We start from the raw sequence: 55,910 nt of genomic DNA, 5'->3' as shown, positions 1-55,910 counted from the left end.
ACCACGTTGATGCCAAGCGTGGCAACGGCGAAGGTCAGCGCCGCAAGCGCCGCCAGGAACCAGCTGTCGAACTTGGCCGAGATCTGGTCGGGGTGGAGCAGCATTTCGTGATAGACGTCGTAGGCGGCGATTGTGGTGACGCCGGCGACCAGCGAGAACAGGATCAGATTGACCGGCAGGCCCCAGATATTGCCCTTGCGAAGGGCGGCATTGTCCGGCGCGTAGCGGGCGAAATCGCAGAAGTTGAGATAGAGCGCCGAGAAATAGGTCACCCAGATCGCCGCGGCACCGAAGAGCGCGGTCCACGATCCCGGGTCGCCTGGAATGCCGGCGTCGGCGGTCTTCTCGCGCAGCACGTCCATCGGGATGTCGCTGGTGAAGGCGAAGCTGCCCGATTTCACGCAGAGATAAATGGCCAGAAGCAGCATCATCACCCACACGGCGGGACCGGCCCAGTCCTGGAAGCGGCGCACCGTCTCCATGCCCTTCTGGATGATCAACAGCTGCAGCGCCCAGATGATGACGAAGCAGATCACCTCCAGGGTCGAATGTCCCAGAAGATGCGAGCTCTTGTTGAACTCGTCGAACCATTGTAGGCGCGTCAGCAGCGCCACGATGGCGCCCGACGCCGCAGCCGTCTGAGCGCCATACCAGAAGCAGGCGACGATGGCGCGCACCAGTGCCGGAATGTTGGCGCCCCAGATGCCGAAGGAGGCGCGGGCAAGCACGGGGTAGGGCACGCCGGTTTTCACGCCGGCATAGCCGACCATGTTCATCAGCGCGTAGATGATCAGCGAGCCGATGCCGATGGCGATGATGAAATTGACGAAGCCGCCGCAGAACAGAAACAAGCTGGCCGCCAGATAGTAGCCCCAGAGGCTGTGGACGTCCGAAGTCCAGACATTGAAGATCGAAAACGGTCCCCAGTTCCTGACCGTTGCCGGAGCCAGATCCTCGTTATAGAGGTCAGGCGATGCGCCTTGAATTGTCATTGTCGTTGTTCCCCTTCTTGCAAACGCGCCCTCACGCGTTTAACCGCAGAGGTTAAGCCTGTCGCTGGGGAACCGGCAAGCAATCCATTTGCCGGCTTTCACCTTAAAGACATTCAATGAGAATCGCCGTTATCCGCCTCCTCGAAGCCTGCATCGGTCGAGTCGCCATGGGCGCTTTCTTGATCGCACAGGTGTCGGCCGGCGGGTTCCGAAGTTTTTCCATCGGCAACCAAATTTGTTTGGAACCAATCCGCCGGACGTGCGTTTATGCGGGTTCGACTGCGTTGCGGTCGGCCGGGAGGATAATCATGGATCGCTTGCATTTCTTTACCCCAGTGCGAATTGCGCGTGGGCAGGGATACCCTGTGGAGGAAGTCGATAGCGTCTCCGAGGCGATGGTGTTCCTGCGGAAATGGCCAACGGGAAGACGCGGCCCGGTTTATCAATGCGCCCTGAATTGCTGTACGGCGGCTATGTCGGGCAAGATGTCGGCCGAGGAAGCGAGGAAAGCCTTTGTCGGCTTCGCCCGCATCACCCGACTGCTGGACGACGACATGGCGCTGCCACTGGGTGGCGCGTCGATGGACAATGTCTACGCGCTGCGGCGCTAGGCTCGAAAAATCCTTTTGAAATCAATGTTCTGCGTCGGCAACGACGCAGCACGTTGGGTTTTTGTGGTTCCCAGGTTCCGCACCAGGACGGCTTGGGAGCCGATGTTTTGACCCGTCAAGAGCGCCGTTTCGCTCTCCGCCAATTTCTAGAAGTCGACGCTTCGAAGCAACAAAGCGTTGAAAATACTTGTACGATTTCGGCGTGAAGTATCTTTAAACCTGTTGGCGCTATCCCTACGTCATCGTTGTTATGTCTATCAAGGCAACACCGATGTAACATCGCTTACGCCACGCCTTTCTCACGGGGGACTCGGGAGGCGCGGTCACTTTCCCAAACAATGAGCAGCCCGAACGCTCGACACGCTCTTGGTGCGTCGAGCGTCTCGGCGCGCAATCTCCCCGCTTTGTCAATCAACACCAGCCGGGTGGCGGCCGGGTGAACGAACCCGCGCGCCCTTAGGAGACAAGACATGGAAGCCCTAGAATATCTCGGCCCGATGAAATGGACGGCGATCGAGATCGCCGTGCCGGTTATCGTGCTGGCGATCCTGTTCTGGCGGAGCGGCATGGTCCGCTACATCCCGAACGACAGGCTCGGCATCCTGGAAAAACTATGGAGCTTTCGCGGCTCCGTCAGTGATGGCTTCATAGCGCTCAACCGTGAGGCTGGCTACCAGCCGGAAGTCGTGCGCGGCGGCCTGCATTTCTTCATGCCGTTCCAATACTCGATGCACCGCGCCAATCTCGTCACCATCCCGCAGGGCCAGATCGGCTATGTCTTTGCGCGTGACGGCAAGCCGCTGCCGCCGACGCAGACACTTGCTTCCAACACAGATGCCGACGATTTCCAGGATGTGCGCGGGTTTCTCGAAAAAGGCGGACAGAAAGGACCGCAGCGCAAGATCTTGCGTGAAGGCACCTATGCCATCAATCTCGCGCAATTCATCGTGCTCACCGCCCAGTCGATCTATGCCGTCAATCTGAGCTCGTCGGAACAAAGCCTTTTTTCCAACATGTCCAGCATGATCTCGGAGCGGGGCGGCTTTGAGCCGGTCGTCATCCACAATGCCGAGGACATGATCGGTATCGTCACCATCCATGACGGTCCGGCCCTGCCGGACGGCGAGATCATCGCGCCGACCGTGGCCAACGATCCGAACGACCCGAACTTCCACAACAATTTCCAGGACCCGGAGAAGTTTCTCAATGCCGGTGGCTACCGTGGCCGGCAGCTGCAGGTGCTGGCCGACGGCAGCTACTTCCTCAATCGCATCTTTGCGACCGTCGAACTGGTCGAGAAGACGATCATCGACGTCGGCACGGTGGGTGTCGTCGTCTCCTATAACGGCCGCCACGGCGCGGACATATCCGGGCAGGCGTACCGTCACGGCGAGCTGGTCGAAATCGGCGCGCGCGGTGTCTGGTCGACGCCGCTGCTGCCGGGCAAGTATGCGTTCAATACCTATGCCGGCAATATCATCACCGTGCCGACCACGAACTTCGTGCTCAAATGGACGAAGGAGCAGTTCGGCGAACACAGGCTGGACGAGAACCTGTCCGAAGTGTCGCTGATCACGAAGGATGCGTTCGAGCCTGTGCTGCCGCTCTCCGTCGTCGTGCATATCGACTATATGAAGGCGCCGCTGGTGGTGCAGCGTTTCGGTGACATCAAGCGGCTGGTCGAACAGACGCTCGATCCGATGGTTTCCGCCTATTTCAAGAACATCGCCCAGACAAAGACGCTGATCCAGCTCTTGCAGGAGCGCAGCGACATCCAGCGCAAGTCAGGCGAGGAGATGCGCGAAAAATTCAATTCCTACAGCCTCGAACTGCAGGAAGTGCTGATTGGCACGCCGCGTGCCGCCGATGGCCAGAACAGCATAGAGCAGATCCTGATACAGCTGCGCGAGCGCCAGATTGCGGTCGAAAAGGTCGAGACCTACAAATTGCAGGAGAGGGCGGCCACTCAGGAACGCACCTTGCGTGAGAAAGAAGCGCTGGCCGAACAGCAAGCCAAGATCACGACCTCGGCACTTACCATCGAGATCAGCGAGAACGAGGGCAAGGCGCAACTCGCCCGCACCCGTCAGGAGGCGGAAACCATCCAGGTCACCGCCAAGGCGGAGGCGGAGAAGGTGCGCCTCGCCGGCCAGGGCGAGGCCGATATGATCAAGGCTGTCGCGCTTGCCGATGCCGAGCGCATCAAGGCGACCGGTTTCGCGGAGGCCGAGAAGGTGCGCGCGCTTGGCCTGGCGGAGGCCGAGGCCACCGAGAAGAAGGTCGCGGCCTTCGGCGGTCCGGACTATCAGCTCAACTCGCAGGTTCTCATGCGCTTCGCCGAGGCGATCGAGAATGGCAGGCTGCCGCTCGTGCCGCAGATCCAGATCGGCGCCAATGGCGGCGAGAAGGGTGCCGCCAACGGCCTCGTCGAGATGATGCTTTCGATGCTCGTCGCAGACCGGGTTGGACGACAAAACCTGCCGGGTGCGGTCCCGGACCCGTTGAGGAGGAATGATTGAGGATGGGCCGGTCGCACCGGCCCATCTCGCGTGGCGCGTCGATGGGCAATGTCTACGCCTTGAGGCGCCGCGCCAGGCTGAGCCACGATGCTGGTCGAGGGCCCCGCGCCGATGTCGGCGCGGCAGGCCTCTTCTTCGACAAGGTCCGACTAAAGCGCGTCGCGTCGAAACGGATTCGCGCGACGCGCTTTAAGTCTTTGTTTTGATGCATGTCGTTCTCCCAAAACCGCTGCGCACTTTTGGGCGACATGCATTAAGTCAGTTCCGTACCAACAGTTTTTGGGACGCCAGCCAGAATGGCGGCAGGCAAAGCGGGATGGCCGACAGCAGAAGCATCTCGTCCTTGATAGCGACGCCGAACTCGTCGGCGACGAAGCGCCGGCGCGCGGCGAAACGCGCCGCGAGCGCCGGGTAGCGCTCGGCGATTGTCGCGCGCAGGCCCGCGTCGGCAAAGGTCACGGCGTCCTCGCAGTTGAGCGTCACGCCATCGGGCATCGGGACAGGAATGATGTCGACCTGGAACGGCATGCCGGAGACCAGGCGCTCGCTCGAGCCCGGACGTATAGGCGAATGCATCCATTCGTCGAGGCCGACCAGATGGCCGGGATTGAGGGCCGGCCGCAGCCTGCCACGGGCCAGGGTAGAGATCACCGCTTCGTGGATCGCGCCGCCTTCGACACCGATTCCGGCCGTTTCATACCAGGCGATCAGTCCGTCGAAATAGGCCTTGGTCATCTCCAGGAAAGCGGTGTCGGCCTCGGCGATGAGGCCGCCGCGGGCCGTCAGGCCACCCCAGTACCCGACCGCGGTGGTTGCGCCCTCGCCGCGCCGCGGCACGCGGGCTGTCGGGCTGCGCAGGCCGATGACGGGGCCGCTCGCATCGTTGGAGGCGAACATCGGATGGCAGCTCATGGGTTCGCCGGCATAGCCCATGCGGGACGCGGCCGCGAGCTCGCTGTCGCCAAGGTTGAAGCCCGTGACGATCCGCCAGACCGCCATCGACGCCCTCGACGCACCCCATTCGGCCTCGGCGATCTGGTCTGCGTCGACCACGGCCCGCAGGCCCTCGACCGGGTGCATCAGCACGCGGGTGGCGTCCACGATGTCGGACGGCCCGACGATCGCGGCAATGGCATCGACGATGAAAGACGGCGCGAAGAAGGTCGGCTTCGCCAAATCCCACTCCTCGTTCTCGAGATATTTCCAGCCGACAAGGCCGATCGTGTCGCCGGACCCGAGCCCAGCTTCGCGCAGCACTGCGACAAGATCCGGTTTCTGGCTGCGATCCTGGCCCATCAGGCTCAGTGATTGGGCAAGCATCGTGACGATGCCGGGCAGGCCGGCGATCGGCGTGTAGCCGATGTTCTCGTTGCCGGTGACTATGATGCGCTGGCCTGCATTGCCCAGAAGCAGCAGGGCCTCCTCGAAGCGAGGCTCGAAGCCCGTCAGGAACGCGATGTTGGCGGCGTGCTCGCGGTCGGCATAGACGACCAGCCAGTCGGCGCCGGACTTGTTGATGGCGCGGGCGCAGCGCGTTTCATATGTCGCGGCCGGGATGGCGGGGCGCTCGACCGGAAGGCCGAAATCCGGGATGTCCACGTTGCGCAGGGTGACGGTCATTTCTGTCCTCGTTGATGCTATGCCGATGGCGCCGCGATGGACGACCGGCTTGGGTGGCAGGGGTGCTATTCGCGCGCCAGAAATCCGATGGCCGACGGCAGGAGGGCGCAGGTTGCCGTGCTGCCGGGGGTCAACTCGCGGGCGATCGCGGAGGGCGTGAGCACGCTCAGTTCCTGGCCGTCGGCCGTGATGACGGTGACGCGTTCCGACGTGCCGACGAAGGACACGTCCGCGACCGTGACGGAGAAGGAGACCGAGCCAGGCGCCACATCACCGAGGGTGATGTCTTCCGGGCGGACCCAGACCGTGATCGCGCCGTCGCCGTGACGCGTCCGGTCATAGGCGGCGGGCATCGGCACGCGGATGCCGAAAAGATCGAGTTGCGCGCCGTCCGTTTGAGCCGACAGGATGTTGTTGCCGCCGAGGAAGCCTGCGACGAAGCGCGAGGCCGGCGCCCGGTAGATTTCGCGCGGACTGCCGATCTGAACGATGTTGCCGTTCTGGAAGACGGCAATACGGTCCGACATGGCGTAGGCCTCTTCCTGGTCGTGCGTGACGAAAACGAACGTGACGCCGGTTTCCTGGTGGAGACGCTTCAGCTCACGCTGCATGGCGTCGCGCAGCTTGCGATCGAGCGCCGAGAGAGGCTCGTCGAGGAGCAGGATCTTCGGTCCGAAAGCAAGCGCGCGGCCGATGGCCACGCGCTGCTGCTGGCCTCCGGACAGTTCGCGCGGCTTGCGTGCGGCGAGCTGGTCGAGGCCGACCAGCTTCATGACTTCATCAACGCGCGCGGCGATGCGCGCGTTGTCCCATTTGCGCACGCGCAAGGGGAAGGCGATGTTGTTCGCCACCGACAGATGGGGAAACAGCGCATAACCCTGGAAAACCAGGCCGAAGTTGCGGTCCTCGGGATCGACGCCGGTGATGTCGGCGCCGTCGAGCAGGATCGTTCCGGAGTCCGGCCTGGTAAAACCGGCGATCGACATCAGCAGGGTTGTCTTGCCCGAGCCGGATGGGCCGAGCAAGGTCACGAATTCGCCCTCGTTGATCGACAGGTCGACGCCGTCGAGCGCGATTGCCGATCCGTAGGCCTTGCGAAGCGTGCGGATGTCGAGGAAAGCCATTCAGTTCGGGTCCCGGGCGAGCGGCCCTGTCGAGCAATGGATGCCGCCGCCGTTCAGTTCGATGCATTCATAGTCGAGCGTCAAGATGGTGATGCCGGCCTTGTCCAGCCGCTCGGCGAGCCGGGGAGTACGGGTGGCATGCATGACGACCCTGCCAGGCGCGATGGCCAGGCAGTTCAGCGAGAAGGCATTGTCCTCGGGCGGCAGCTCGATCAGATTCATGCCGCGCTTTTTGAGGCGGTCGATGAAGAAGTAAGGGAGCTCGTTGATGTTGATGATGGCGGTCTCGTGATCGATCATCATGAAGCTGCCGTCGATGTGGATTCGATAGCCCGGCATCGGCACCTTGATCAGCTCGACGCCGAGGCTGTTCAGGATCATCTCGACCTGGCGGATACCTTCCTCGTTGCAGGCGACGGAGTGCGAGCAGACCGCCGTCTTTTCGTCGATCAGCGCGAAGCCGCCACCCTCGAACACCGCTTCGCCATGCAACGTTCCCAGAATCGGGCAGCCGGCCTTTGCCAGGGCCTGGGTGACCATCAGTTCCTCGCCGCGGCGAGCGCGCCGGGCAAGGCGGGTGACGATGGCGCCGCCTTTGACGCCGATGACACTGTCACGGCAGAAGGTCGATTTGAGCGCGCCGGGCGCCGCCTTCTCGGTGAGGATCACATCGACGCCTTCCGAGCGAAGCAGCGCGGTGAAGGCGTCATGGGCGGCCTGCATGGCGGTGAGATCCGGCGGGGTCTTACCCATGAAGTACCAACCCTTCTCCGGGTCGCCGAAGCCGCCGATCTCGGGCATTGGCTTGTTCTTGTCGACGATGTTGATCTCCTCGCCCGGGCGATGCATCAGCACCGCGCGCAGCTTGCCGACATCGTTGGTGCAGCCCCATGGACGCCCCCAGACCCGCGTCTGTTCCTCGGGATCGTGGAAAGCCGGCGTCGGCACCGATCCGAATGTCTGGAAGAACTTCGCCTCGCGATATTCGTGTTCGCTCATAGCGGCGGTGTGTGCTGACATGTCCTTGGTTTCCTTTCTTAACTTGTGGACTGGATGAGGGGTTCACGACCGGCGCTGCGCAAGACGCTCCCATACGGTCATGCGCAGCAACAGGCAGATGATGGTGATGACGAGCATGACGGTGGCGATGGCGGCCAGCGCCGGGTCGACGGCGTCGGCGATGCTTGTCCATATCTTGCGCGGCAGCGTCACCAGCCGACGGCTGGTGATGAAGAGCGTCACCGTGATCTCGTCCCAGGAGACGATGAAGGCCAGGATGGCGCCGGCGATCGTGCCCGGCAGGATATTGGGCAGGATCACCCTGCCAAAGACGGTGGGCGGGCGGGCGCCCAGCGAGCGCGCGGCCTGGACGAGGCGTGGATCGAGGTTCGACAGCGAGGCGCCGATCGCCAGAACGGCAAGCGGCATCGCCAGGATGACATGGACGATGGTGACGCCGAGCCAGCTGTCGAGCAGCGACAGCTTCGACCACAGCCGCACCATGCCGACGGCGTAGATGATCGGCGGCACGATAAGCGGCGAAAGCAGAATGATGCGCAGGGTCGAGGGCCATCGCCCGGCATAGACCCAGGCGCCGATGGCGAAGGCCGCCGACACGCCGGTTGCGGCGATGCTGGAGGCGAGCGCTATGCCCAGGCTGGTCAGGATGCTCGGCAGCCAGCCGGCGCGCCAGTCCGCAAGCGAGGCAAAGTGCTGGAATGAGATGCCAGTGGTCGGCAACGACAGATAGTCCTTCGCCGTCAGCGCCACCGGCACGACCACCAGCACGGGCACGAAGAGGAAGGCAAGCAGCAGCCATGCCAAGGTCCAGGGCAGCCAGCGCTCGCCTATGCGACGCAAACGCAAGCTCATCGGCGTCCGCCTTCGAAGGCGGCGCGAAGCGCGGGACTGCGCGCGGCGACCGCGACCAGCACCCCGACGACAAGCAACAGCGTCGTGGAGAGGGCGGTTGCCACCCCCCAGCGCAAGGTTGAGGAGATCTGCACCGAGATATATTCGGCGACCATGAGCACGCGGCCGGCACCCAGAATGGCCGGTGTCACCAGGAAGCCGAGCGAGAAGATGACGATGAACAGGCTGGCGATCGCAAGGCCGGGCAGGCTGAGCGGCAGCCAGACGCGGGTGAAGATGGTGACGGGCCTCGCCCCAAGCGATCGCGCTGCCTGGATGATGCGCGGGTCGATTTCGGAAAGGTTGGTGTAGAGCAGCAGGATCGCGAACGGCATCATGTAGTGGACCATGCCGACGATCACGCCGAACTGATTGTAGACGAGCTCCAGCGGCTCGGCGATCGCGCCGCTGCCGACCAGCGCCGAATTGAGCACGCCGTTGCGGCGCAGGATGGTGATCCAGGCAAAGGCGCGCACCAGCACCGAGACCCAGAACGGCACCATGACCATGAACAGCGCGACGCGGCGCGCGGCCGGCCGCATGTGGACCAGCGCGAAGGCGACCGCATAGCTCATGACGATCGTCAGTACGGTCGTCACCGCCGAGACGATCATCGTCGTGCGCACGACCCGCCCGATCGCGGCGCTGCCGAACATCTCGACATAGTTGCCGAAGCCGAAGGTCGGCTCGGTGAATGAGAGCGCCAGCACCTGAAGGATGGGGACCACGTAGAGACAGATCGTCAATAGCGCGGCCGGTACCGTCAGGCCGAAGGCCCAACGCTGGAAAGACGACATGGCGGCTACCCGGCCACCGGCTGGAAGCCGGTGGCCGTCCCTGGTCAGCGAGAGATGAAATCGAGGAACTTGTTCTGCAGCGCGGCTTCGTTGTCGGCGTAATACTGGGCCGAGATCTTCAAGCCTGTCTTGGCGTTCTCCGGCGCCAGCGAATAGACCGCCTTGTCTTCCTCGGTCATGAGAGCGAGCGCCTTGGGATTGGACGGGCCGTTCCCCATGATGCGCAGCAGGGTGATCTGGCCTTCCGGCTCCATCGACGAGTTGATGAAGTCGAACACCTTCTTGCCGGCGGGGTTGCCCTTCGGCACGGACCATGCGCTGGCAAACATCAGGTTGTTGTTCCAGGTCCAGGTGAACTGGGGGTTCTCCTTGCGCAGCAGGTTGGCGCGGGTGTGCCAGATGTTGCCCATCACCACCTCGCCGTCACGGAAGAGCTGCTGGCTCTGCGCGCCCGACTCCCAGAAGATCAGGTTCGGCAGAAGCGGCTCCAGCTTCTTGAAGGCGCGGTCTACGTCGAGCGGATAGATATCCTCGGGCTTGACGCCGTCGGCGAGCAGGACCGCCTCGAGCTGGCCCTGGATCCATTTGCACATCGTGCGCTTGCCAGGGAATTTCTCGAGATCGAAGAAGTCGGCCCAACTGGCGGGCGCGGTCGAGAGCTTCTTGGAATCGTAGGCGAGCACGTTGGAATAGGTGTAGTTGCAGATGCCGAATTCGGCGGCGAGGCCGTCGCCGACCAGGCTCTTGTCGACGATCGAGTAGTCGATCGGTTCGACATAGCCACCCTTGCCGAGCACGAGCGCGTCGGTCATGCCGCCGTCGGTGGCGTCCCAGGTCACATTCATGGAATCGACCATTGCGCGGATCGCTCCCGTCTCCGGGCCGGCGCCGTCGATCACGACCGGTATGCTCGACTTCTTGGTGAAGGGCTCGCCATAGGCCTTCTGGAAGGCGTCGAGCGCGGCGCCGCCCCAATTGCAGACGACGATCTCATTGGCTTCCGCCGATGCTGCGCCGGGCCGCATCGCGACAGCGAGGCCGAGGCCGGCCATGGCGGTAAGGAAGGAGCGACGGTCGATCCGACCGGATTTGAACTTCTCGATTGCTATTAACGCTGCGTCTTGACCAAAGCGGTTGCTGGACATGGCTGTTCCCCTTTTTAGGTCCGTCTGGAGTCCTAGTTTTCGGTGACTTCCTCCCGGGCCGGCGCCAAGCCGCCGGTTGGCGGCTCGGAACCGGTATTGCTTGCAGACCGCCGTAGCCGGCGGCCTGATGGCGGCGCGACCGATGCACGGACGACGAGCTCGACGCCGATGCGTTCGGTGACCGCTTCTGTTTTTCTGCCTGTGATGAGGTCCAGCAGCATGGCGACGCCGCGCCGGCCGAATTCGGCCGGAGACTGCCGCACCGTCGTCAGCGCCGGCGAAAGAAGGTCGGCATTGCTGATGTCGTCGAAGCCGATGAGCGAGACATCCTCGGGAATGCGCAGGCCCATGCCGCGCGCCGCGCGCATGGCGCCAAGCGCCAGCATGTCGCCGCAGGTGAAGACGGCGGTCGGCGGATCCGGCTGCTCGAACAGCTCCTTGAAAGCGCCGACAGCCTGGTTTTCATCATAGTCGCAATGGACCACCAGCCGGTTGTCGACCGCCATGCCCGCCGCTTCCAGCGCCTCGGCATAGCCGGAGAGCCGCTCGGTCGTGCTGAGCAGGCCATGCGGGCCGGCGATCGCGCCAATGCGGCGATGGCCCTTCTCGATCAGGTGGCTGGTTGCCATGCGGGCGCCGTCGGCGTTCCTGGCAAACAGGCGCGGCGCCCGGGCGCCCGGCACATCCTCGTCGAGCAGGACCACGCCGCCGGTCCGGTTGATGCATTTGACCAGCCGGCCGTCGTCCGAATGGTTGGTGAGAAGCAGGATGCCGTCCACCTGGTGGTCCTCGATACGCGCCAGGAAGGCGAGCTCATGATCCACCAGGTTGCGGCTGTTGAGCATCAGCAGGTTGTAGCCGTGCCGCGCCGCCTCCGCTTCGGATGCGGAGGCGATGGCGGCAAACAGCGGGTAGGCGATGTCCGAGGTTATCAGGCCGAGCGTCTCGCTGCTGCCGCGCGTCAGCCGCCGGGCAATGGCGTTGGGACGATAACCGAGGCGCGCAGCTGCCTGCTCGATCTTCAGCGCTGTCGAGTCGGGCAGGCTGATGCGGCCGTTGAGATGGCGCGACACGGAGGTTACCGAGACGCCCGCCGCCCGCGCGACATCACGGATGGTGATCTTCAATCGATCCGACAAACGCTTCAACGCTCCCGGCAGGATGATGTTGAACTTGGCTGGTAAACCGGTTTCGTAGACCGCCCAAAAAAAAGAGGCCGCCGGCTCCGGACCTGACAAGGCGAGGGCAGGGACGGGAGCGATCACAGAACGTCTCCCGCACGGAAGAACTCCTGATGCTCGCGCTTGAGGGTGGCCTGGTCGCAGTCTACATTGCGAATGTGCGCGGCCATGAGGCGCGCGGCCTCGCCAGTCTTGCCGGCACGGACTTCATCGAGGATCGCGCGATGCTCCGCGATGATCGAGCGGATGTGATCCGGCTTCATGCCGATCAGGAACTGAACGCGCATCATGTCCGCCGATATATGCTGGCAGGCAGCCCAGGCGCGGGGATGCGCGAAGGCAGCCGTCAGGCCCGAGTGGAAGGCCATGTCGGCGCGATGCAGGGCGCCCATGTCGTCGCTGTCGACCAGCCGTTCCTGTGCCCGCAACGACAGCTCGATTTCGTCGAGCGTGCCGGGATCCGGATGGACGCCGCTGTTGGCGATGACCGCGCTTTCCAGGGTCGAGCGGATGAACACGGCCTCGCGGACCCGGGTCATGTCGATAAGCGAGACGCGGGTGCCGGTTTGCGGCGAAATCTCGATCAACCCCTCGTCGAAGAGCCGGGTGAAGGCCTCGCGCACCGGTGTGCGGCTGATGCCCATCGCCTGCGCGACGTCAGTCTCGGCAAGGCTCGCGCCCGGCAGGACACGCGCGGTGATGATCGCCTCGCGCAGTTCCTGATAGGCCTTGGCCGAAATCGTGTTCCGTCGCTCGGTCTGCTCGGTCAGGATTGGCGCGTTCAGCTTTAGCATATCTGTATACTGGCATTCAGGATTTTTGGGAGTCAAGAAGCGGTTTGCCGGAAACCAGCGGATTTCGTGGATCGTCGAGCGCTTTGATCGCCTCCGCGATCGCGGCCGCGGTCCCCTCGGGCGTTGGCAGGCCGCCGCAATGGGGTGTGATGCGCACGCTTTCATGCGCCCAGGCCCAATGATCGGCCGGCAGCGGCTCCTGGAGGAAAACGTCGAGCCAGGCGCCGGCGACATGGCCGCTGTCCAGCGCTTGCCTGAGCGCGGTCTCGTCGAGATGATCGCCACGCCCCAGATTGACCACATAGGCACCCGGCGCCAGCAGGGCGAAGAGCCGCCCGTCGAGAATGCCGCGCGTGTGCTGGTTGGACGGCAGCAGGTTGACAAGGAGATCGGCCCCCGTGACGGCCGGAACCAGTCCGCCCTCGCCATGAAAGGCGGTCACGCCGACACGTTCGCGGGGCGTGCGCGACCAGCCCGAGACCCGGAAGCCCGTTGCCGCGAGGCCCGACGCGACATGACCGCCGATCATGCCCAGGCCAAGCACCGCGACCGACAAGGCGCCGCGGTCGCGGATCTCGGAAACAGCCCGCTGCCACTTGCGCGCGCCCTGGCTTCGGCGAACGGAAAAATCGTCCTGCTGGCGGGCGAATGCCGCGTGCATGGCGTAGTCGAGAATTTGCTGTGCTTGCGCGGGATCGCGCAGGCGCACGACAGGCATATCGTCGGGCAGGCGCGGATCGGAGGTCAATTGATCCGTGCCGGCGCCCAGGCAGAGCACAGCGCGCGTCGAAGCAGGCAGCTTCGCCATGTCCGGCGGAAAAGCCCAGGTCACCAGCAGGTCGTAGTCGGTGTCCGGGGCGCAATCGGTCCAGCGGCGGAATTCCACGCCGGGACAGGCCGAGCGCAACGCGGTATCGAACGCCTCCGAATAAGCGAGAGGATCGGCAAGCACGACCCGCACGGCGTCAACGGCCGTCGAAGACGAGGCCCGAGAGCCGACGCAATGCCAGCCACTCCAGTTCGGCGGCGCCGTCCGGATCGGCCTCATATTGCGCGGCGGTGCGTTCGCACACGTCGCTGGACGGAAGATGCACGGGCCGGCCGCTGCCAAGCACGGCAAGCTGGATGCGGCACGCCTGCTCGAGGTTGTACATCAGGGAAAACGCCTCGCCGACGGAACGGCCAACCGTCAGCAGGCCATGGTTGCGCAGGATCATGGCGCGATTGTCGCCGAGATCGGCGACGAGGCGCTGCTGCTCGTCCCGGTCGAGAGCGATCCCCTCGAAAGCGTGATATCCGACACGGCCGTAGAAGAGCAGGGCGGTCTGGTTAAGCGGCAGCAGGCCTTCTTCAAGGCAACTGACCGCGACGCCCGCGGCGGTGTGCGTGTGCATGACGCAGATAGCGTCGGGCCGTGCCGAATGGACTGCCGTGTGGATGACGATGCCTGCCGTGTTGATCGGAACCTGCGTGCCCCGCATCTGGCGTCCTTGATGGTCGATCACCGCAAGCGAGTCCGCGGTGACTTCCCCGAACAGGTCGCCATAACGGTTGATCAGCAGGTGGTTCGGCTCTTCGGGCAATCGCGCCGAAATATGAGTGTGGATCAGGTCGTCCATGCCGAAATGGGCAATTAGCCTGTAAGCCGCCGCAAGTTCCTGGCGCATCGCCGTCTCGGTGGATGAAGTCATTTGCAGGTCGCCTCCTGTTAACGATCGGCATACCTGAACTCCTGTATACAGGTCAATAACGTCCGCTTGGTTTTCATTGAGCGGCGGTGTGCGGGAATAGTGTGGCTGCGGTGAACGACGCTTTAATCCGCGGCCTCTGGCGGGCATCGGCCGGAGAACTGCTCGGCCTGTCAGTCCGACGTAAACAGCGTCAGAACGAGGGGTCAAATGCGTGTGCTATGAAGCCCCATAAGTGACCACTCGCTCCGGCGGACGTCGGTTCGCATTAGCTTCGCGACTCAGGGTTCGCGGATGCTTTCGTCGAGACCACGCAGGAGCGGATAGAGGAAATATGACAAGATCGTGCGGTCGCCGGCCTTGATCTCCGCGGTCACTGCCATGCCAGGAATCAAGCGGAAACTGCTCGGCACATCACGCAGATCGGTCGCGGTCAATTCCACCCGTGCCTTGTAATAAGGACGTTGTTGCCCACCATTCTTCGGATCCTGTGTGAAGGTGTCGTCCGAGACGGTTCGAACCTTACCGGACAGGGTACCGTGCTTCTGGAAGGCCCACGCCTCGAGTTTCAGGCGAACTTCACTGCCGGCCTCGACATGGCCGACATCGAGCCCCTGGACAGAGACTTCTGCCTCCAATGGAGAACCCAGAGGAACGAGCGTATAAAGCGGCTCTGCTTCTTTCAATACCGAGCCAACAGAGCGCTGCGCCACTTCGAGCACGATCGCGTCGGCGGGTGCGGTTAGCACCGTGACAGCCTTCCGCCGCAGCGCCTTGTCGAGTTCCCTGGCCGCGGCATCGTGATCGCGGCGCGCTTGGACTAGTTCCTCGGCGGTCTTCTGGCGGAACTCTGCGAGGTAAGCCGCTTCCTCGGCCTTCAAGCGTTCCACATTCTCCTCGAGCTCAGCCATGTTGTTGCCCGCGAGCAGCATTTCCTGCTCGACCTGCAGCCGCTGACCCTTGGCAGACAGATAGTCGACCTTCGAGCCGACCTCCCTCTTCAGCAGAACGTCCCGCATCGTCTCAAGATCTTTCGCCACGCCAAGGCGAACCTCCAATGCCTCGCGATCGGCGCTCTTGGTCGCCATCTGGGCTTGAACATTGCGGATCTGCCGATCGTAAGAAGCCAGCTTCGCCTTGTTCTCCTCTACCCTCCGGATCCATATCGTCGACTGCAGGCGCGCTTCGTCATCCAGGTTTTGGGGGTTGTATGGCCGGTCGTCGAGCTCGGACTCGAGCCGCCCGATTTGCGCGGCGAGGCTCGCGACCTTTCCCCGCAATTGATCGGCATCGGCTTCGCTGAACGTCGCGTCGAGGGTCGCCAATGCGTCGCCTTTCCGCACGATGTCGCCCACCTTGGCGTCGATGCTGCGCACGGTCGAAATCTCGAGCGGCTGCACCACAATCGTCGAGGCCGTCGTCACCAGCTTGCCCGGTGCGACCACGATCTGGTCGACCTTGGCTACCGACGCCCAAATGCCAGCGACCATGATGACCGCGACAAGTACGTACAGCGTGGCTCCCACGACCCAGGGCGGGCGCCGCTCGTCAATCTTGCGTGCATCGCTTTGAAAGTCTCTCACCGCTGGAAGGAGCGTGCTCATCGGGCAAGGTGCCTGTTCTGCTGGTTCCAAAGCTGTCGGTAAGTCATGCAACGGGACAGAAGTTCGCCATGTTTCCCGTGATCGACGATCCGGCCGCGATCGAGCACGACAATGGCATCCGCTGCGACGAGCGAGGACAGACGGTGCGAAACCATGACCACGGTTCGCCCCTCGGCAATGCGGGCAAGGTTTGCCTGGACGATCGCCTCGCTCTCGGGATCAAGCGCGGAGGTCGCCTCGTCCAGGATGAGGATGCGCGGTTGGCGCAGCAAGGCACGGGCGATCGACAGGCGCTGCTGCTGGCCGCCCGACAGGTTGGTGCCGCCCTCCTCGAGCAAGGTGTCGTAGCCCTGCGGCAGTAGTTTGATGAACTCGTCGGCACCCGCCATCGTCGCGGCGTGGACGATCTCCTCCAGGGTTGCATCTGGCCTGGTCGCGCCGATGTTCTCGCGCACGGTGCCGCGAAACAGAAAGCACTGCTGCATCACGACGCCGACATTGCTGCGCAGATGCGGGAGGTCGAGCTCGCGAATTTCATGACCGTCGATCCGCACCGAGCCGTGCTGGATCGGGTACGTGCCGCGCATCAGCCGCGTCAATGTCGACTTGCCCGAGCCGCTGCGCCCGACGATGCCGAAAACCGAACCGGCCGGGATGGTCAGCGACACGTCGTTCAGGGCCGGCGGAGCGCTGTCGCTGTAGCGGAAGATCACATGCTCGAACTCGACAGTGCCCGCGATCGGCGGGCGCAGGCCGCGCACATTCGGTGGCCGCTCCGGACTGCGGTTCATGATGTTGCCGAGCATTCGCACCGAGAGCCCGGCCTCCTGGTAGCCTTGCACCAGACCGACGATCTGTGAGAGCGGCGTGGTGACCCGGCCCGACAGCATGTTGAACGCGATCAGCGCGCCCACCGTCATCTGGTTGTCGAAGACTAGCAGGGCGCCGAAGCCGACGACCGCAACCGTCAGCAGCTTTTCGAGAAGCCCGATCACCGCCTGCGCCGAGGTAGAAATCCGCCCGACGTCGAACCGCGACTCGGCGGCCTGGGCGCAGAGCGCGTCCCAGTCGCGCTGGCGCAAGGGCTCGGTCGCCAACCCTTTGACCGTTTCCATGCCGTGGATGGTCTCGACGAGATAGGCCTGACGCTGCCCTTCGGCCTCGTAGAGGACGCGCAACTTGCGGCGGTAGAGCGGGATCAGCCCGCCGATCACACAGGCGGTGACGGCGGAAAAGCCGAGCACCATTGTGGCGAGACGACCGCTGTAGAGGAACAGCAGCGGCACGATGACCAGCAGCGAGGTGGCGTCGAGCAACGTCAGAAAGAGGCGGCCGGTCAGAAACTCCCGGATCTTCTCGACCTGCTGCATGTGCTTGGTGATGACGCCGGCCGAGGCGCGCTCGAAGAAATCGATCGGCAACGACAGCAGACGCGCGAAGGTGCGGATCGAGGTGCGCACATCGATCCGTGCCGAGGCGTAGACCAGCAGGATGCGCCTGAGATAGTTGAAAACCGCATCGAACAGGACTGCGGCGCTGACCCCGATGGCGAGCACAACGAGCGTCGTATAGGCCTGGTGCACGAGCACCTTGTCGACGGTGATCTGGATGAAGATCGGCAGGGCAAGCGCCAGCACCTGCAGCGCGACCGCGGCCACCGCGATGTCGCGGAACATCGCGCCGTTGCGGACGACTTCCGGGAGGAACCAGGTAAAGCCGAACGGCCGGCTCTCATCCGCCAGCGCGAATGTGCGGCGCAGCAGCAGGAGCTCGCCGGTCCACTTCCTGCAGAACGTCGCCTGGTCGAGGGGTAATACGTCGAGGCAGTCAGCGAGGGGGTCGAGGACTCCAACCTTGTTCTCGTTGAATCCGAGCAGGATGACGCTGTTGCCATTTGTCAGCCGGGCGATCACCGGATAGGCGTCGCCGAGGCGTTGCAGGTCCTTCCAGCCGACCTTTAATTTGCGGCTGCGCATGCCGCTGCTGCGGGCGATCTTCGGCAGCAGCCGGGTGATGTCGTCATCGGGCCTCAGCGCAAAGTCGTGCTTGATGCGCTCGGGGGAAAGATCGATGCCGTAGTGCCGCCCGATGGCGACAAGGCACTGCAGTGCTGTTTCGACCGGAGACCCTTCCACGGTACCGCGCAGATTATCAGGCTTGGCGGCGCGAAGGGTGGAGGAGCGCGTTTGGGTCATCCAGGTGAGGACGAGCCATACGAGCACCGTGCACAGCAGGAACGAACCGGGTGTGGAGCCACTCGACCGGCCCGTGCCCGGCGGCGGCGAGGGTGGCGAGCGCATCGGACAACCAGCGATTCAGTTCGCCATAGAGATCGTTCATGGCTCTCGCTCCGCGGCATGTCGGCAGGTCGGCGCGTGGACGAGCGCCGTGACGCAAACGGGCCTCGGCGTGCTCCCGCTTCCGCTGCGCCATGACGGGCGGAGAGGGGCTGTGTTGGGCATGAAGCACCGACGCATTTGGGCTATTGCTCGTCGCTGAAATTTGGCGATTTCGGCCGCCGCCGCGCGGTCGCCGCGGGCGTTGCCGCCGCAGGCAATGCCGCCTGCGGCATCAGCCGCACCACCGTTGCTCCAGCATCTGCCGTTTCCTCCCCGACCGGCAGGGGAGAAGTGGGCTGGGAGCCCGGCTCGGCTCCCGGTGACGACGGCTGCTGCGACCGCAGCACGCCCGCCTTCTCTAGCTGTTCGCGCATGCCGTTCTGCGTCTGCAGCATTTGAGAGAAGGCCTGCAGGCTGGTGATCAGCCGCTGCGTCACGCGCGGCTCGGAGCCGGACAGCGAGACCAGATCAATGCGGATCATGCCGTGCTTGAGCGAAATCTCGCCAAACGCATCGACAAAGGTTTCGGGTACTACGTCCATTTACCTACCCCAAAAAAGCGGCCGGGCTTTCGGCCCGGCCGCTGCTCATGCGCGTTAAGCAATCGCGACGTGGATCGCGAACGGGTCGCTCTTGGTATCATTATCGCCATCGGCGATGGTTGCCGTGAAGTTCATGTCGAGCGCCTCCGGGTTGAACGTGTTGGAAATATTGAACTCGATCACCGGGACCTTCACGGTGCCCGAACCCATGAAGAGCTGGACCGCGTCCAAGTCGTTCTTTTGGTCGATGGAGGGGATGACGAAGCTCACTTGCCCGCCGGCTTCTTGGTACAGATCCGCGCTCTCCACCTTGGTAATCGCGCCCACGGTGATCGAGTTGTCGGCGTTGCGGGTGTAGGTCCTGTAGAAGATGCCCTCGGTCGAGGGGTCGTAGCCGCCGACCGAATTGTCGATGAAGATCTTCATGCTGCTGACCAGGAAAGCCGTCGGGTCAATCACAAAGCTCTCATCGAAGGCACCTCCCTGTGTCGTCGCGCCGTCGACGCCGGCATTGGCGTTGCCATCGAAGTTGTTGTTGCCGAGCCCGATGCCCGACGTGCTGACGTTCATCTGCGCCGGGCTGAGATACGTGGCGTTGGTCTGGATTTGGCTCTCGCTCGCGTCGAGGAAGCCCTTGATACTGGTCGGATTGGTCGTGGCATTAACTGCGGAGAATACGATCGAGCGGTTTCCGATCGTCAGCGTCCGCACCGGATCCGGCCCGCCCGCATCGAGGCTTCCGTTCGCGGACGAAACCGTCGTTATCGTTCCGGGCGGGGTTGTCAGCTCGATCTTGTAGTTGCCGGACCCCGGATCGACCGCATCGAATGTCAGCTTGAACGCCACCGGCTGAGGGTTGACGATGCCGTCGTTAGTGAAGTCGTCGGTGATCGTCCCGTTGAAGACATAGTTCCCGTTCACATCGGTTGTCGTCAGCGTCCCGAGCGAGCTGTTGACGGTCACAGTGGAGTGGGAGTCGATTGTGTAGTTGTTGAAGGTCACGTTCAGCGACTTGAACCCGTCCGCGCCAGGAGCGTCGGACCAAGTGCTGCTCCCGCCTGCGGCGTAGGTGCCGTTCGCGATGTCGTTGACCGTGACGGTCGGCCCGTCATCGTCGAACTTGACGAGCAGGCCGATGTCGTTGCCGGAGTCGGTGGCGGTGTCGCCGTCGCCGTCGGTACGGGTGACGCTCATCTGCACTGCGCCCGACGCCAGCGTGATTGTCTCATCATACGAGGCGCCGCCGGTCGGATGCTTCAACGACAGATACTGGGCGAGGAAGACCTCGCCTGTGGTCGCGTTCGTCGCCAGCGCGAAAGCCACCGTGCCGGCGGGATCGGCGGTGTCACCTCCCGCGTTCTCGGTGCCGACCCTGCCGAGAATCAGGCCTGCGGCGTTGCCAGTGCCGTTGTACAAGAAGATTTTAGTGCCCGCGGTTGTCTCGACCCCCGAGTCGGTGCCGTTGTTGACGCTTAACGCATAGCTGAGTTCCTGCGCCGCCGGCCCATCGGCCCCGGCGCTGCCGCCGGTCACGGTCAGCAGCGAAGCGGTGCTACGGGCGAAGCCGATTGCGCCGGTGCCCGCCACATCCGGATCGTCGCCAGGCGACGGCACGTTGGTGAACAGCGACGCGATCGTCGTCGAACCGAAGGCGAACGCCGTGCCGTCGACGTCGGTGTCGGACTGCACCCCGGCGGTCTCGTCGTGGCGCACCGATGCCGTGCCGCTCGTCACGGCCGTGATTGTCGGCCCGTCATCGTCGAACTTGACGAGCAGGCCGATGTCGTTGCCGGAGTCGGTGGCGGTGTCGCCGTCGCCGTCGGTACGGGTGACGCTCATCTGCACTGCGCCCGACGCCAGCGTGATTGTCTCATCGTACGAGGCGCCGCCGGTCGGATGCTTCAACGACAGATACTGGGCGAGGAAGACCTCGCCTGTGGTCGCGTTCGTCGCCAGCGCGAAAGCCACCGTGCCGGCGGGATCGGCGGTGTCACCTCCCGCGTTCTCGGTGCCGACCCTGCCGAGAATCAGGCCTGCGGCGCTGCCAGTGCCGTTGTACAAGAAGATTTTAGTGCCCGCGGTTGTCTCGACCCCCGAGTCGGTGCCGTTGTTGACGCTTAACGCATAGCTGAGTTCCTGCGCCGCCGGCCCATCGGCCCCGGCGCTGCCCGTCACGGTCAGCAGCGAAGCGGTGCTGCGGGCGAAGCCGATTGCGCCGGTACCTGCCACATCCGGATCGTCGCCAGGCGACGGCACGTTGGTGAACAGCGACGCGATCGTCGTCGAACCGAAGGCGAACGCCGTGCCGTCGACGTCGGTGTCGGACTGCACCCCGGCGGTCTCGTCGTGGCGCACCGATGCCGTGCTCGCGACCGCGGTGATCGACGGCCCGTCATCGTCGAACTGGAGTTGCGTGCCGGCAAACTCGCTCGCGCCCGTGCTGCTCAAGATCGTGAATCCGCCGATGTCGAGGGTGATGTTCGAACCCGGCCCCTTCGTCGGTTGAACGTTTTCGATCAGCACCCGAGTGTGGGCGCTGGTGGTGGTGTAGGAGACGACATCCCCGTTCTTGACACCCGAGATGACCGCCGTATCGCCGCTGAGATTTGCAGCGACCACAGCGCCATTGATCTTGACCTCTGTGATGTTGACCGTGACGTCATCAGCAAATCCCTCGACAAAACCTGTACCTGTTTCGCCCGCGGCGCCGTTTGGATCATTGAAGGCGGTAATCTTGACTGTGACTGTGTTACCGGTCGGGTTGACCTGAGCGACCGTGAACGAGGCCGCGGTGACGCCTGAGGTATAGCCGCTAAACTGGATGTTGCTTTCGTGGTCGGCCTCCGTTGAGTCGAGACCTTGGGGCGGGTGCGGATCTTGTTGTGGGGCTACCGTGAAATCTTCGGCCGGATTGTCGACGAAAGTGAAACTTAGGCCATTGCCCGGCCCGAGATGCTGACCGTTCACTCCAACAGTCGCGTGGGGTCCGGCCTGGCTGCTGCTGACTGTGTCGCCAGTATGGTCATTGTCCTCGGTGTTCGGGTCAGGGGCACGCCCGGTCACCACGATGCCCGAGGTGCTGACGCCCGCGGGATTGTTGCCGAACATCATGAACTCGTTGGCGCCCGATGGCGCATTGTCGAAGGAGAAGGTCGTTTGCTGGGTTGCCGCGACCTTGAGCTTATTGTCGAGATTGACAGTGAAATCGAAATCGTTGGTAGTGTCCGGGTGCTTCAGCGGCTCGAAGAGTGCGATCCAGAACTTGCCGCCAGTGATTAGGGAATTGGTCGTGGTCTCTTCGACGTAGATCGCAAATACGATGGCGCCGCTCGGATCCGCCACCCCTCCGACGGTGCCCTCCCGGCCGAGGACGACGTTGTCGTTGTTGGGGTCGGCGTAGAGGAAGATCTCTCTGCCCTCGAGGGTGAAAAGCCCGCTGGCGTCCCCGTTGAGCGCACCGTTGGTCGGATCGACGAAGCCGAGGCCATTGACGGTAAAGCCAGAGTCAGGCGTGACGGACAGATCATCGCCCCCTCCGCCAGCGACCTGAATCGCATTCGCGAGGTTGGCTCCCGCGTTGCTGAACGCTGTCGAGACATTCGACGGCACGTCGACTAGCGCGATATCGCTATCCTGCGGGCTAGCCGTTTCGTCGATTTTCGTGCTTCCGAAAACATTGATGGTCAGTGCCATTGCGATTCTCCCTGGTTTCAATGCGGCTGGCGCTGTAATCGGCCCAACGCCCGGCAACCGGCCGCACGGACGCACATCCGCCGGCCGGAGCCGGCGCTGCGCGCCATCGTTAAAAGGAAACTGGAGTTCTGGATTGACTCACGGGGTAGAGGGTGTGGGAGGGGCCGTCGCTACGCCTCCATCCATGCCCCGTCAGGCAATTCTGGGCGGATGCGTCCTATGCGCATCGGTGACCCACCAACGGCGGGCACCAAGGATCGACAATGAGGGCATACTCAACCCCGCCCCTCTTCAACAGGCATTGACTGCCTGTACGCCTCCCGCTCAAAAACATGAGCACGAAAACTTTACGCTTATTTGTGGAAAGTTCAAATCGGACTGTTGCCTTTTAACAAAAGGTGTGAATCAGGAAATGGTCCCTTCATGCAGGGGACTTTTGTCCCTCTCCCTCGAACCATTTGAAATCAAACGAGAATACAGCCAATCAAATCAAGGGGTTTGATTGTGACACCTGCATTGGCAATGAAATAGGTCTAATGCAGACGAAAATCGCCAGCAGGGTTCATAGGTTTGGCGTGTGCAATCGTGTGCACGCGAGCGGCGGCTCTATGGCTCGCTAGAGGGACTGGACAGTTCATTGTCGACCTTATTGGCCCAGTCGATGGGCAACTCGCGGTGAGGCATCGCCTGGGTTGAAGTTTCCGCGCCTCGCCTCATCCCAAATTGCGGGTGCATGTTCGACTCATGGCAAGCGCCCCAGACGAAAACCTTGGCGCTCTTGATCCATGATACTTGCCCGGTGGCGTAGGCCTCTTGAAGCGCGCCAGGACGATCGGAGCCATTGGGTAACACCGCGCCAGCTCGGCGGCGCGGGCGCCCAAGGCTGGCAAGAATTCAGCGTCGACCAGTATGAGGCAGACGGGCTGCAGGAATATCGCGCAGCGGCTTCCATGCTCGCGGCCTGCTCCACGAGGGAAATTGCCTCTCGATTGCGTCCACTATGGCCGCCCCTTTTTGCAGAACTTGGCGCACACAACCTTGTCGGGCCGCTTGCGCAGACTTCCTTACCCGGGTGTGAGGCGGCCCGGCGCCTGTGGCGCGTTGGGGTTAGCGGCGCCGGGCCTGACCGCAAGGGTCCTCTAATTCTGCGCGCCGGCGACTTAGCGATATGCCGTTGATTATCGAAGAGGAATTCTTCCAACGAATAACAAAGAAGTATAAGGCGCAGGATGGTTGGCGCCCGGCGGCACTCCTGACTAGAACGGCCGTTGGACCTGCAAAGCCGGCCAGGCAGCGACAAACTGGAGGACGTCGTTCAAGCCACGTGTCACATGGCGCGCGGAGCGACCTCCAAGACCTTGCCTAAGGCTGTGCGAGGCACGGAGAAGCGGCCGTACTTTGTAGAAGTCGCGACTTGGCGCCCTGTTCCCGGAAGAGCCGGGAGCATTGGATGAGCGCTCAGTCCTTCACATAGTCGCCATCAAATCCCACAAACTTTGTCAGGCCCGCAGCATCGAGCAGGCGGACATGACCCTGGCGGAACTCGAGGAACTTGCGCTCGCGGAGTTCCCGCAACATTCGATTCACATGGATCGGGGTAAGGCCAAGGGCGTCAGCGAGATCGTATTGCGTGAGGGGGCAATCAAAGCCGTTGCGGTCAACGGCGCCAACACGCCGCAGACGCCCCGTCAATTCAAGCAGCAAATGCGCCGTTCGCTCCAAGGCGGTACGCCGTCCTACATTGGCGAGGTGCTGAGCTATCACAGCACCGTTGCGCACCAGAGCGTCCATGATGAACGAGAACAGATGAGGCGATTTCATAGCGGCCAGCGTGAGTGTCTTGGTGGGCGCCACCAACAACGACAGTTCGGTCAGGCTCGCGAACGTTTCGACGGTGCCACCTCCATATGATTGAGGCAGAACCACATCACCCGTTAAGGCAAAATCTAAAATTTGCCGCTGTCCCCCAGGTAGCTCGTGGGAAATGCAGCCCCACCCTGACTCAACGATGTATATACGATCGTTGCTGTCGCCCTGGCTGAAGATTACCGCGTCGGCTGGATATCGCTTGGAAGCGAGCCCGAGCGTCTTCATCAACGCGGCGTCGTCATCGTTAAGTCCAACGTATGACGAACGGTGCTCGTCCCCTTTCGAAAAAGAACGTGAAGCAAACGTCATCCGTACCCCTCGCCCTCGACTGCGTATATACCTCCCTCAGCCTCATCATGTATATGAAATTTCACGTGATGAGCAACCTTTTTGACGTCCGGAACGATAAGGCATTGTGACATCAAACCGAGCGCTAACTCTGGCTCAAAACCAGTTATGGTCCGGTTTGATATCCGCCAGGTCGGGTATCATCTATGACTTACTTCTCTTGAAGTTCTCTCTCATTGACTCAACTATCTCACTGGCAACCAGACAGCTCCGGTTGTCCGCCTGGTCGGCAGCATTGCGCAAAGTCAGCGACGCGTCCCTCAGCAGCCCCCTGATCTCCGCCGGCGACAACACTTCCGAGGCCTCAAGTTCCAAAAGGACCGATTCACTCACATGCAGCGCAGCGAGCGCGACCGCCCGCGGCCTTGTTGCCAGCAACTTCAGGAGATCGCCACTACGCCTGCCTCTCGATTTCTTCTTTGCCATCGTCGTCTTAACTACCCGGACAAAAAGCTTTTTATTTCCAACATCTTGACGAGTGTGCGCAGTCCAAGAGACCGAGGGTTAGACCCTTCTCTTTAAGGTGTAGCCATTGGTGACGGTAACCCAGTTTGCAGCAGTGACCCAGAGGCAAGGGGATACTGAATTAGCGGTAGCTGGTGTTCTTCGGCATCACCAATGAAGACGTCCCGCCAGGATCCGCCGCCGTCGCGAAGCGAGGCCCAGTCGCTTCTTCAGCCGTAGACCTGCTTCGATGAGGGGCTGTCCTTTTTCTGGGAAGGCAGCGGAAACGGTTCGACCTGTCCCTCGGTCTTGTCGAGATACTGCGTCAGCGCCGTCACCAGATGGTAGAAGATGCTGGCTGGGACCTCAGTTGCAAGCGACCGACCGCGCTCGTCGATCCTGTCCACCCACAGGCCAAGCGGTGCGGGATCGATATGCCATCTGAAAAGGCGCGCGACACGGGCTTCGATTTCGGGTTTCAGATCAGGCCCACCAATATTGTCCAGCGCGATCGCCGCCTTGACAGCCTCGCATTGCGGCCAGCTGCGCGAGAGTCTGTCGAGAGGCATCCCTTGTCGCGACACGGCCGCGTATGCCAGCCCTGTGGCTCGATTCAATCCGCTGGCAACTGCTGAGGAATAGAGTTTCCTGGCGTAAGCAGCCAAATCCTTTTGTCCGCTGGCCCGCGCGAAGTCCGCGAGCAGGGAGGCCCATTCGAAATGATGCCCCGGTTCGGTCCATTGCCCTTTGTCTCCGGGCAACGGCAGCCAGTCGGCGTCAAAATATTCGGCAAGCGTCCAACTTTCCTGATCGAAAAAATGACACCGGAAGAGATCGATCACGCGAGCCGCTCGACGAAGATATGTGCGGTCGCCGGTGGCATCATGCCAGGCAAGGAACGATTCGAGCATGTGCATGTGCGGGTTCGAGGACCGGACGCCGTTCCAGCCGGGTGTCTCCAGGAAGCCATTCAGGCTGCCATCCTCAAGGTGGGAATCGATAAAATGAAATGTCTCCTGTGCGAGCTGCAAAGCCGTGTGGTGACCGCATCTATAGGCGTGGGCAAGCGCAAGAAGCACGCAGGAATGGTCGTAGGCATCCTCCATCGGATCGGCCACGCTTCCATTGGAATTGAGGGTGCGCACCCAGCCGCCTCGATCGGTCCGGCCGTATTTTGCGATGAAGTCAATTCCGTGATCGATGAGCTTGTCGGCAGGGCCAGTCCAGCCGCGTTCCTTGGCTACCGCGAAGGCATAGATCTGGCGGGCCATCGTCCGCATCCGCTTGGGCTTGCCCAATGGCCTCGCATCGAAACCGAGCGCTTCGTGAAAGCCTCCATGAACAGTGTCGACCCCTGCGGTCGACCATAGCGGAAGAGTCTCGTTGAAAAGCCAGTGCTCGACGCGCTTGCGCCATGATCCGCTGACAATGACCCGGTCTTCCGATGCCGTGAACTTCGTCTCTAATCGCCCGCTTTTCTCGAGTTGTTCCACGACTTTCTTCACATTCTGGCTGTGGCTGACCGGGGCGACGAATATCGCGTCCGGCGTTGCAACCACCGCCACATCCTTCATTCCGATCACAGTGAGCAGCCGACCTTGGCTCCTGAGGTAGGAATTTTTGCAGTCCATTGCCACGACATCGCCCATCACCACATTGCCGTTGCCGTCGGCGGGGCTAGACTCCAGCAACGATTGCCACGACCCGAGATCATTCCAGCGGAAAGAAGCCGTCACCATCGCGATGCCCTGCGCATGTTCCATGACGGCATAGTCAATTGACGTGGAGGGGACCGCCGAGTAGAAGCGTTGGGGCAAGTAGAGGCCCGAAATATCGGTCGTGGCGGACCTGAAGGCGCGTTCCGCGGTATCCCAGATTTCCGGCTGCAATTCGATCAAGGCTTTCTGCATCGTGTCGGCGCGAAACAGGAAGATGCCCGCGTTCCAGTAGAACCTTCCCGACGACAGATATTTTTGCGCCGTCTCGACGTTCGGCTTTTCGACAAAGCGCGAAACCGCGGCCGCGCCATCGCCATTGGCGGCAACCTCGATGTACCCATATCCAGTTTCCGGATGAGTGGGCTTGATCCCGAAGACGACAATGCTACCAGCGTCTGCGGCAGGCATGCCGGCTTCGACGGTTTCCCAAAATTGCGTCTCGGTCGATATCTGATGGTCGGATGGGACCACGAGCACGAGTGCATCCTTGCCGTGTTCGGAAATCGTCTGCAGTGTCGCTATTGCGACCGCCGCCGCAGTATTGCGGCCCAGGGGTTCGAAGATCGGCCTTCCACCGTTCAGTCCGAGCGGACTTATGTCAGAGATAACGCGTTCGGCATGACGTTCGGACGCTATCAGATAGATCGGCGTTTCGCTATTTGGCCATGCTTTGAGGCGCCGAACCGTCTTCGCCAGCATGGAGCCATCCCCCGACAGATCGTGGAACTGCTTGGGATTGTCTTCGCGCGAGAGCGGCCATAGCCGCGACCCGACACCTCCGCTCATGACGAAACTTACGATCCGGTGTGCCATGCTTCAGTTCCTCTCAGAATGTCTGGTTGTAGGCTCCGACCTCTGAATAAGCAGCGCGCCGTTTTCCCTGCAGAGACGTTGCACTTCATGCAGGAAGCCGTCTGCCGGGTCGTCTCCGCGGGATGGCTCGAGGATCAGCGCGGCCAGCTTGCCCGGATATCTGTCGAACAGATCTTTTACGCTGGCGATGTTGTATCGGAAGGTGACGGTGAGATTTCGGACCACCTCCGGAATACCGGCATTCATCGGTGTCGTGCCGATGAACCAATCGTCCGTCGAAAAGAATGGATGGTCGGCGCAGCAGGCCACGAGGTCGCGCCCTGTATAAGCGCGGGCCAAGCGCACGGCGCCGGACGTCGCATCCGAGCCATCCTTGCAGAATTTTACCATCTGCGCGTCGACAAGCTCCAGAAACGTCTCGGCGCAGTCGACTTCGATCCTAGCCGGTCGCGTGAAATTGGAACCACCACTCAACGCTGCCTCAACCGCTCTCAGGACTGTCGGGTAGGCATGCCCCAATCCAACGGAACGATTGCCCATGCCATATTCGATGTATTCGTTGCCATCGACGTCCCAGACATGACATCCAAGTCCACGCTCAATGAAACCCGGGGCGAGAATGGGATACTGATCATCGCCCTTCGCGTATGTATGGCAGCCACCTGGGATCAGTTGGCGCGCGCGACCTTGCAAACGGACAGATTTGCGAAAACAAGGGCTCTGCTCAGACATGTACCACACTCCAGCTGTTGGAAAGTCTACATGTCCGGTCCAAAATTTCGCGATCACCAAATGGCTGCCGATTTAGCACTTATGGTGGATGTTGGAGCCCAATACCGGCGTTTTATAACGATCACGCCATTTGCAGCGGCTGCGGAACAGCCGATCGCGGAACGAGGCTAACAAAGACGACCCGCAGAAGTGAACTCTGGCGGGCCGTCTGAAACCACCTGTCATTCTTCCGCGAGGGCACCTTCCCCGAAAAGGTCGTTCACCTTGTAGGCAACCTCAGTCCTGTTGGTCGCCTTCAGTTTCTTCATGATATTGCGGATGTGGACTTTCACGGTGCTTTCGCGCAAGTTCAGTTCGTAGGCTATGATCTTGTTCGCCTTGCCGCGCCGAAGCGCCTGAGCCACTTCAGCTTGCCGGTGCGTGAACATAGTCGTCAGCGGACGTGCGTCGCGGCTGCCTGAATCGATCAGATGCCGCATGGACAGCACGCTACTGGCCGGTACGAAGATGCCGCCAGCCGCCGCAAGGTTGACGGCTTCGACACAGACGTCAATGCCAACAGAAGTCGGAATGTATCCGCGTGCGCCGCTTTCAAGGGCGGTCAGTATCTGTGTAAGATCTTCCGTGTCAGCCAGCAGAATCACTGGAACAGAACTGAACTCTGAAGAGATCATCCGGACCTCTTCAGCTATGCTTTGATCGGTAACTTTGCGTCCGCCAAGATTAAATAGGATAGCGGCTAAACGAGGGTATGCTTCCTTCTTTATTCGCCATTCTTCGATCCTGTCCATGGCGACAACAGCCATGCCAAGCTCATGGTCCTCCAGAGCCGATGCTAGACATTCCCGGTCTAACGCCCTTCCGTCAAGAATAAGTAGGCATTCCTTGTCTAGTTGTTCGTTGCTCTTTGCGCTGCTCGACGAGATTTCTGATTGATTTGGCGAAGCAAGATTATGTAGTCCGATCACAGAACTCATACTAGCACCCCAACCTTTGCCCAACACGACCGCCTCATGGCGGCCGACAGCCCCCTCAAATCCTAGATTTTTTGAAAGTTTCTACCAATCTGAGAGTCCAGCCAGGCCCCCCCAGCTTGGACGCTCATCGCTTCTCCCCTACACCACCTAGAATTCAGTAGTTGATGCTTTACTAGCGAGAGCTAATCTAAGTTAATTTTCTGTAAATTTTTTTGGCTCTCAAGGGTCCCGCTGATGGGGCAGGCATACGGGCCGAAACCATTGGGCCGGGTTCCTGGAGTCGTGCACGCAAATGATTTCAGGCAAAGCAGCGCCGCCAACCTCATCCGATAGGCGGAAGCAGGACCGTTAATCCACGGCGGCTTCTTACTCCAAAGGCTTCGTTGACGTCATACATTGCCAAAGAAGAACATCTGTTTGCCAGCGTCTGCCCGGGCTTACGCCGGTCTGTCTGCGGATAAAGCGAAGACAGGGTAGGGGAGCCATTCGCCCGCCCCAATGGCTCCCCTATCGCTTTTGCGGTGAGCGGCACAGCAGAAAATCCGCCTGCCAGCATTGTCTGGCAGGCGGACAGATGCTCCTAGAATTGACGATTGGAACCTCAGGCGTGTCCCTGGGGTTCAGTCTCGCTCAGCCAACGGCAGACCGCCTCATGGCTACGGGTCACTGTCTCAAACGCATCGATCAACTTCTTGGCGGCTTTGTTAGCGACGTGGGATTCAGGATACTGGGCGGTCACAGCCTGCGCTCGCTCATAAATTTCCTTGAGCTGCTTCACCTGCTTTGGTCCAAATGCGCCGTGTACAACCTGGGTGGTCATACGGATTGTCCTCCTCATGCTGGAACTCTAGAGAACCCACTCCATTGCCCAGAGGTCCCGATATCTCCAATTATCACGACATTTCACGATCGTAAGCAGAAATGTGCCCGCGACCTGTGTATAAGGGTGACATAACTCGCCGTCGAGCCGTTCTTTAGTGTGCGTTTGCGAGTTAGCCGTTTGCAGGAAGGGGTAGGCCGGACTCCGGCAGGCCGACGTGTCGACACATTCTGAACCTGCCAGCAGCCCAAACACGAGCGCTTCTCAGCCGCAGCGGATGGCATGCAGCCGGCGATCGTGGCTCGCGGTCGGTTGACGGGTCTCAACGGCTGCGCCTGGTTCGCCGGGCTTAAGCATACTGAATTTCCATGGCTACAGATTCGTTCGGTGCTGGTGGACGTCATTCGGATTGGTCAGCAGGCGGGGCAGGGGGCTCAGGCCTGAGGATCGAGGAGGCGGACGCCCTCGCCTTTGACCGGCGGGCAAGAACTCGACGCCGGCCTTGGTCAGAGCTGCTTCGATGGCATGCATCCTGCTGACCGGGGAATCGACCTTGCCGCTCTCTAAGCGGGCCAGCGCGTTGAGCGAGACGATCGCCTTGTCCGCAAGCTCCTGCTGTGGGCTGGAGAACCCGCACGGGCAGCGAACTCTCCGCCCCCGAGACCCCGGCAGCTTCAGTCGCAGCCGCCTCTATCTCGCGGCCGCGGCCACTTCCCGGCAAAGTCGTGGGAGAGGACACAGCAGATGCGATCGCGCCGCGTTATTCCTTTACCGCGCCGGTCATCGAGGAGACGTAGTGCTCGACAAAGAATGAATAGAGAATCACCACCGGCAGCGACCCAATCAGCGCCCCTGCCATAAGCGCACCCCATTCGTAGACGTCGGAGCGGACCAGCTCGGTGAGCACGCCAACCGGTACCGTCTTCTTTTCCGACGATTGAATGAAGGTCAACGCATAAATGAACTCGTTCCACGATAGCGTGAAGGCGAAGATGCCCGCAGATATCAGACCAGGTACTGACAGCGGCAGCACGATCTTGGTGAGGATCTGCAAACGGCTAGCGCCATCGATCAGAGCGCATTCTTCCAATTCGAACGGGATCGACCGAAAATAGCCCATCAGCAGCCAGGTGCAGAAAGGAATGAGGAAGGTGGGGTAGGTGAGGATCAGCGCGAACGGTGTGTCATAGAGGCCGAGATTGAACACCATCAGGGACAGTGGGATGAATAGAATCGAAGGCGGCACAAGATAGGCCAGGAACACTGCCAGGCCGACCTGCCGCGCGCCCGAGAATCGCAGGCGTTCGATGGCATAGGCCGCCAGCACCGCTGCCAACAGCGACAGGAAAGTGGCGGCCGTCGAGATGATGAGAGTGTTGAGCAGCCAACCAGGATAAGAGGTCTCAAACAACAGATAACGTATGTGCTGCAATGTCGGATGAACAACCCAGAATGGGTTGTAGTTCACGTAGTCGGTCATCTCGGCATTCGGCTTAATGGCTGTGACCGTCATCCAGTAGAAGGGGAACAGGAGTACGATCATGAACACCAGCAGCGGCAGGTAGATCGTCACCACCCGGCGGGGCAGACTTTGCAGGTAGCCCATGCCCCCTTCGTCGGTATCAACGCGCCCGGCTTGCTTGATCGCGGCCATGTTCAGTCTCCGCCGCCTTGCTGCCATCTGCGCCGTTGCAAGCCGAAATAGCTGAACAGGATCGCCGCCAGCAGGAAGGGGATCATGGCGACGGCGATCGCCGCGCCCTCTCCGAGTTGGCCCCCAGCAATGCCGCGTTGGAAAGATAATGTCGCCATCAAATGCGTGGCGTTCACCGGGCCGCCACGAGTGAGCACATAGATCAGTTGGAAATCGGTGAAGGTGAAGAGCACCGAGAAAGTCATGGTGATGGCAATGATCGGCGTCAGCAGCGGCAGGGTCACGTAGCGGAACAACTGCCAACGGCTGGCCCCGTCGAGGGTGGCGGCCTCGTAGAGCGATTGCGGGATGGTCTGCAGGCCGGCGAGCAGAGTGATGGCGACGAATGGGATGCCGCGCCAGACATTGGCCGCGATCACCGAGGCGCGCGCATTGGTCGGGTCGCCGAGGAAGTTGATGCGATGGTCGATAAGTCCCATCTGCTGAAGCGCCCATGACAGGATCGAGAACTGCGAATCGTAGATCCACCAGAAGGCGATGGCCGAAAGCACCGTCGGCACCACCCAGGGCAGCAGCACCACCGCGCGAAAGAACGACTTGAAGGGCAGGTTCTCGTTGAGGATGAGCGCCAGCCAGAGCCCGAGCATGAATTTCAGGATCGAAGCGCTGACCGTGTAGAGCAGCGTGTTGAAGACTGAGAGCCAGAAGACGCTGTCGCTCCACAGGTACTCATAATTCTCAATGCCGATGAAGATGCCTGGGCGGCCAATGCGGGCGTCAGTGAAACCAAGCCAGACGCCGAGCCCAAGCGGGTAAGTCAGGAAGACCAGCAACAGCGCAGCCGCTGGCAACATGAAGCCGAAGCCGAGGGTATTTCGGCTTTCCGACAGACGCGACAGGATTGATTGGCGCGGCCGAACCGCAGCTGACGTCACGGCCATGGTCGGCTCCTCATGAGGTCTGGTGCATGGCGGCGCAAGCCGCCGTCCGAAACCGAGCCGGGCAGCACGGTCGACCGCCCGGCTCAGCTGTGGTCATACGCGATAGTAGCGGTTGGCGCGCTTTTCCGCCTCTTCCATCGCTTCCTGCGGCGCGGCCTGCCCGGTCACGGCTTTGGCGAACATGTCGACAAGAACATAGTCGGCCATGGTGGCGGCCGAGGCGTAGCCAAGCGGCCCCGCATAGCCGTTGGGACGTAGCGTCTCCGAGGCCTTCGCGTAGGCCGCGTTGTTCGGATCGGCCTTCCAAACCGGATTGTTGGCGAAGGATTTGAGCGTCTGGCAGCAGTAGCCCGCCGAGGAGGTGATCCAATCCGACATTTGCGGATCCTCGAACATGAACTGCAGATAGGCCTTCGCCGCGTTGGGGTAGGGCGTGTAGTTGAAAATGACGGCTGTGGTCACCTGGAACAGCTCGACGGATTTCCCGACCGGACCGATCGGCATGTTGGTCGTGCGCATGTCCTTGGCGATCTCGGTCAGCTTCGGATCATTGTCCTTGTTGACCTTGGCCGTGTTGTAGACGGAAATCCCGTTGGCGATGACGCTCACTTCGCCGGCCAGGAAGGCGCGGTTGTTGTTGACGTCGAGCCAGCTCTCGGTGCCGGGAATGAAGGTCTTGTAAAGCTCCTGTGCATACTGAATCGCCTTGAGCGTCTCGGGGCTGTTGATCGTGACCTTGCCTTGCTCGTCGACCATCTGGCCGCCATGGCTCCACAGCAGCCAATGCGCATAGTTGTTGCCGTCGCCGACTCCGTGGCCATGCGTGAAGCCGGCAGGATGACCTTTGGCCTTGAGCGCCTTGCAGAGTTGGAGGAAGCCGGCTGTGTCCTTCGGAAACTCCGAGAAACCGGCCTCCTTCACCCAACTTTCGCGGTAGACGATGGCGTTGCCGATGGTGGCCAGAGGCAGGCCGATGAACTTGCCCTCGCGCGTCGCATACTGTTTCGGCCCATCGTACCAGCCGCCATATTTCTTCCCGAGATAATCGCCCAGTTCCGTCACGTCGAGAAGCTTGTCAGGGTACTGGTGCGGATCGTCGAACCAGACGAACATCAGGTCCGGACCTGAGCCGACATTCGCTGCGACCGCAGCCTTGGGGCGAATGTCTTCCCAGCTCTCCTTGTCGACACGGACCTCCACCCCCGTCATTTCGGTGAACCGTTTGGTGTTCTTCAACCACTGGTCCTCGTCACCCTGCACGAAAGGCGACCAGCGCAGGAGCCTCAGCTTTGCGCCATCCTCCGGTTTGTACTTCAAAGCCTCCTGGGCAAAGGCCGGAGAGCCAACGAACTGGCCCCCTAACATGCCGGCGGCGGCGCCGGCGGTCGTGCGGATCACGTCGCGTCTGGTGAATTTCATGCTCGTTTCCTCCTGTCTCTTCGTCGTTGCGTGTCGCCTACCGCTGCGAGGGCTTATCGATGCGCTTGCCGGTTTCGCCGTGAAAGAGATGAACGTGATCAGGCTCGACCGACAGTTGGATGGTTTCTCCAGGCGTGAAGGAATGACGTTCCCGGAAATTGGCGACGATATCCTCACCTCCCGCCGTCCGGCCGATGATCTGTACTTCAGAACCGGTAGGCTCGATCACCACCACGGTGACTGGAATGCCATTGTCGGCCAGCCGCAAATGTTCGGGCCGTATCCCCAGCACGACGGGCTCGCCATTGCCGATGGAGAACGGCGCGGGCAAAGTCACCGAAATCCCTCCTTCGCCCTGGAACCGCGGCGTGCCTTCAGTCAGGATTGTTCCCTTGAGCATGTTCATGGCGGGAGAACCAATGAAGCTTGCCACGAACAGGTTGTTCGGCCGGTCGTATAGATCTAGCGGCGGCCCGATCTGTTCGACCATGCCGTCGTGCATGACCACGATCTTATCTGCCATGGTCATGGCCTCGATCTGGTCATGCGTGACATACACCGTCGTGGTCTTCAGCCGCTGGTGCAACTCCTTGATCTCGGCGCGCATCTGCACCCTGAGCTTGGCATCGAGGTTGCTGAGCGGTTCATCAAACAGGAACACCTGCGGATTGCGAACGATGGCGCGGCCCATGGCGACGCGTTGACGTTGGCCGCCTGAGAGCTGCCGCGGATAGCGCGACAGCAGCGGAACCAGCCCGAGGATTTCGGCTGCCCGCTTAACACCTTTATCGCTATCCGCCTTCGGAACACCTTTGAGCATGAGCGAGAACGCCATGTTCTCCGCAACCGTCATATGCGGATAGAGCGCGTAATTCTGAAAGACCATGGCCACGTCGCGTTCCTTCGGAGCAACGTCATTGACGATCCGGCTGCCGATCGAGATATGGCCGCGCGAAATCTTTTCCAGGCCGGCAATCATCCGCAGAAGCGTCGATTTCCCGCAGCCGGACGGTCCGACCAACGTAACGAACTCGCCGTCATCTATATCGACGCTGACGCCATGCAGGACCTCGGTGGTCCCGAACGATTTGTAGACATCGCCAATCGCGACAGACGCCATCGAATTCCTCCCGATGGTCCCTGCGACTTGTCGCGGGGAGCCGTTTTTATCAGGCGTGGCTTGAAACGGATGCCGGTGCGGCGATCCACCACTGGCGTCGGCGACGTCTGCCCCAGATTTCCTCCCCCCGGGGTCACGCGACTTCGAAACGGTAGCGCTACCAAATCCGCCTGTAAAGCGGCCATGTACAAACCACCAGCAGCCCTCGACCGGTATGGTCGACCAAGAATATGGTTGAAGGATCCGGACGCCTGATGATCGACGCCGGGACCGGCCGGCATCAAAATGCCGGCGACCGCCATGGTGACGATGATCCGAAACATGAGTTGCCCCTGCCCAGGAAGTGCAATCAAAACGCCGTAGAGCGGGTCGTGTCCAGCGTCCCCGTGCCGAGGCTCTACTTGCCAGAGATTTTCTCAGCGGCAGCATTCGCTTTGTCCCGATTGCCCTTGGTGTCTTTGATGATTTTCAGGGCTTGATCCTTAGTGATGCCATGCTTCCGGGCAAAGTAATTGACTTCATACGGCTCGCTTGCCGAAACCCGAGCTCTGTCCTGTTTGCCTCTCTTGGATTTGTCGTCCGCCATAGCCTTCCTCCATGTCGCGTTTCACCTTGGGCGGCTCGCTCACGACCAAATAGGATGAGCCGTTCGCGATCGAGAGCCGCGATGTTGCATTTCCCCAGCTGTCGTTGGAGCATATCGAGGGCGGCGGCCTTGGAGCGGCGAGGGGACTTGCCTACATCGCAGATGTCGTCGATATGGAGGTCGATGATTTCGCCGAAAGTTTTAAGGCGCGCTACACGAGACTTGGTCGGTGTCTCGCCGCGGTCGACTTGGCGTTCGGTTTCGGTTGGCCATCGTCGTGCGTTGTCTCGGCGCAAGAACGTCTCGCTGACGTAGCGACCTTTGCGACGAACCTGCACGCGCCAGGAACCGGATGAGAGCTCCGTATAGGTGGCCATTTTTTCGTGTGCGCTCCGTGTGCGCTGAGAGATCGAAACTTGGCGAAGAGGGTCGTATTCTGGCGTAAATTCGTGTGCACTCGGCAGGTTCTAAGAAATTCATGTTAAATGAAAAATGATGAAAAATCAAGAGCATAGGGTAGCCGTTGCGCCCATGATGGACTGGACGGATCGGCATTGCCGGTTCTTCCACCGTCAGTTGACGAGACGCGCGCTGCTCTACACCGAGATGGTTGTGGCGGACGCGGTCATCCACGGCGCGCGTGAACGGTTGCTCGGTTTCGACGATGTCGAGCATCCGGTGGCGCTGCAGCTTGGCGGATCGGATCCGGCAAAGCTCGTCGAGGCGGCGCGGATCGGCGAGGCCTTCGGCTATGACGAGATCAACCTCAATGTCGGCTGCCCGTCAGATCGTGTCCAGTCGGGAACATTCGGCGCCTGCCTGATGAAGACGCCGGCCCTGGTCGCCGACTGCGTCGCGGCCATGAATGCTTCGGTGAAAATCCCCATCACGGTCAAATGCCGCATCGGCGTCGACGACCAGGACCCGGAGCCTGCGCTCGACACGCTTGCCGACGGCGTGCTCGCGGCCGGCGCCGACGCGCTCTGGGTGCATGCCCGAAAGGCCTGGCTGGAAGGGCTGAGCCCCAAGGAGAATCGCGACATCCCGCCGCTCGACTATCCGCGCGTCTACCGGCTGAAGGCCAGAAAGCCGAACGAATTCATCGGCATCAACGGCGGCATTCAATCGCTTGCGGAGGCGTCGGCGCATCTCGCTCATGTCGACGGCGCTATGCTCGGCCGTGCAGCCTACCATACGCCGGGCATCCTGACCGGCGTCGATACCGCGTTCTACGGCGAAGTGGCAGCCGCCTTCGACTATCCGGGCCTGATCGACGCCATGGCCGGCTATGCCGCTCGCCACATCGAGCGGGGCGGGCGGCTCGGCCACATCACCCGCCATATGGTTGGGCTGTTCCACGGTCTGCCCGGCGCGCGCCGCTTCCGGCAGATTCTTTCCACGGATGCGAACAAACCTGGCGCCGGGCCAGAGGTGCTGAAGAGCGCGTTCGCGGCAATCGATTTCGCGGCGGCGGAAGCCGAGGCGGCCTGACTCGATCCGATTAATCCCGCAGGATCATGCGGTCGCCGCGCACATCGAAGCCCGACAACGAACCGATGAAGTTCATGCCGAGCAGGCTTTGTTCCAGCATGCCGGGCGCGGCGACCATCACCGTCATATCCTTGCGCACGATGCCGCCGATCGCCAGTTCGTCGGTTCTGACGGTCGCGGCGCGCGCCATGCCGTTGGCGGTGGAGACGTCGACGCTGTAGCTGAGCGCCGCCGGGTTGAAGCCCGCGGCCTGGGCATCTTCCGATGTCAGCACGGTGCTGGTCGCGCCGGTGTCGACGACGGCACGCACCGGCGCGCCGTTGACCAGGATGCGGGCCTCGAAGTGGCCATTGCCGGCCTTGTCGAGCGTGACGGTCGGGCGGCCGTTCTCCACGCCGAGCGCCAGCGGGCTGCCCGGCACCAGGCCGGCGGTGACGCGGCTCGCGACGTCCTGCAGCTCGTAGCGATACTGATAGCCGGCGATCAGCACGAGGATCAGCGCGGCCCAGACACCGATATTGCGTGCCATGTCGCCAAGCAGCCGGCCCGAGCGGAGCAGGCTCGCGCCGATCACCATGACCAGCACGCCGACCCAGATCAGCCGGCCGAAGTCATTGTTGTTCATGCCGAAAGTGTGGCCGGCCGAGTTGTTGAGCATCAGCAGCACCAGCCCGACGCCGATCACCGCCATGACGATCCAGAACAGCCGGTTCATCGGTTTCTTCTCACAGAACGCCGCGTTCGCGCGCCATGCGGGCACGCCGGGTTTCGCGGCGCGGCCGGCGCTCCACCGTTTCGAGCCGCGCCGGCAGTTCGGCCATCACCGCCCGGCGAACGTCAGGAGTCATCGTGAGCCAGCCGGAAATCTCGTCGCGCGTGCGTCCGCAACCGAAGCAGAACCCGGTTTTCATATCGATCGAACAGACCAGGATGCAGGGGGTTTCGATGGCGGTCATAGTGTTCTCTTGCGTTCATTCCACATGGTGCAACCGCCGGAGCAATGCAAGCCCTCCGCAATGCGCCGCAAGGCAACGCGTTCGCGGCATCGTCAGGCGGTTGTGCCGGCTGCAGAAGGCGGCTATGCCGCTTGCGATTTCCGCAACGAACCGACCGACGCAAATGCCTGCTAAGCCTTTCGACGACTTCCGAAGCCTCCTGGCGGCCCGGCCGCCTGCTGATGACGCGGCGGCCGCGCGTGTCCGCGCGCTGTTTGCCAAGGCGGACAAGCCGAACGAATCGCTCGGGCGCATCGAGGACATCGCGGCCTGGATTGCCGCCTGGAGCGGGCGGGCGCCGCCGGCAATCAACCGGCCGCTGGTGGCGATCTTCGCCGGCAATCACGGCGCGGTGCGGCACGGCATTTCGCCGCGGCGTGTGGCGGCGACCGCCAATGAGGTCGAGCTCTGTGCCGCCGGCGGGGCCGCGATCAACCAGGTCTGCATCGCCAACGATCTCGGCCTGAAAGTCTTCGACCTGGCATTGGATATCCCCACAGGCGACATCACCGAGGAGGCAGCGCTCGACGAACGCGGCTGCGCCGCGACCATGGCCTTCGGCATGGAGGCGGTCGCCGGCGGCGCCGACCTGTTGTGCCTAGGTGATCTTGGGGTTGGCAATTCGACCATTGCGGCTGCGCTCTGCGCTGCGTTGTTCGGCGGCAATGGAGTGGATTGGGTCGGGCCGGGGTCTGGCGCCGATGCGGCGACGATGGCGCGAAAAGCCGAGGTCGTGGACCGGGCGCTGGCGTTCCATGGTTCCGGCCTCGGCGATCCGCTGGAGGCCCTGCGACGGGTCGGCGGCCGCGAGTTCGCGGCGATCTGCGGCGCTATTCTTGCGGCCCGCATGGAGAAGATTCCCGTCTTGCTCGACGGATTCGTGGCGACTGCCGCGGCCGCTGTTCTGCACGCGGCCAGCCCCGGCACGCTCGATCATTGTCTGCTTGCCGGTCTGTCGCCCGAGCCTGGCCATGCCAAGGCTGCCGAAAGGCTCGGACTGCGGCCGCTGCTCGATTTCGGCATCAGCCATGGCGAAGGGGTAGGGGCTGCTCTCGCTGCCGGCATCGTCAAAGCCGCGGCGCTGACCAGCTCGGGTATGGCGATGGCTGTCCGGCTATAACGCCGCGGATGACGTCAGCGGCGGCCGCGCGTGGCGACCGTCTTGGTTGGCAGGGCAGGCAGTTCCTCCATCACCCGACTCAGCGGGAAAATGGCAATCGCCTCCGTGCCTTCACGCAACTTGGAATGAAGCTCGAACGTGCCGCCATGCATCGCGAGCAGGCCCTGCACGATCGGCAGGCCGAGGCCGGTTCCCTGTTCTGCGCTCTTGATGGCGATCGAGCCCTGGCCGAAAGCGGAAAGCACCACCGGGATTTCTTCTTCCGGTATGCCCGGACCATTGTCCTTGACCGAAACGTACTGGCCGCCGCCGGCGGTCCAGCCGGCGCGCACGCGCACTTCGCCGCCGGACGGGGTGAACTTGATCGAATTGGACAGGAGGTTGAGCGTGATCTGACGCACCGCGCGCTCGTCGGCAAAAAGGCGCGGCAAGGTCTCCTCGAACTCCTGGACGATGCGGATGTCCTTGTTGCGGGCCCGCAACTCCATCATGTGGCAGCAGTCCTCGACGATGGTCACCAGCATCACCGGCTCCTCGTTGAGCTGGTAGCGGCCGGCCTCGATGCGCGACAGGTCGAGGATCTCGTTGATCAGGTCGAGCAAATGCTGGCCGGACTCGTGCACATCATGGGCATAGTCGCGGTAGGTCGGATTGTTCATCGGACCCAGCACTTCATTGGCCATCACTTCGGAGAAGCCCAGGATGGCGTTGAGCGGCGTCCTGAGCTCGTGGCTCATCGAGGCGAGAAAGCGCGATTTCGCAAGGTTGGCGTCCTCGGCGCGCCGCCTTGCTTCGTCCGACATCGATTTCGCCGTCTCCACCTCGGCAATGAGCGCGTCCTTCTCCGAGCGGAAGGACAGCACCATCAACGAGGCCTGATTGAGGTGGCGCGCCACATAGCCGAAGAACGGAAGTGCTGCGATGAGCAATGCCGCCATCGTGGCTTCGATCGGCGTCCACAGATGCATAATGGTGTAGACATAAACGGCAACAGGAATGGCGAAGGTCGCGAACAGCGCGCCGCCAAGTGAGGAGGCCAAGACTGCAGTCGTCGCCATCGCGATCAGCAGCACCATGGCCTTGGCGACATGGAACTGGTCGACCTGGCAGGTGTCGCAGCTGATCCATGCAAACCACGCCCAGCCAAGGCCACACAGGAAATGGCCGATCAGGAAGTCGCGGCGCGCCTGCGCCGGGTCGAGTTCGGCGGCCTCGGTTCGCTCGACGCGCCGCGACATGAACGCGACGATCGCGTAGCAAAGCAGCATAGCCAGAGCCCAGATGGTGATCTGGTTGTCCAGGCCCGCCAGCCGGCCGAGAGCCGCCACCGCCAGCACCAGCAGCGGGATGGCGACCGCGCTGACCACCATGGCGCGCGCATGCAGTTTCAGCAGTTCGCGATCGAAGTCGAGGCTGCCGGCCTGTTGCGAAAGGCGGTCGCGCGTCTTGCGCACCGCGCGCGCCACATCGCTGTTGCGGTGCGGTTTACGGCGGTCCACAATGAATTTATCCGCTGTGTTCGAGCGTAGCAAAGGCATACGGACTTCAATTTCTGCGCGCAGCGACTTTCAGTTCGTTAAGCTACGTTCGAATGATTAAGAGACTGTTTGCCATATGAGCCGTTTCGGGCCGCGAGGACCGCGCCGGCGCTATGCGGCGAGCCCGCCGCGCAGCCTGTGGCGCAAGCTGCTGGACTATGGGCTGGCCTTCCTCTTGCTCGGGTTGCTGACCCTGGTGGCGGCTCGGCTCGATCGCTTCGAGACTCGCAAGGAGCAAGGCACAGCGATCGTCAATGACGGCGATTCGATCACGCTCGGGACCGAGCGCATCCGCATGCGCGGCATCGATGCTCCCGAGTACCAGCAGACCTGCCAGAGGGCCGGCGCCGACTATCCCTGCGGCAAGCTGGCGCGGCAATCGCTGGTACGGCTGATCGCCGGCAGGCCGGTTTCCTGCAGCGGCTGGCAGCGCGACCGTTACGGCAGGCTGCTCGGCGACTGCAGGGCAGGCGACACCGACCTGAACCCGGCCCAAGTGCGGGCCGGATGGGCGGTTGCCTTCGGCGACTTCGAAACCGAGGAAGCGGTGGCAAGAGCGGCCAAGGTCGGCATCTGGGCAGGCGCCTTCGAGGAGCCGCGGGACTGGCGCGACAGCCATCATGACGCGCCGGTCGAGAGAAAGCACGGCACGCTTGCCTCGTTGAGCGACGCGTTGCGCGAGTTCTTTCGCTTCTGGTGACGGGCGTATCCGAGCCCTATGATCCGGTGGAGAAACTGGAGGATGGAATGAAGCTGTTCGACGGCGGCCGCGCGCCCAATCCCCGGCGTGTGCGTGTCTTTCTTGCCGAGAAGGGGCTGACGGTGCCGCTTGTGCCCGTCGACATGGCTGCGCTGGAGCATCGCGGCGAAGAGGTGGCGCAACGCAATCCGCTGCGGCGCCTGCCGGTGCTCGAGCTCGAGGACGGTACCGTCATCACCGAATCGATCGCCATTTGCCGCTATTTCGAGGAGTTGCATCCCGAGCCCGCGCTGTTCGGCACGGGCGCGCTCGGCAAGGCAAAAGTCGAGATGTGGCAAAGACGCCTGGAACTGAATCTCATGGTCAGCGTCGCGGCCGCGTTCCGGCATATCCATCCGGCTATGAAGGAATGGGAAGTGCCGCAGATCCCGGAATGGGGCGAGGCCAACAAGCCGAAGGCGATCGATTTCCTGCATCTCCTCGACCATGAACTGGCGGAGCGCGAATTCGCCGCCGGCGATGCCTATTCGGTTGCCGATATCACCGGAATGATCGCCATCGATTTCATGAAGCCGGCCCGCATCAAGGTGCCTGAGGAGTGCACGAATGTGCTGCGCTGGTATGCGGCGCTGACGAGCCGGCCAAGCGCGACGGCCTGAGTGACGAAGATTGGATAATCCGCCCGATATGAGCCAAGCATTGGAGCGCCTCACCGCGAAGGTGCGAGCCTGCCGCATCTGCGTCGACCAGCCGCTTGGCCGGCCCTTGCCGCACGAGCCGCGCCCGGTATTGAGGCCGTCCTCGAGCGCCCGCATCCTGCTCGCCAGCCAGGCGCCGGGCACCAAGGTTCACATCTCGGGCATGCCCTTCACAGACGCTTCCGGAGATCGCCTCAGAAGCTGGCTCGGCGTCAGCAGCGAAGAGTTCTACGACACTGAAAAGTTCGCCATCGTGCCGATGGGTTTCTGCTTTCCCGGCCAGGACGCCAAGGGCGGGGACCTGCCGCCGCGCCGCGAATGCGCGCCGGCCTGGCGCCGGGACCTGATGGCGCTGATGCCGCAGATCGACCTGGTGCTGACCATCGGCGGCTACGCGCAGGCCTGGCATATGGGAACGACTCGCGCGGCGTCCTTGACCGATACCGTGAGGAACTGGCGCGCCGTCTGGGATACGCCGGCCAGCCCAAAAGTGTTGCCGCTGCCGCATCCGTCGTGGCGAAACACGGGCTGGCTGAAGAAGAATCCCTGGTTTGAAATGGATTTGCTGCCCTTCCTGAGGTCGGAAATCCGCTATCGCATTGGTTAGGCATTCCGCAAGATATCACCCGCTTTTGGTGCCTTTGGCAGAATTTCTTTCTTGTGAAAGGCTCCGATAAAAGGGATTATAGCCAAACTATTCCCCTGGAGCCTCCCCATGGATCGCCTCGACAGAAAAATTCTCCGCCTCCTGCAGGAGGACGCCACGCTTGCGGTGGCCGACGTCGCCAAGAAAGTCGGCCTGTCGACCACGCCGTGCTGGCGGCGTATCCAGAAGCTTGAGGAAGAGGGCGTCATCAGGCGGCGCGTCGCCATCCTCGACCATGAGAAGGTCAACGTACGCGTCACCGTCTTCGTGTCGATCCGCACCAATTCGCACAGCCATGAATGGCTGCGGCGCTTCTCCGAGGTCATCCAGGAATTCCCGGAGGTGGTCCAGTTCTACCGCATGAGCGGCGACGTCGATTACCTGCTACGTGTAGTGGTCCCGGATATCGCCGCTTATGATGCCTTCTACAAGCGACTGATCGCCAAGATCGAGATCCGCGACGTGTCCTCGTCCTTCGCCATGGAGCAGATCAAATACACGACCGAGATCCCGCTCGACTACATGGTTCTGGACAAGGAGTCGGGTGCGAACGCGGCGTGACATTGGTTGCGCCGATCGGCCTTAATTCTTCTTCTTGTTGAGGAAACTCCACGGCGAGTTGACCGGTAGGGTGACCGTATCCGGTACGCTGTCCACGCTCGCCACGTCCGCCTTGCGCACGGTATAGCCCGACTGAACGATCGAGACGCCATCGAGGATGAAGAGCTGGCTCTTTTCCATGCCGGGCTTCAACACGCCGGTGATGGCGACCGGGTCGTAAGCCTCTTTCATCTTGTAGGGTTGCGCCGGCGTCACCAGCACGATTTGGTTGGGCGGCGGCGTCGGCATGTGGCTGCAGGCGCCGGTCCACGGCACCAGCAGGAACTGGTAGACGAGGTCGCCGTCGCGATCGACCGGCAACGCATAGCCGGCTAATTGTATGGCCTTGTCCTGCAGATTGAGCGACAGTGTCTCGCCGTGGTCGGGCAGTTTTGCCGCGATCATCGGCAGGTTCGCGTCTTCGGCGACGGCCTGCGTGGCGGGGCGCAGATCCTTCCAGAGGATATGCACGACATCGGCTGCCGCATCGGCTCCCGAGGCGGCGAGCAGGAGCATGGCTGTCAGCGCCGCGCATGATTTGAAACGATTGTTCATGGTCGCTCCATCATCCGTCAGTCCATTTGCGGAATCGAGTCAAAGCGTCGTGACCGATCCAGACTCAGCGGTCCAGCCGCATCACATGCCGGCGCGTCCCGGCGGTGCCGATCTCGTGGAAGCCCCGCGCGACGAAAATGTCGCGAAAGCCCATGAAGCGATAGCTGGGCGCGGCCTCGTCGACGGGATAGGCCTCGATGACGCGCGCGCCTTTGCCGAAGGCGTGGTCGATCGCGGCGTCGAGCAGGGCGGATGCCAGCCCGCCGCCACGCAAAGCCCTCGGCACATAGAAGCAGACGATCGACCATATGCCGGTCTCGCTGTCGTCCTGCTGCTTTGACAGTTTCCGGTAGGTCTCGCGCGGCGCGACCGAGCACCAGCCGACCGGCTTGCCGTCCAACTCGGCGACGATGCCCACGGGAGTGCCGGCATCGATCAGCGCCATCATCATGCGCTTCTTCTCATCGCTCTGGTGCTCGCGGCTGGAATGGCGCCAGGCCATGCACCAGCAATATTTCGGCGCGCCTGGCTGCTCGAACAGGTCTTCGAAACGGCCACGCGTTTCTTGCGTCACCTCGACAAAGCGGATGCCGGAAAGATCAGGTTCTTGCGGCTGCGAGCCTGGCGAGCTGTTTGGCATCCGTCAGTTCCTTCACCGCATCTCTGCCGACCCAACGCGCCGTCCGGTCGGGCGATGCCGCCAGTTTTTCCGCCAGCGCAAGGGCAGGGGCGTGCAGGCTCACCGAGCGCTTGCCGATCTGCCGCAGCGCCCAGTTGACCGCCTTGCGAACGAAATTGCGCGGATCGCGGGCATGCTTCTCGATCAGCGGCAGATAGGCAAGGAAGGTTGCGTCCGGCTCTTTCTTCAGATGGACCGCGCTCCAGGCGAGCATGGCAAAGGCGGTGCGGCGGACGAATTCGCGTTCGTCTTCTGCGAATTCGTCGATCAGGCCGCGCCAGAATGGCGTTTCGGCAAACAGGTCGGCAACGGTGTCGACAATCTCCCAGCTGTCGAAATCCGCGGCCCAGCGCCGGCACTGGTCGATGTCGACCTTCTTCGGCTCGCCGGTGAAGGCCGCCATCAGGCGCGCCTCCCGAATGCCGCTGTCCCACAGCAGAAGCGATCGCTCGTGGTTTTTCCTGAGCTTGCGCGCCAGCGGCCGCAAGTCGGAATTGCCGATGCCAAGCGCGCTCGCCGTGTTGATGCCGAAGCGCGCCATGCCCGCCAGATTCGCCTCCGTGCCGATCGCGCGCAGGTGCGCGACGACGTCGTCGGCGCTCCAGCTCGGGTCGGGCAGGGGCATCGTGGCGCCTATTTTTCCAGGCGTGCAAGCAGCGAGGAGGTATCCCAGCGCTTGCCGCCCATGTCCTGCACGTCCTTGTAGAATTGGTCGATAAGCGCCGTTACCGGCAGCTTGGCGCCGTTGCGGTTGGCCTCGGCCAGGCAGATGCCGAGATCCTTGCGCATCCAGTCGACGGCGAAGCCGAAATCATATTTGCCGGCATTCATCGTCTTATGGCGGTTCTCCATCTGCCAGGAGCCGGCGGCGCCCTTCGAGATCACCTCGACAACCTTCTCGATGTCGAGGCCGGCCCTCTTGCCGAAATGGATGCCTTCGGCCAGGCCCTGGACGAGGCCGGCAATGGCGATCTGGTTGATCATTTTCGTCAATTGGCCAGCGCCGGCCGAACCCATCAGCCCGACCATACGGGCGTAGGCGTCAATGACCGGCTTGGCTTTGTCGAAGGCCGACTGCTCGCCGCCGACCATGACGGTCAGGATGCCGTTCTCGGCGCCGGCTTGGCCGCCTGACACGGGCGCGTCGAGAAAGGAGAAGCCTGCCTTGCGCGCGGCTTCATCCAGCTCGCGTGCGACCTCAGCCGAGGCGGTGGTGTTGTCGATGAAAACGGAACCTTTCTTCATCGCGGCGAAGGCGCCGTTGGCGCCGGTGGTGACCGAGCGCAGATCGTCGTCATTGCCGACGCAGGAGAAGACGAAGTCCTTGCCTTCGGCTGCTTCGGCCGGCGTCAGCGCCAGCTTGCCGCGATGCTGGGCCACCCACTGCTCGGCCTTTGCCTTGGTGCGGTTGTAGACGGTGACGTCGTGGCCGCCCTTGTTCCGGAGGTGCCCGGCCATGGGATAGCCCATGACGCCAAGACCGAGAAATGCAACCGATGTCATAGACCTGCCTTCCAACAAAACACGGTTTCCAGTGGCCGAAGGTCTAGGCCATGCGAAAAATTCGTCAAGGCGCGCCACGCTGCATCGACTGGTGCAGGCGGCCGAGCCGCAGGATTTATCGATGCAGGTGAACGGTAATCCGGCGCTCGATCCACTCGACGCCGTGGCGCAGGATCTCGACCATTACAAGATAGACGATCGCCACCCAGATATAGGCCTGGATGTCGAAGGATTTCGCATAGGCGAGCTTGGCGTTGCCCATCAGGTCGTAGACGGTGATGATGGCGACGATGGCCGAGGCCTTGATCATCAGGATGAGCTCGTTGCCGTAGGGCCTGAGGGCAACGATGATCGCCTGCGGCAGGATGACCTTGCGCAGCGTCTGCAATTTGTGCAGGCCGAGCGAGGCAGCACCCTCCCATTGGCCGCGCGGCACGCTTTCGATGGCGGCGCGCAGGATTTCGGCCTGGTAGGCGGCGGTGTTGAGCGAGAAGGCAAAGACACCGCAATAGAAGGCCTCGCGGAAGAACCACCACAATCCTACCGTTTCCAGCTCCGGCCGGAAGGAACCGACGCCGTAATAGACGAGATAGGTCTGTACGAGCAGCGGCGTGCCGCGGAAGAAATAGACGTAGCAATAGGCAAGCCCGGACAGGATCCAGTTCTTCGACATGCGGCCATAGGCGACCGGCAGCGAGAAGATCGCTCCCAGCACCATCGAGATGGAAACCAGCGACAGGGTGGTTCCCAGGCCCTGCAGATAGGCCGGCGCGTAACGGGCGAAGAACTCTGGATTCCAGGCGTAGACGAGGTAGGCGACGATGCCGAGACCGAAGAGAATCCATACGCCGACCAGTGAGTAGCCGACGATGCGGGCGCGTGGCCAGCCGCGGGCCAGAGGGGGCGGCTTGTCGACGACGATGGCCTGGCTGACGCTCATCGCACCGCTCTCCGCCCGAGATGACGCAGAATGTGGCCGGTGGCGATCGACGACAGGATGGCGAGAGCCAGGAAGATCAACGCCGCCACACTGTAGAACAGGAAGGCATGCTTGGTAACGCGCGCCGCGACGCCGGACTGGCGCAAGGTCTCGGCGAGATTGACCACCGAGACCAGCGAGGTGTCCTTCAGCAGGCTCAGCCAGCAATTCTCGAGGCCGGGGAAGGCGATGCGTATCAGCTGCGGCAGGATGACCAGCCGCATCGTCTGCCATTTCGACAGGCCGATGGCGTAGCCGCCCTCATACTGGCCTTTCGGAATGGCGCGGAACGCGGAAAGGAAGACCTCGCTGGCATAGGAGGAGAAGATCAGCGACAGCACGATCATGCCAGCGATGAAGCTGTTGACGTCGATCGTCGCGGCCGGATTGAACAGCCGCACCAAGTATTGCAGCAGAAGCGGCATGCCGAAGAAGAACAGGAAGAGCGTGACCAGCTCCGGCAGGCCGCGGAAAACCGTGGTGTAGATGTTGGCGGCGAGCCGCAGGGAGGGCTCTTCATGCTGCTTGGCGAAGGCGACGAAAAATCCGATCGTCAGGCCGATGGGCAGCGTGGCGAGCGCCAGCACGATGGTAACCAGAACGCCAGACGCAATGTCGTCACTCCAGCCGTCCGGTCCCCAGCTGAGAAGTGTCCAAATGCTTTGGGCCGGCATTGACGGGTCGTGTCTCCGTGGCGATCCCGGGAGAAGAGAAGGGCGGCGAGGGGTGCCTCACCGCCCTTGGCGTAGCGATCAGGATTCGGCGCCGTAGACGTCGAACTTGAAGTACTTGTCGTTGATTTCCTTGTATTTTCCGTTCTTGCGGATGGTGTCGATCGCGGCGTTCAGCTTGTTGACCAGATCGGTCTCGCCCTTGCGCACGGCAATGCCGGCGCCCGGTCCGAAGATCTCGACCGGCTGCGGCGAGGGTTGGCCGAGGATCTTGCAGCAGGCGCCGTCCGGCGTATCCAGCCATTGCTGCAACACGACGATGTCGTCCTCGATCGCGTCGAGACGGCCATTGGCGAGGTCGGCCTGCTCCTCGGGGCTGCTCGGATAGCCCTTGATGGTGCTGTCCGTGTAGGTCTTGGAAGCGTAGTTGTAATGCGTGGTCGTGGTGGCGACGCCGATATTCTTGCCGGCGAGGTCTTCCTTGGTCACGCCCTTGAGCGGCGAATCCTTCGGCACGGCGATGGCCGACGGGGTGTTGTAGTATTTGTGGGTGAAGTCGACCTTTTCCTGGCGCTCGGGCGTGATCGACATCGAGGCGACGATGGCGTCGAACTTGCCGGCCTGGAGCGCAGGGATGATGCCGTCCCAGTCCTGCGCGACGAAGGTGCACTTCACCTTCATCTCGTCGCAGAGCGCCTTGGCGATATCGATGTCGAAGCCGACCAACTGGCCGTCCGAGGTCAGGTTGTTGAAGGGCGGGTACGCGCCTTCGGTGCCGATCCTCAGAGTCTTTTCCTGAGCCTGGGCGACGCCGAGTGTCAGCAGCCCGGCCGAAGCGGCAAGCGCGATACGCAGTGCAATACGCATGATAATCCTCTCATATTGTCATGGCCGCTGTCCCGTGCGGCTCTTGTGGGCGGAGCTTCTTTACCGCCCGCTGAGGCGGATACTCCCACTCTTTGCGAGAAAAAAGCAACTGCAAATCAACGGCAAGCGACAATCGGGAAGTGCCGCTGCGTTACTTGGTTCGAGCCACGAGACCTGTGCTGCGCTCGACAAAGTCGGCTATCGATTTGGCGTCGTCGAGGTCGAAAACCGGCAGGTTTTCGCCTTCGATCGTAAAGTCGGCAGCGACCGCGACGATGTTGGGATCGTTGGCGGAAAGCGGCGTCCGGTCCTTGGCTTCGAGCCGCCTTGCCTCGATCTTCTTGTGCGCTTCGCGCTTGTAGCCCTCGACCAGCACGACGTCCGAGGGCGACAGCCGCGCCAGGATGTCGTCCAGCGTGGGTTCGTCCTCGCCCCGCAATTCGTGCATCAGCGCCCAGCGCCGGCCGGAAATGATGGCGACCTCGGTGGCGCCCGCCTGCCGATGGCGAAAGGAGTCAGCGCCCGGCTTGTCGATGTCGAAGTCGTGGTGGGCATGCTTCACCGTTGAAACCGTCCAGCCGCGCGCGACCAACTCGGTGACCAGCTTTTCCGTCAGGGTCGTCTTGCCGGAATTCTTCCAGCCGGTGATGCCGAATACGCGTCTCATGGCCTGAGGCTTTGCAACAGACGCTCCGCCACCGCAAGGTCGTCGGGCGTGTTGATGTTGAAGAACGGATCGATCTTTTGGCCGCCCGCTTCGATCATCGGGAATTCGACCTCGACATGGCCATGGCGCTCCATGAATGCGGAAACCCGCCGGCTGTCCTCGTCGACCAGGAAATGACGCAGGGCGTCGCGCAGGCCGATTGGCCAGAGCGCGAAGGTCGGATGCCACCTGCCGCCCGAACTGGCGACGGCGATCACGCCCGGCCGGTCGCGGGTTGCGGCGGCCAGGCGCTCGACGAGGTCGTCGGGGAAGAATGGCGTGTCGCCGGCGGCGCTCATCAGCCATCGGCAGCTTGTCTGCCCGGCCGCCCATTCGAGGCCGGCGAGGATGCCCGCCAGCGGTCCGGCATGGCCCGGCACCGTGTCCTCGATCACCGGCAGCCCCATGCCGGCAAATCGCGCCGGATCGCCATTCGCGTTGAGCCCGAGCATCCCGACCTGTGGCTTCAATCGCGCGGCGACATGGTCGATCAACCTGGCTTTGCCCAATGAAAGCAGCGGCTTGTCGCCGCCGCCCATTCGACGCGCCTGGCCTCCCGCCAGAATGATGCCCGCAACATTTCTGTCCATCGGCCTATATGCCGTCCGGCGCCATGTCGGGTCCAGCGCTTTCGGCGGCAGGTTGCTGCCTGCCGACGACGCGCTCGCGGTAGAGCGCATAGAGGCCGGAGCCGATGATGATGGCGGCGCCGACGATCATGGGCAGGTCGGGAACATCGCCGAAAATGACGAGGCCGAGCAGGATCGACCACAGCAGGGCGGTGTAGCGGAACGGCGCGATGAAGGAGATGTCGCCCGAGCGCATCGCCATGATGATGAACTGATAGCCGATGAGCACCAGCACCGCCGCGAGCGCCAGAAGCATGGTCGAGCGGCCACTCATCGGCGTCCAGCCGCCCATCGGCGATAAAAGCAGCGCGCCCAGCACGGTCATGGCGAGCGCGGTCGCCGTCGACACGAGCATGGTCGGGATCGCCTGCGGGATGCGCTTGGTGGAGAGGTCGCGCACCGCGCAGCAGGCAACGCTGGCCAATGCCACCAGCGAATAGACGCTGAACCCTTCGAAACCCGGCCGCACGATGATGAGCACGCCGGCGAAGCCGGCGGCGATCGCGGTCCAGCGTCGCCAGCCGACACTTTCGCCGAACACCCAGGCCGCGCCCATGGTGACCGCCAGCGGCAATGCCTGCATGACGGCGGAGACATTGCCGATCGGCAGATGCGCAAGCGCGATCAGGAACGACACTGTGGCGCCGGCTTCGCCGGCCACGCGCATGGCCACCATCGGCTGCAGCATGGCGGCCGGATTGACCAGCGCGCCGCGCCGCCAGGCAAGCAGGCCCACGAAGAAGGACGCGAAGGCGCCGCGCACCAGCATGACCTGCGCCATGTTCATCGATTCGGAAGAAAATTTGGTGATCGCATCGTTCAAGGTGAAGCCGACCATGGCCACGATCATGAACAGCGCGCCGCGCAGGTTTGGCGAGAGAGGCAAAGGCGTTTCCGGACTCTTTTTCTAGATCAAGCCGTAGCAGGCGACCGGCAAACAGCAACGCCAAAAGAAATGGGCCACGAATTCTGCGTGGCCCATGATATCGATTTGCCGGGGTCCCGAAGACTTACTTCGGCGTCAGCATTTCGGTGCCGTTGCCGTTCTGGCCGGCGATGGTCCAAAGCCCATGCAGGGAGCCGTCCTTCTCGATCTTGTATACGACGAGGCCGACTTCCTTGCCCATCGCATAGCCGGCGGAAAACGCATTGTCGTTCCGCATGCAGATGCCGTCCGAAGTCGAGCCGCCGGTTTCCCAGTGGATCGTGCAGGTCGTGTCGCTGGTCAGCGTGATGGTTGCCTCGCCACCATATTTCGAACCATCGAAATTGGTGCCGGCGACGGTGTAGGTGCCGCCGATCGACTGAGCGGCGGCCGGCATGGAAGCAATCCCAAGCATTGCAAGTGAAAGCATGATTGTGCGCATGTGCACTCCCCCTTGAGCGAAAATCGCGCTGGAAGGCTAGGCCGGAAAAGGTCGGCGGTAAATCGGGCGGAGGGTGGTGGCGAGCGGTTTATTTCCAGTGTGGGCCGGACGCCTCGTGCAAGCTGCCGGCGATGGTGCCGACCAGCGGGTCGTATTTCGCCTTGAGCGCCGCCGGATACTCGATGAAGACGCTGTGGATCACGTCCTTCCTGCCGAACACGGACCGCCGATAGAAGATCTTGTCGCCCTTCATACCCGACAGCACCGCCCAGTTCTTACCGGCCTTGCCGTAGGTGACTTCTTCACCTGGCTCGGGGCTGGCTTTTTCGTTCTCGACGAGGCTCTTGGGCGTGTCGTCGAGCGCATTGTAGCTGCCGTAACAGGCCACGCTGGCGCCGTCGGCGCTGTGCCACTCCAGGCCGTCGCCGTTTTCGGGCTCGGGCATGCGCTCCGTGAAAATCTGGTCCGGGAAAGTGCACACGGTGCCGAAGCGCGCGTTGACATAGGTGAACGGCTTGGCCAGCGCCGTTGTCGTCAAGAACAGAAGCGCGGCAAACAAGCCGATGCGCCGAAGATTCTGCATGATACCCCCTGGTCGAAGACCAAAGGTGATCCTGCACCAAATCGAAGAAAAAATCAGCCGCCGGTGACGCTCATATGCCGCGAGACCGAGGGACGGCTGGTGCGGCGGTCGATGATGAAATCATGGCCCTTGGGCTTGCGGCCGATGGCCTCGTCGATCGCCGTGTCGAGCAGTTCGTTGCCTTCGGAGGCGCGCAACGGGGCCCTGAGGTCGGCGGCGTCTTCCTGGCCAAGGCACATATAGAGGGTTCCGGTGCAGGTCAGCCGCACGCGGTTGCAGCTTTCGCAGAAATTATGCGTCATCGGCGTGATGAAGCCGAGCCGGCCGCCGGTCTCGGCGACATGGACGTAGCGGGCAGGGCCGCCGGTCTTGTAGGGGATATCGGCGAGCGTGAACTGGCGCTCCAGCGAGGCGCGCAGCATCGACAGCGGCACTGGTCGGTGCGGTCGGCCTCGATCTCGCCCATCGGCATCGTCTCGATGAGGGTGAGGTCCATGCCGCGGCCATGCGCCCAGCGCATCAGCTCGGGGATCTCGGCATCGTTGAAGTCGCGCAGCGCGACCGCATTGAGCTTGATCTTCAGCCCGGCCTTCTGCGCGGCATCGATGCCTTCCATCACCTTGCCGAGGTTGCCCCAGCGCGTGATCTGGTGAAATTTTTCGGCGTCGAGCGTATCGAGCGAGACATTGATGCGTTTGACGCCGCAGTCGGCGAGCTCGGCGGCGAAGCGCGAAAGCTGCGAGCCGTTGGTGGTCAGCGTCAGTTCGTCCAGCGCGCCGCTTTGGAGATGCCGCGACAGCTGGCGTACCAGATGCATGATGTTCTTGCGCACCAGCGGCTCGCCGCCGGTCAGTCTAAGCTTCTTCACGCCCTTTTCGACGAAGACGGTGCAGAGCCGGTCGAGCTCCTCGAGCGACAGCAGATCCTTCTTCGGCAGGAAGGTCATGTTCTCGGCCATGCAATAGGTGCAGCGGAAATCGCAGCGGTCGGTGACCGATACGCGCAGATAGCTGATCGTGCGACCGAAGGGGTCGATCATATCCATTGCAAGCGTTTCCCGTGGCCTGAGCGGCATCGTTATATATGGCTATGTGATACGATCCAATGCCGCATTCAAGATAGAAGGTCTCGGTCTTTGGTAACATTCCCCGACCGACATCGTATGTCGGCTGGCCTCAAGTGGCTTTCCGCATGGCGCGAAGCGGCGTAGGGAAGGGGGCAACCAGAGCATGATGCCGTGAAGCGGTTTTTCGGACGACATCATGCTCTATCTCTTTGACTAGAGACGGATTCAGATTTCAGGTCGATTCGACCAGAAATCATCCGTCTCTAGACAGGACCAGTCATGACCGCGCCAAAGGAACTCAGGGTCTCGAAAGACCGCAAGCTCTTGACCGTGACCTTTCCGGGCCATCAGCCGTTCGAATTGCCGGCGGAGTTTCTGCGCGTGGCTTCGCCATCGGCGGAAGTGCAGGGCCATTCGCCGGAACAGCGGGTGACGGTCCCCGGCAAGCGCAATGTCGCAATCCTCAAGATCGAGCCGGTCGGGAACTACGCGGTGCGCATCACCTTCGACGATTTTCATGACACCGGCATCTTCACCTGGAACTATCTGCATACGCTCGGCCACGAAAAGGATGAGCGCTGGAACGCCTATCTCGCCGAACTGGCCGAGAAGGGGCTGAGCCGAGACCGCTAGTTGTGCGGGTGGCAATCCAATGTCGGCAGCCGGGCTGTCGTCAAGGCGTCATGGACGTGGAGTAGCGCCGGCAAAACGTCAGGAGACGAAGAATGTCGCGCATCACATCGGTCGAACAACTGGAGGCTCTCTACGGCCTGCCGGGCGAGGCCTCGGTCGTCAAGGAACTCGACCATGTGATTCCCGAATATGCCGCCTTCATCGAGGCCTCGCCCTTCGTGGCGCTGGCGACCAGCGGGCCGGAGGGGCTCGACTGCTCGCCGCGCGGCGATCTCGCCGGTTTCGTGCGCCTCGTCGACGACAAGACGCTGATGATGCCGGACAGGCGCGGCAACAACCGCGCCGATTCGCTGAGGAACATCATTCGGGATCCGCGCGTGGGACTGCTCTTCCTTGTGCCGGGCTCGGGCACGACGCTGCGCGTCAACGGCCGCGCCCATATCACGACCGATGCCGGGCTATGCGCCTCCTTCATGGTCGACGGCAAGCCGGCCCGCTCGGTCACCGTCATCGATGTCGCCACGGTCTATTTCCAGTGTGCCCGAGCCATCGTGCGCTCGGAACTCTGGAACCCAGCCAGGCATGTCGACCCGAAGTCGCTGCCGACGCCCGGCCAGATCCTCGAGGTCACCAGCCGCAAGAACATCGACGGCGAAGCCTATGACAAGGAATGGCCTGAAAGAGCCAAAAAGACGATGTGGTAAGCCTGAAAGTCAGGCTTCCTTCAGGACGTCGGCGATCTTGCGCATCTGCTCGCCGATCATGTCGCACTGTTCCGGCGTCGACTGGCTCATCGCCTTCTCGATCAGCGCCATGTGAACTTTCAGCGCCTTCATCAGCAGGGCCTCGCCCGCCTCGGTGAGGTTCAGCCGCAGCACGCGCTTGTCCTTCTCGTCGCCTTCGCGCCGCAGCAGGCCGCGCCCCTCGAGTTGCGGCAACAGCATCGTGATGTTGGAGCGGCCGACCAGGAGCTTGCGGGCAAGGTCGTGCTGCGACATGCCGGGGTGGCGGTAGAGGTTCATCAGCACGTCGAGCTGCGCCGGCTTCAGGTCGAGCGGGGCGAGCTTCACGGCAAGCGTGCGCTCCAGCACATGGCAGGCGCGCGCCACCGCGACCCAGTTGCGAAAACGCGGGTTGTCCCAGGGCAGCTCTTGCTTAATGTTCATGTTTGAACTATCATGTTCATGCTTGAACGAATGGATGGACTGCCAATATGGCATCATTTGGAATGAAGGTCATCCGGGGCGTTTTCGGCGCGGCCGAGCATGTCGCGCCGCGCCTCAGTGGTCGCGCCGCGTTCGAATTGTTTTGCCGGACACCCAGCGTCAAGGCGTTGAGCGACGGCGAACGCCGGGCCGTCGAACGCGCATCAGCCTTCATGGCCGAGGCGCGCCATCACCGGCTGAAGACAAGGACGGATTGCGTGGCCGTGCACGAATTCCGGCCGGAGCCGGGCAGGGAGCCGCGCGGCACCGTGCTCGTCATCCATGGCTGGCGCTCGCGCACCGAATATATGCGGGCCTTGATCGAAGGGTTTCGCGGCGCCGGATACAAGGTCGTCTCGCTCGACCTGCCTGGGCATGGCCATTCGCTCGGCCGCCATCTGAACATGGTGAATGCGGTGGAAGCGGTGCGTGTCACAGGCGAATGGTTCGGTCCCTTTGCCGCCGTGGTCGGCCACTCCTTCGGCGGCGCGGTTGCGGCCAATGCCGTCGCCGCGTCGGTCAAGGGCATGCCGCCGCTCAAGGTGCAGAAGCTGGTCTTGATTGCCGCGCCGAGCTCGCTGCCGGCAATCTTCGACGATTTCAGCCACAGGCTCAATGTCGGGCCGCGCTCTCGCGTTGCGATGGCGGACAGGGTGAAACACCTTTCCGGCCGGCCGC

At 62.3% G+C, this 55,910-nt stretch carries 53 protein-coding genes and 2 pseudogenes (2 of these 55 running past the window's edge); 11 read left to right on the top strand and 44 right to left on the bottom strand.

Features of this window, described 5'->3' with window-relative positions:
* A protein-coding gene (locus tag EJ068_RS32160; RefSeq protein ID WP_127250253.1) for an NCS1 family nucleobase:cation symporter-1 crosses the window boundary here: on the bottom strand, window positions 1-992 show its 5' portion. Its footprint begins 466 nt before the window's first position; only the first 992 of its 1,458 coding nucleotides appear in the window; the start codon lies at window positions 990-992; its stop codon lies beyond the left edge, outside the window.
* 308 nt (window positions 993-1,300) lie between these two features.
* On the opposite strand from EJ068_RS32160, the gene EJ068_RS32155 reads away from it, so the two are divergent.
* On the top strand, window positions 1,301-1,603 hold the full coding sequence (locus tag EJ068_RS32155) for a DUF982 domain-containing protein (RefSeq protein ID WP_042642716.1): 303 nt from the start codon (window positions 1,301-1,303) through the stop codon (window positions 1,601-1,603).
* Between the two features lie 470 nt (window positions 1,604-2,073).
* A complete protein-coding gene (locus EJ068_RS32150) occupies window positions 2,074-4,122 on the top strand; it encodes a flotillin family protein (protein ID WP_127250252.1) in 2,049 nt (682 codons plus the stop codon).
* Window positions 4,123-4,380: 258 nt separating this feature from the next.
* On the opposite strand, the gene EJ068_RS32140 is transcribed toward EJ068_RS32150, so the two are convergent.
* The 26 genes and pseudogenes from EJ068_RS32140 to EJ068_RS32010 form a co-directional block, all read right to left on the bottom strand.
* The gene (locus tag EJ068_RS32140; RefSeq protein WP_127250251.1) at window positions 4,381-5,742 is read right to left on the bottom strand and encodes a M24 family metallopeptidase; all 1,362 of its coding nucleotides are present in this window, start codon (window positions 5,740-5,742) and stop codon (window positions 4,381-4,383) included.
* Between the two features lie 65 nt (window positions 5,743-5,807).
* A complete protein-coding gene (locus EJ068_RS32135; RefSeq protein ID WP_127250250.1) occupies window positions 5,808-6,866 on the bottom strand; it encodes an ABC transporter ATP-binding protein in 1,059 nt (352 codons plus the stop codon).
* On the bottom strand, window positions 6,867-7,886 hold the full coding sequence (locus EJ068_RS32130; protein WP_127250249.1) for an arginine deiminase family protein: 1,020 nt from the start codon (window positions 7,884-7,886) through the stop codon (window positions 6,867-6,869).
* A gap of 42 nt (window positions 7,887-7,928) precedes the next feature.
* The gene (locus EJ068_RS32125; RefSeq protein WP_245463301.1) at window positions 7,929-8,738 is read right to left on the bottom strand and encodes an ABC transporter permease; all 810 of its coding nucleotides are present in this window, start codon (window positions 8,736-8,738) and stop codon (window positions 7,929-7,931) included.
* Entirely contained in the window at window positions 8,735-9,574 is an 840-nt protein-coding gene (locus EJ068_RS32120) for an ABC transporter permease (protein WP_127250248.1), read from the bottom strand. The genes EJ068_RS32125 and EJ068_RS32120 overlap by 4 nt, the downstream gene beginning before the upstream one ends.
* Window positions 9,575-9,618: 44 nt before the next feature.
* Window positions 9,619-10,719 (bottom strand): ABC transporter substrate-binding protein, encoded by a 1,101-nt coding sequence (locus EJ068_RS32115; RefSeq protein WP_127250247.1) that lies wholly within the window; start codon window positions 10,717-10,719, stop codon window positions 9,619-9,621.
* 32 nt (window positions 10,720-10,751) lie between these two features.
* A complete protein-coding gene (locus EJ068_RS32110) occupies window positions 10,752-11,984 on the bottom strand; it encodes a LacI family DNA-binding transcriptional regulator (RefSeq protein WP_128314887.1) in 1,233 nt (410 codons plus the stop codon).
* Window positions 11,981-12,694 (bottom strand): GntR family transcriptional regulator, encoded by a 714-nt coding sequence (locus EJ068_RS32105; protein ID WP_189342006.1) that lies wholly within the window; start codon window positions 12,692-12,694, stop codon window positions 11,981-11,983. Before EJ068_RS32105 ends, EJ068_RS32110 begins: the two co-directional genes overlap by 4 nt.
* Window positions 12,695-12,710: 16 nt before the next feature.
* Window positions 12,711-13,580, bottom strand: a complete 870-nt coding sequence (locus EJ068_RS32100) for an NAD(P)-dependent oxidoreductase (protein WP_189342646.1) — start codon at window positions 13,578-13,580, stop codon at window positions 12,711-12,713.
* 79 nt (window positions 13,581-13,659) lie between these two features.
* On the bottom strand, window positions 13,660-14,385 hold the full coding sequence (locus EJ068_RS32095; protein ID WP_127253836.1) for a class II aldolase/adducin family protein: 726 nt from the start codon (window positions 14,383-14,385) through the stop codon (window positions 13,660-13,662).
* A 278-nt stretch (window positions 14,386-14,663) separates the two neighbouring features.
* Window positions 14,664-15,986 (bottom strand): HlyD family type I secretion periplasmic adaptor subunit, encoded by a 1,323-nt coding sequence (locus EJ068_RS32090; protein WP_126082683.1) that lies wholly within the window; start codon window positions 15,984-15,986, stop codon window positions 14,664-14,666.
* Window positions 15,983-18,121: a peptidase domain-containing ABC transporter gene (locus EJ068_RS32085; RefSeq protein ID WP_245463300.1), complete on the bottom strand. Its 2,139-nt coding sequence runs from the start codon at window positions 18,119-18,121 to the stop codon at window positions 15,983-15,985. The genes EJ068_RS32090 and EJ068_RS32085 overlap by 4 nt, the downstream gene beginning before the upstream one ends.
* A gap of 16 nt (window positions 18,122-18,137) precedes the next feature.
* Complete coding sequence (locus tag EJ068_RS32080; protein WP_129554983.1) at window positions 18,138-18,326, bottom strand: hypothetical protein; 189 nt, start codon at window positions 18,324-18,326, stop codon at window positions 18,138-18,140.
* A 142-nt stretch (window positions 18,327-18,468) separates the two neighbouring features.
* Window positions 18,469-18,867 carry a hypothetical protein gene (locus EJ068_RS32075; protein WP_126082684.1) on the bottom strand — a complete coding sequence of 133 codons (399 nt, stop codon included), beginning with the start codon at window positions 18,865-18,867 and terminating at the stop codon, window positions 18,469-18,471.
* A 54-nt stretch (window positions 18,868-18,921) separates the two neighbouring features.
* Window positions 18,922-22,560 (bottom strand): DUF5801 repeats-in-toxin domain-containing protein, encoded by a 3,639-nt coding sequence (locus tag EJ068_RS32070; RefSeq protein WP_129554982.1) that lies wholly within the window; start codon window positions 22,558-22,560, stop codon window positions 18,922-18,924.
* Between the two features lie 1,458 nt (window positions 22,561-24,018).
* Complete coding sequence (locus EJ068_RS32065; protein ID WP_127250548.1) at window positions 24,019-24,738, bottom strand: Crp/Fnr family transcriptional regulator; 720 nt, start codon at window positions 24,736-24,738, stop codon at window positions 24,019-24,021.
* 183 nt (window positions 24,739-24,921) lie between these two features.
* The gene (locus tag EJ068_RS32060) at window positions 24,922-25,203 is read right to left on the bottom strand and encodes a hypothetical protein (RefSeq protein WP_127250550.1); all 282 of its coding nucleotides are present in this window, start codon (window positions 25,201-25,203) and stop codon (window positions 24,922-24,924) included.
* Between the two features lie 248 nt (window positions 25,204-25,451).
* The gene (locus EJ068_RS32055; RefSeq protein ID WP_127250552.1) at window positions 25,452-27,752 is read right to left on the bottom strand and encodes a mannose-1-phosphate guanylyltransferase/mannose-6-phosphate isomerase; all 2,301 of its coding nucleotides are present in this window, start codon (window positions 27,750-27,752) and stop codon (window positions 25,452-25,454) included.
* A gap of 45 nt (window positions 27,753-27,797) precedes the next feature.
* Window positions 27,798-28,484 (bottom strand): annotated as a pseudogene (locus EJ068_RS32050) (aminotransferase class III-fold pyridoxal phosphate-dependent enzyme); the annotation flags it as partial.
* Window positions 28,485-28,705: 221 nt separating this feature from the next.
* On the bottom strand, window positions 28,706-29,461 hold the full coding sequence (locus tag EJ068_RS32045) for a response regulator transcription factor (RefSeq protein WP_127250554.1): 756 nt from the start codon (window positions 29,459-29,461) through the stop codon (window positions 28,706-28,708).
* A 601-nt stretch (window positions 29,462-30,062) separates the two neighbouring features.
* Complete coding sequence (locus EJ068_RS32040; RefSeq protein WP_126082689.1) at window positions 30,063-30,281, bottom strand: hypothetical protein; 219 nt, start codon at window positions 30,279-30,281, stop codon at window positions 30,063-30,065.
* 760 nt (window positions 30,282-31,041) lie between these two features.
* On the bottom strand, window positions 31,042-31,935 hold the full coding sequence (locus tag EJ068_RS32030; protein WP_042642449.1) for a carbohydrate ABC transporter permease: 894 nt from the start codon (window positions 31,933-31,935) through the stop codon (window positions 31,042-31,044).
* 2 nt (window positions 31,936-31,937) lie between these two features.
* Complete coding sequence (locus EJ068_RS32025) at window positions 31,938-32,876, bottom strand: sugar ABC transporter permease (protein ID WP_127250556.1); 939 nt, start codon at window positions 32,874-32,876, stop codon at window positions 31,938-31,940.
* 93 nt (window positions 32,877-32,969) lie between these two features.
* Complete coding sequence (locus EJ068_RS32020) at window positions 32,970-34,295, bottom strand: ABC transporter substrate-binding protein (RefSeq protein ID WP_127386104.1); 1,326 nt, start codon at window positions 34,293-34,295, stop codon at window positions 32,970-32,972.
* Window positions 34,296-34,332: 37 nt separating this feature from the next.
* Window positions 34,333-35,415, bottom strand: a complete 1,083-nt coding sequence (ugpC, locus tag EJ068_RS32015) for a sn-glycerol-3-phosphate ABC transporter ATP-binding protein UgpC (RefSeq protein ID WP_127250560.1) — start codon at window positions 35,413-35,415, stop codon at window positions 34,333-34,335.
* A 397-nt stretch (window positions 35,416-35,812) separates the two neighbouring features.
* Window positions 35,813-36,001 carry a DUF3606 domain-containing protein gene (locus EJ068_RS32010; protein ID WP_127250562.1) on the bottom strand — a complete coding sequence of 63 codons (189 nt, stop codon included), beginning with the start codon at window positions 35,999-36,001 and terminating at the stop codon, window positions 35,813-35,815.
* Between the two features lie 492 nt (window positions 36,002-36,493).
* On the opposite strand from EJ068_RS32010, the gene dusA reads away from it, so the two are divergent.
* The gene (dusA, locus tag EJ068_RS32000) at window positions 36,494-37,492 is read left to right on the top strand and encodes a tRNA dihydrouridine(20/20a) synthase DusA (RefSeq protein WP_127250564.1); all 999 of its coding nucleotides are present in this window, start codon (window positions 36,494-36,496) and stop codon (window positions 37,490-37,492) included.
* Between the two features lie 10 nt (window positions 37,493-37,502).
* Here the strand turns inward: dusA and EJ068_RS31995 are convergent, their stop codons facing one another.
* Window positions 37,503-38,207, bottom strand: a complete 705-nt coding sequence (locus EJ068_RS31995; RefSeq protein WP_127250566.1) for a TIGR02281 family clan AA aspartic protease — start codon at window positions 38,205-38,207, stop codon at window positions 37,503-37,505.
* A 10-nt stretch (window positions 38,208-38,217) separates the two neighbouring features.
* On the bottom strand, window positions 38,218-38,448 hold the full coding sequence (locus tag EJ068_RS31990; protein ID WP_127250568.1) for a DUF1289 domain-containing protein: 231 nt from the start codon (window positions 38,446-38,448) through the stop codon (window positions 38,218-38,220).
* A gap of 163 nt (window positions 38,449-38,611) precedes the next feature.
* Here EJ068_RS31990 and EJ068_RS31985 point away from each other — a divergent pair, with 163 nt between their 5' ends.
* Window positions 38,612-39,607, top strand: coding sequence for a nicotinate-nucleotide--dimethylbenzimidazole phosphoribosyltransferase (locus EJ068_RS31985; protein WP_128315712.1), 996 nt, complete (start codon window positions 38,612-38,614; stop codon window positions 39,605-39,607).
* 14 nt (window positions 39,608-39,621) lie between these two features.
* On the opposite strand, the gene EJ068_RS31980 is transcribed toward EJ068_RS31985, so the two are convergent.
* Window positions 39,622-41,145 (bottom strand): HAMP domain-containing sensor histidine kinase, encoded by a 1,524-nt coding sequence (locus EJ068_RS31980; RefSeq protein WP_127250572.1) that lies wholly within the window; start codon window positions 41,143-41,145, stop codon window positions 39,622-39,624.
* Between the two features lie 76 nt (window positions 41,146-41,221).
* Here EJ068_RS31980 and EJ068_RS31975 point away from each other — a divergent pair, with 76 nt between their 5' ends.
* The 4 genes from EJ068_RS31975 (at window position 41,222) to EJ068_RS31960 (ending at window position 43,750) form a co-directional block, all read left to right on the top strand.
* Entirely contained in the window at window positions 41,222-41,845 is a 624-nt protein-coding gene (locus tag EJ068_RS31975; RefSeq protein ID WP_127250573.1) for a thermonuclease family protein, read from the top strand.
* 47 nt (window positions 41,846-41,892) lie between these two features.
* Complete coding sequence (locus EJ068_RS31970; RefSeq protein WP_127250575.1) at window positions 41,893-42,504, top strand: glutathione S-transferase; 612 nt, start codon at window positions 41,893-41,895, stop codon at window positions 42,502-42,504.
* 28 nt (window positions 42,505-42,532) lie between these two features.
* The gene (locus EJ068_RS31965; protein WP_127250577.1) at window positions 42,533-43,150 is read left to right on the top strand and encodes a uracil-DNA glycosylase family protein; all 618 of its coding nucleotides are present in this window, start codon (window positions 42,533-42,535) and stop codon (window positions 43,148-43,150) included.
* A gap of 108 nt (window positions 43,151-43,258) precedes the next feature.
* Window positions 43,259-43,750 (top strand): Lrp/AsnC family transcriptional regulator, encoded by a 492-nt coding sequence (locus EJ068_RS31960; protein WP_129554981.1) that lies wholly within the window; start codon window positions 43,259-43,261, stop codon window positions 43,748-43,750.
* A gap of 21 nt (window positions 43,751-43,771) precedes the next feature.
* On the opposite strand, the gene EJ068_RS31955 is transcribed toward EJ068_RS31960, so the two are convergent.
* From EJ068_RS31955 to moaA, 13 genes and pseudogenes are all read right to left on the bottom strand, one after another.
* A complete protein-coding gene (locus EJ068_RS31955; protein WP_127250579.1) occupies window positions 43,772-44,344 on the bottom strand; it encodes a DUF3299 domain-containing protein in 573 nt (190 codons plus the stop codon).
* A 64-nt stretch (window positions 44,345-44,408) separates the two neighbouring features.
* The gene (locus EJ068_RS31950; protein WP_127250581.1) at window positions 44,409-44,984 is read right to left on the bottom strand and encodes a GNAT family N-acetyltransferase; all 576 of its coding nucleotides are present in this window, start codon (window positions 44,982-44,984) and stop codon (window positions 44,409-44,411) included.
* Entirely contained in the window at window positions 44,944-45,648 is a 705-nt protein-coding gene (locus EJ068_RS31945) for a DNA alkylation repair protein (RefSeq protein WP_127250583.1), read from the bottom strand. The genes EJ068_RS31950 and EJ068_RS31945 overlap by 41 nt, the downstream gene beginning before the upstream one ends.
* A gap of 8 nt (window positions 45,649-45,656) precedes the next feature.
* A complete protein-coding gene (locus EJ068_RS31940; protein WP_127250585.1) occupies window positions 45,657-46,526 on the bottom strand; it encodes an NAD(P)-dependent oxidoreductase in 870 nt (289 codons plus the stop codon).
* 115 nt (window positions 46,527-46,641) lie between these two features.
* Complete coding sequence (locus EJ068_RS31935) at window positions 46,642-47,466, bottom strand: ABC transporter permease (protein ID WP_129554980.1); 825 nt, start codon at window positions 47,464-47,466, stop codon at window positions 46,642-46,644.
* A complete protein-coding gene (locus tag EJ068_RS31930) occupies window positions 47,463-48,179 on the bottom strand; it encodes an ABC transporter permease (RefSeq protein WP_126060929.1) in 717 nt (238 codons plus the stop codon). The genes EJ068_RS31935 and EJ068_RS31930 overlap by 4 nt, the downstream gene beginning before the upstream one ends.
* A 78-nt stretch (window positions 48,180-48,257) precedes the next feature.
* Window positions 48,258-49,043: an ABC transporter substrate-binding protein gene (locus tag EJ068_RS31925; RefSeq protein WP_127250588.1), complete on the bottom strand. Its 786-nt coding sequence runs from the start codon at window positions 49,041-49,043 to the stop codon at window positions 48,258-48,260.
* 151 nt (window positions 49,044-49,194) lie between these two features.
* Complete coding sequence (gene mobB / locus EJ068_RS31920; RefSeq protein WP_127250590.1) at window positions 49,195-49,710, bottom strand: molybdopterin-guanine dinucleotide biosynthesis protein B; 516 nt, start codon at window positions 49,708-49,710, stop codon at window positions 49,195-49,197.
* The gene (mobA, locus tag EJ068_RS31915) at window positions 49,707-50,339 is read right to left on the bottom strand and encodes a molybdenum cofactor guanylyltransferase MobA (protein WP_127250592.1); all 633 of its coding nucleotides are present in this window, start codon (window positions 50,337-50,339) and stop codon (window positions 49,707-49,709) included. Before mobA ends, mobB begins: the two co-directional genes overlap by 4 nt.
* Before the next feature lie 4 nt (window positions 50,340-50,343).
* The gene (locus tag EJ068_RS31910) at window positions 50,344-51,264 is read right to left on the bottom strand and encodes a DMT family transporter (protein WP_127250594.1); all 921 of its coding nucleotides are present in this window, start codon (window positions 51,262-51,264) and stop codon (window positions 50,344-50,346) included.
* A gap of 124 nt (window positions 51,265-51,388) precedes the next feature.
* Complete coding sequence (locus tag EJ068_RS31905) at window positions 51,389-51,745, bottom strand: hypothetical protein (protein WP_129554979.1); 357 nt, start codon at window positions 51,743-51,745, stop codon at window positions 51,389-51,391.
* Between the two features lie 88 nt (window positions 51,746-51,833).
* Complete coding sequence (locus EJ068_RS31900; protein WP_127250596.1) at window positions 51,834-52,328, bottom strand: hypothetical protein; 495 nt, start codon at window positions 52,326-52,328, stop codon at window positions 51,834-51,836.
* 53 nt (window positions 52,329-52,381) lie between these two features.
* A pseudogene (moaA, locus tag EJ068_RS31895) lies at window positions 52,382-53,373 on the bottom strand (GTP 3',8-cyclase MoaA).
* A 300-nt stretch (window positions 53,374-53,673) separates the two neighbouring features.
* On the opposite strand from moaA, the gene EJ068_RS31890 reads away from it, so the two are divergent.
* Both EJ068_RS31890 and EJ068_RS31885 read left to right on the top strand, forming a co-directional pair.
* Complete coding sequence (locus tag EJ068_RS31890; RefSeq protein WP_040982795.1) at window positions 53,674-54,027, top strand: DUF971 domain-containing protein; 354 nt, start codon at window positions 53,674-53,676, stop codon at window positions 54,025-54,027.
* A gap of 92 nt (window positions 54,028-54,119) precedes the next feature.
* Window positions 54,120-54,731, top strand: coding sequence for a pyridoxamine 5'-phosphate oxidase family protein (locus EJ068_RS31885; protein WP_127250599.1), 612 nt, complete (start codon window positions 54,120-54,122; stop codon window positions 54,729-54,731).
* Window positions 54,732-54,740: 9 nt separating this feature from the next.
* On the opposite strand, the gene EJ068_RS31880 is transcribed toward EJ068_RS31885, so the two are convergent.
* Window positions 54,741-55,193, bottom strand: coding sequence for a MarR family transcriptional regulator (locus EJ068_RS31880; RefSeq protein WP_042642392.1), 453 nt, complete (start codon window positions 55,191-55,193; stop codon window positions 54,741-54,743).
* 47 nt (window positions 55,194-55,240) lie between these two features.
* On the opposite strand from EJ068_RS31880, the gene EJ068_RS31875 reads away from it, so the two are divergent.
* Window positions 55,241-55,910 carry the 5' portion of an alpha/beta fold hydrolase gene (locus tag EJ068_RS31875; protein ID WP_127386328.1) on the top strand. Its footprint extends 239 nt past the window's final position, so the window shows 670 of its 909 coding nt (coding positions 1-670); it begins with the start codon at window positions 55,241-55,243; the stop codon falls past the right edge of the window.

Origin of the sequence: Mesorhizobium sp. M2A.F.Ca.ET.043.02.1.1 (genome assembly GCF_003952405.1) — a bacterium.
Taxonomy (GTDB): domain Bacteria; phylum Pseudomonadota; class Alphaproteobacteria; order Rhizobiales; family Rhizobiaceae; genus Mesorhizobium.
The sequence above is the reverse complement of the archived record's forward strand: the minus strand, read 5'-3'. Positions and strand labels throughout refer to the sequence as shown.

What these genes read in the sequence shown, in the direction of transcription:
- EJ068_RS32155 (WP_042642716.1), top strand. Translation starts at nt 1,301, where the DNA reads ATGGATCGCTTGCATTTCTTTACCCCAGTGCGAATTGCGCGTGGGCAG.
- EJ068_RS32150 (WP_127250252.1), top strand. Translation starts at nt 2,074, where the DNA reads ATGGAAGCCCTAGAATATCTCGGCCCGATGAAATGGACGGCGATCGAG.
- EJ068_RS32140 (WP_127250251.1), bottom strand. Translation starts at nt 5,742, where the DNA reads ATGACCGTCACCCTGCGCAACGTGGACATCCCGGATTTCGGCCTTCCG.
- EJ068_RS32135 (WP_127250250.1), bottom strand. Translation starts at nt 6,866, where the DNA reads ATGGCTTTCCTCGACATCCGCACGCTTCGCAAGGCCTACGGATCGGCA.
- EJ068_RS32130 (WP_127250249.1), bottom strand. Translation starts at nt 7,886, where the DNA reads ATGTCAGCACACACCGCCGCTATGAGCGAACACGAATATCGCGAGGCG.
- EJ068_RS32125 (WP_245463301.1), bottom strand. Translation starts at nt 8,738, where the DNA reads ATGAGCTTGCGTTTGCGTCGCATAGGCGAGCGCTGGCTGCCCTGGACC.
- EJ068_RS32120 (WP_127250248.1), bottom strand. Translation starts at nt 9,574, where the DNA reads ATGTCGTCTTTCCAGCGTTGGGCCTTCGGCCTGACGGTACCGGCCGCG.
- EJ068_RS32115 (WP_127250247.1), bottom strand. Translation starts at nt 10,719, where the DNA reads ATGTCCAGCAACCGCTTTGGTCAAGACGCAGCGTTAATAGCAATCGAG.
- EJ068_RS32105 (WP_189342006.1), bottom strand. Translation starts at nt 12,694, where the DNA reads ATGCTAAAGCTGAACGCGCCAATCCTGACCGAGCAGACCGAGCGACGG.
- EJ068_RS32095 (WP_127253836.1), bottom strand. Translation starts at nt 14,385, where the DNA reads ATGACTTCATCCACCGAGACGGCGATGCGCCAGGAACTTGCGGCGGCT.
- EJ068_RS32090 (WP_126082683.1), bottom strand. Translation starts at nt 15,986, where the DNA reads ATGAGCACGCTCCTTCCAGCGGTGAGAGACTTTCAAAGCGATGCACGC.
- EJ068_RS32080 (WP_129554983.1), bottom strand. Translation starts at nt 18,326, where the DNA reads ATGAACGATCTCTATGGCGAACTGAATCGCTGGTTGTCCGATGCGCTC.
- EJ068_RS32075 (WP_126082684.1), bottom strand. Translation starts at nt 18,867, where the DNA reads ATGGACGTAGTACCCGAAACCTTTGTCGATGCGTTTGGCGAGATTTCG.
- EJ068_RS32070 (WP_129554982.1), bottom strand. Translation starts at nt 22,560, where the DNA reads ATGGCACTGACCATCAATGTTTTCGGAAGCACGAAAATCGACGAAACG.
- EJ068_RS32065 (WP_127250548.1), bottom strand. Translation starts at nt 24,738, where the DNA reads ATGACGTTTGCTTCACGTTCTTTTTCGAAAGGGGACGAGCACCGTTCG.
- EJ068_RS32060 (WP_127250550.1), bottom strand. Translation starts at nt 25,203, where the DNA reads ATGGCAAAGAAGAAATCGAGAGGCAGGCGTAGTGGCGATCTCCTGAAG.
- EJ068_RS32055 (WP_127250552.1), bottom strand. Translation starts at nt 27,752, where the DNA reads ATGGCACACCGGATCGTAAGTTTCGTCATGAGCGGAGGTGTCGGGTCG.
- EJ068_RS32045 (WP_127250554.1), bottom strand. Translation starts at nt 29,461, where the DNA reads ATGAGTTCTGTGATCGGACTACATAATCTTGCTTCGCCAAATCAATCA.
- EJ068_RS32040 (WP_126082689.1), bottom strand. Translation starts at nt 30,281, where the DNA reads ATGACCACCCAGGTTGTACACGGCGCATTTGGACCAAAGCAGGTGAAG.
- EJ068_RS32030 (WP_042642449.1), bottom strand. Translation starts at nt 31,935, where the DNA reads ATGGCCGCGATCAAGCAAGCCGGGCGCGTTGATACCGACGAAGGGGGC.
- EJ068_RS32025 (WP_127250556.1), bottom strand. Translation starts at nt 32,876, where the DNA reads ATGGCCGTGACGTCAGCTGCGGTTCGGCCGCGCCAATCAATCCTGTCG.
- EJ068_RS32020 (WP_127386104.1), bottom strand. Translation starts at nt 34,295, where the DNA reads ATGAAATTCACCAGACGCGACGTGATCCGCACGACCGCCGGCGCCGCC.
- ugpC (WP_127250560.1), bottom strand. Translation starts at nt 35,415, where the DNA reads ATGGCGTCTGTCGCGATTGGCGATGTCTACAAATCGTTCGGGACCACC.
- EJ068_RS32010 (WP_127250562.1), bottom strand. Translation starts at nt 36,001, where the DNA reads ATGGCGGACGACAAATCCAAGAGAGGCAAACAGGACAGAGCTCGGGTT.
- dusA (WP_127250564.1), top strand. Translation starts at nt 36,494, where the DNA reads ATGATGAAAAATCAAGAGCATAGGGTAGCCGTTGCGCCCATGATGGAC.
- EJ068_RS31995 (WP_127250566.1), bottom strand. Translation starts at nt 38,207, where the DNA reads ATGAACCGGCTGTTCTGGATCGTCATGGCGGTGATCGGCGTCGGGCTG.
- EJ068_RS31990 (WP_127250568.1), bottom strand. Translation starts at nt 38,448, where the DNA reads ATGACCGCCATCGAAACCCCCTGCATCCTGGTCTGTTCGATCGATATG.
- EJ068_RS31985 (WP_128315712.1), top strand. Translation starts at nt 38,612, where the DNA reads ATGCCTGCTAAGCCTTTCGACGACTTCCGAAGCCTCCTGGCGGCCCGG.
- EJ068_RS31980 (WP_127250572.1), bottom strand. Translation starts at nt 41,145, where the DNA reads ATGCCTTTGCTACGCTCGAACACAGCGGATAAATTCATTGTGGACCGC.
- EJ068_RS31975 (WP_127250573.1), top strand. Translation starts at nt 41,222, where the DNA reads ATGAGCCGTTTCGGGCCGCGAGGACCGCGCCGGCGCTATGCGGCGAGC.
- EJ068_RS31970 (WP_127250575.1), top strand. Translation starts at nt 41,893, where the DNA reads ATGAAGCTGTTCGACGGCGGCCGCGCGCCCAATCCCCGGCGTGTGCGT.
- EJ068_RS31965 (WP_127250577.1), top strand. Translation starts at nt 42,533, where the DNA reads ATGAGCCAAGCATTGGAGCGCCTCACCGCGAAGGTGCGAGCCTGCCGC.
- EJ068_RS31960 (WP_129554981.1), top strand. Translation starts at nt 43,259, where the DNA reads ATGGATCGCCTCGACAGAAAAATTCTCCGCCTCCTGCAGGAGGACGCC.
- EJ068_RS31955 (WP_127250579.1), bottom strand. Translation starts at nt 44,344, where the DNA reads ATGAACAATCGTTTCAAATCATGCGCGGCGCTGACAGCCATGCTCCTG.
- EJ068_RS31950 (WP_127250581.1), bottom strand. Translation starts at nt 44,984, where the DNA reads ATGCCAAACAGCTCGCCAGGCTCGCAGCCGCAAGAACCTGATCTTTCC.
- EJ068_RS31945 (WP_127250583.1), bottom strand. Translation starts at nt 45,648, where the DNA reads ATGCCCCTGCCCGACCCGAGCTGGAGCGCCGACGACGTCGTCGCGCAC.
- EJ068_RS31940 (WP_127250585.1), bottom strand. Translation starts at nt 46,526, where the DNA reads ATGACATCGGTTGCATTTCTCGGTCTTGGCGTCATGGGCTATCCCATG.
- EJ068_RS31935 (WP_129554980.1), bottom strand. Translation starts at nt 47,466, where the DNA reads ATGAGCGTCAGCCAGGCCATCGTCGTCGACAAGCCGCCCCCTCTGGCC.
- EJ068_RS31930 (WP_126060929.1), bottom strand. Translation starts at nt 48,179, where the DNA reads ATGCCGGCCCAAAGCATTTGGACACTTCTCAGCTGGGGACCGGACGGC.
- EJ068_RS31925 (WP_127250588.1), bottom strand. Translation starts at nt 49,043, where the DNA reads ATGCGTATTGCACTGCGTATCGCGCTTGCCGCTTCGGCCGGGCTGCTG.
- mobB (WP_127250590.1), bottom strand. Translation starts at nt 49,710, where the DNA reads ATGAGACGCGTATTCGGCATCACCGGCTGGAAGAATTCCGGCAAGACG.
- mobA (WP_127250592.1), bottom strand. Translation starts at nt 50,339, where the DNA reads ATGGACAGAAATGTTGCGGGCATCATTCTGGCGGGAGGCCAGGCGCGT.
- EJ068_RS31905 (WP_129554979.1), bottom strand. Translation starts at nt 51,745, where the DNA reads ATGCGCACAATCATGCTTTCACTTGCAATGCTTGGGATTGCTTCCATG.
- EJ068_RS31900 (WP_127250596.1), bottom strand. Translation starts at nt 52,328, where the DNA reads ATGCAGAATCTTCGGCGCATCGGCTTGTTTGCCGCGCTTCTGTTCTTG.
- EJ068_RS31890 (WP_040982795.1), top strand. Translation starts at nt 53,674, where the DNA reads ATGACCGCGCCAAAGGAACTCAGGGTCTCGAAAGACCGCAAGCTCTTG.
- EJ068_RS31885 (WP_127250599.1), top strand. Translation starts at nt 54,120, where the DNA reads ATGTCGCGCATCACATCGGTCGAACAACTGGAGGCTCTCTACGGCCTG.
- EJ068_RS31880 (WP_042642392.1), bottom strand. Translation starts at nt 55,193, where the DNA reads ATGAACATTAAGCAAGAGCTGCCCTGGGACAACCCGCGTTTTCGCAAC.